At 69.6% G+C, this 57,504-nt stretch carries 47 protein-coding genes and 4 pseudogenes (1 of these 51 running past the window's edge); 27 read left to right on the forward strand and 24 right to left on the reverse strand.

The genetic code is table 11. From position 1 onward, the window contains the following. Positions 1-189: 189 nt before the first annotated feature. The 15 genes from OG936_RS20430 to recQ all read left to right on the forward strand — a co-directional run bounded on the left by OG936_RS20430 (position 190) and on the right by recQ (position 18,455). On the forward strand, positions 190-549 hold the full coding sequence (locus OG936_RS20430; protein WP_003992243.1) for an NADH-quinone oxidoreductase subunit A: 360 nt from the start codon (positions 190-192) through the stop codon (positions 547-549). A gap of 18 nt (positions 550-567) precedes the next feature. After that, positions 568-1,122 carry an NADH-quinone oxidoreductase subunit B family protein gene (locus tag OG936_RS20435; RefSeq protein ID WP_030975705.1) on the forward strand — a complete coding sequence of 185 codons (555 nt, stop codon included), beginning with the start codon at positions 568-570 and terminating at the stop codon, positions 1,120-1,122. Then, positions 1,119-1,835 (forward strand): NADH-quinone oxidoreductase subunit C, encoded by a 717-nt coding sequence (locus OG936_RS20440; RefSeq protein WP_383758738.1) that lies wholly within the window; start codon positions 1,119-1,121, stop codon positions 1,833-1,835. The genes OG936_RS20435 and OG936_RS20440 overlap by 4 nt, the downstream gene beginning before the upstream one ends. Beyond that, positions 1,835-3,211: an NADH-quinone oxidoreductase subunit D gene (locus tag OG936_RS20445; protein ID WP_406496496.1), complete on the forward strand. Its 1,377-nt coding sequence runs from the start codon at positions 1,835-1,837 to the stop codon at positions 3,209-3,211. Before OG936_RS20440 ends, OG936_RS20445 begins: the two co-directional genes overlap by 1 nt. A gap of 29 nt (positions 3,212-3,240) precedes the next feature. Continuing rightward, a complete protein-coding gene (nuoE, locus tag OG936_RS20450) occupies positions 3,241-4,014 on the forward strand; it encodes an NADH-quinone oxidoreductase subunit NuoE (protein ID WP_406500523.1) in 774 nt (257 codons plus the stop codon). After that, on the forward strand, positions 4,014-5,390 hold the full coding sequence (gene nuoF, locus OG936_RS20455; protein WP_383758740.1) for an NADH-quinone oxidoreductase subunit NuoF: 1,377 nt from the start codon (positions 4,014-4,016) through the stop codon (positions 5,388-5,390). The genes nuoE and nuoF overlap by 1 nt, the downstream gene beginning before the upstream one ends. After that, positions 5,387-7,894 (forward strand): NADH-quinone oxidoreductase subunit G, encoded by a 2,508-nt coding sequence (locus OG936_RS20460; RefSeq protein ID WP_406496498.1) that lies wholly within the window; start codon positions 5,387-5,389, stop codon positions 7,892-7,894. Before nuoF ends, OG936_RS20460 begins: the two co-directional genes overlap by 4 nt. Further along, complete coding sequence (gene nuoH, locus OG936_RS20465; protein WP_406496499.1) at positions 7,891-9,291, forward strand: NADH-quinone oxidoreductase subunit NuoH; 1,401 nt, start codon at positions 7,891-7,893, stop codon at positions 9,289-9,291. Before OG936_RS20460 ends, nuoH begins: the two co-directional genes overlap by 4 nt. After that, the gene (gene nuoI / locus OG936_RS20470; protein WP_383758743.1) at positions 9,284-9,913 is read left to right on the forward strand and encodes an NADH-quinone oxidoreductase subunit NuoI; all 630 of its coding nucleotides are present in this window, start codon (positions 9,284-9,286) and stop codon (positions 9,911-9,913) included. The genes nuoH and nuoI overlap by 8 nt, the downstream gene beginning before the upstream one ends. Then, positions 9,910-10,737, forward strand: a complete 828-nt coding sequence (locus tag OG936_RS20475; RefSeq protein ID WP_406496501.1) for an NADH-quinone oxidoreductase subunit J — start codon at positions 9,910-9,912, stop codon at positions 10,735-10,737. The genes nuoI and OG936_RS20475 overlap by 4 nt, the downstream gene beginning before the upstream one ends. Continuing rightward, positions 10,734-11,033 carry an NADH-quinone oxidoreductase subunit NuoK gene (gene nuoK / locus OG936_RS20480; protein ID WP_093543641.1) on the forward strand — a complete coding sequence of 100 codons (300 nt, stop codon included), beginning with the start codon at positions 10,734-10,736 and terminating at the stop codon, positions 11,031-11,033. Before OG936_RS20475 ends, nuoK begins: the two co-directional genes overlap by 4 nt. Before the next feature lie 14 nt (positions 11,034-11,047). Next, on the forward strand, positions 11,048-12,943 hold the full coding sequence (gene nuoL / locus OG936_RS20485) for an NADH-quinone oxidoreductase subunit L (RefSeq protein WP_406496503.1): 1,896 nt from the start codon (positions 11,048-11,050) through the stop codon (positions 12,941-12,943). A gap of 4 nt (positions 12,944-12,947) precedes the next feature. Further along, complete coding sequence (locus OG936_RS20490; RefSeq protein ID WP_406496505.1) at positions 12,948-14,519, forward strand: NADH-quinone oxidoreductase subunit M; 1,572 nt, start codon at positions 12,948-12,950, stop codon at positions 14,517-14,519. Further along, positions 14,516-16,180, forward strand: coding sequence for an NADH-quinone oxidoreductase subunit NuoN (nuoN, locus tag OG936_RS20495; protein WP_406496507.1), 1,665 nt, complete (start codon positions 14,516-14,518; stop codon positions 16,178-16,180). The genes OG936_RS20490 and nuoN overlap by 4 nt, the downstream gene beginning before the upstream one ends. A 163-nt stretch (positions 16,181-16,343) precedes the next feature. Then, complete coding sequence (recQ, locus tag OG936_RS20500; RefSeq protein WP_406496509.1) at positions 16,344-18,455, forward strand: DNA helicase RecQ; 2,112 nt, start codon at positions 16,344-16,346, stop codon at positions 18,453-18,455. Between the two features lie 48 nt (positions 18,456-18,503). On the opposite strand, the pseudogene OG936_RS20505 reads toward recQ, so the two are convergent. The 5 genes and pseudogenes from OG936_RS20505 to OG936_RS20525 form a co-directional block, all read right to left on the reverse strand. Continuing rightward, positions 18,504-18,647, reverse strand: a pseudogene (locus OG936_RS20505) (Uma2 family endonuclease); the annotation flags it as partial. A 33-nt stretch (positions 18,648-18,680) separates the two neighbouring features. Beyond that, positions 18,681-19,358, reverse strand: a complete 678-nt coding sequence (locus OG936_RS20510) for a GPP34 family phosphoprotein (RefSeq protein ID WP_406496511.1) — start codon at positions 19,356-19,358, stop codon at positions 18,681-18,683. Next, positions 19,355-20,584 carry a fumarylacetoacetase gene (gene fahA / locus OG936_RS20515; RefSeq protein ID WP_406496513.1) on the reverse strand — a complete coding sequence of 410 codons (1,230 nt, stop codon included), beginning with the start codon at positions 20,582-20,584 and terminating at the stop codon, positions 19,355-19,357. The genes OG936_RS20510 and fahA overlap by 4 nt, the downstream gene beginning before the upstream one ends. 194 nt (positions 20,585-20,778) lie before the next feature. Further along, positions 20,779-22,773 (reverse strand): CocE/NonD family hydrolase, encoded by a 1,995-nt coding sequence (locus OG936_RS20520; RefSeq protein WP_406496515.1) that lies wholly within the window; start codon positions 22,771-22,773, stop codon positions 20,779-20,781. Positions 22,774-22,782: 9 nt separating this feature from the next. After that, on the reverse strand, positions 22,783-24,282 hold the full coding sequence (locus tag OG936_RS20525) for a peptide MFS transporter (RefSeq protein ID WP_383758752.1): 1,500 nt from the start codon (positions 24,280-24,282) through the stop codon (positions 22,783-22,785). 156 nt (positions 24,283-24,438) lie between these two features. On the opposite strand from OG936_RS20525, the gene OG936_RS20530 reads away from it, so the two are divergent. Next, positions 24,439-25,449 carry a polyprenyl synthetase family protein gene (locus OG936_RS20530; protein WP_406496517.1) on the forward strand — a complete coding sequence of 337 codons (1,011 nt, stop codon included), beginning with the start codon at positions 24,439-24,441 and terminating at the stop codon, positions 25,447-25,449. Between the two features lie 431 nt (positions 25,450-25,880). Here the strand turns inward: OG936_RS20530 and OG936_RS20535 are convergent, their stop codons facing one another. From OG936_RS20535 to OG936_RS20555, 5 genes are all read right to left on the reverse strand, one after another. Next, on the reverse strand, positions 25,881-27,128 hold the full coding sequence (locus tag OG936_RS20535) for an NAD(P)/FAD-dependent oxidoreductase (protein WP_406496518.1): 1,248 nt from the start codon (positions 27,126-27,128) through the stop codon (positions 25,881-25,883). Next, positions 27,128-28,570 carry an NAD(P)/FAD-dependent oxidoreductase gene (locus tag OG936_RS20540; RefSeq protein WP_406496520.1) on the reverse strand — a complete coding sequence of 481 codons (1,443 nt, stop codon included), beginning with the start codon at positions 28,568-28,570 and terminating at the stop codon, positions 27,128-27,130. Before OG936_RS20540 ends, OG936_RS20535 begins: the two co-directional genes overlap by 1 nt. Next, complete coding sequence (locus tag OG936_RS20545; protein ID WP_406496521.1) at positions 28,567-30,000, reverse strand: FGGY family carbohydrate kinase; 1,434 nt, start codon at positions 29,998-30,000, stop codon at positions 28,567-28,569. Before OG936_RS20545 ends, OG936_RS20540 begins: the two co-directional genes overlap by 4 nt. Beyond that, positions 29,997-31,547, reverse strand: a complete 1,551-nt coding sequence (locus tag OG936_RS20550; RefSeq protein ID WP_406496523.1) for an APC family permease — start codon at positions 31,545-31,547, stop codon at positions 29,997-29,999. The genes OG936_RS20545 and OG936_RS20550 overlap by 4 nt, the downstream gene beginning before the upstream one ends. 116 nt (positions 31,548-31,663) lie before the next feature. After that, complete coding sequence (locus OG936_RS20555) at positions 31,664-32,437, reverse strand: DeoR/GlpR family DNA-binding transcription regulator (RefSeq protein WP_406496524.1); 774 nt, start codon at positions 32,435-32,437, stop codon at positions 31,664-31,666. Between the two features lie 393 nt (positions 32,438-32,830). Here OG936_RS20555 and OG936_RS20560 point away from each other — a divergent pair, with 393 nt between their 5' ends. The 4 genes from OG936_RS20560 to OG936_RS20575 all read left to right on the forward strand — a co-directional run bounded on the left by OG936_RS20560 (position 32,831) and on the right by OG936_RS20575 (position 36,958). Next, positions 32,831-34,111 carry a LolA family protein gene (locus tag OG936_RS20560; protein ID WP_406496526.1) on the forward strand — a complete coding sequence of 427 codons (1,281 nt, stop codon included), beginning with the start codon at positions 32,831-32,833 and terminating at the stop codon, positions 34,109-34,111. Positions 34,112-34,212: 101 nt separating this feature from the next. Then, positions 34,213-35,184, forward strand: a complete 972-nt coding sequence (locus OG936_RS20565; RefSeq protein ID WP_406496527.1) for an ABC transporter ATP-binding protein — start codon at positions 34,213-34,215, stop codon at positions 35,182-35,184. After that, positions 35,171-36,148, forward strand: coding sequence for an ABC transporter permease (locus tag OG936_RS20570; RefSeq protein WP_406496528.1), 978 nt, complete (start codon positions 35,171-35,173; stop codon positions 36,146-36,148). The genes OG936_RS20565 and OG936_RS20570 overlap by 14 nt, the downstream gene beginning before the upstream one ends. Before the next feature lie 195 nt (positions 36,149-36,343). Beyond that, positions 36,344-36,958, forward strand: coding sequence for a TetR/AcrR family transcriptional regulator (locus OG936_RS20575; protein WP_406496529.1), 615 nt, complete (start codon positions 36,344-36,346; stop codon positions 36,956-36,958). A gap of 46 nt (positions 36,959-37,004) precedes the next feature. On the opposite strand, the gene OG936_RS20580 is transcribed toward OG936_RS20575, so the two are convergent. Genes OG936_RS20580 through OG936_RS20590 form a run of 3 tightly spaced genes read right to left on the reverse strand, consistent with a single transcriptional unit; the run spans position 37,005 to position 40,413 of the window. After that, positions 37,005-37,811: an HAD family hydrolase gene (locus OG936_RS20580; protein WP_406496531.1), complete on the reverse strand. Its 807-nt coding sequence runs from the start codon at positions 37,809-37,811 to the stop codon at positions 37,005-37,007. 17 nt (positions 37,812-37,828) lie between these two features. After that, the gene (locus OG936_RS20585; RefSeq protein WP_406496533.1) at positions 37,829-39,790 is read right to left on the reverse strand and encodes a zinc ribbon domain-containing protein; all 1,962 of its coding nucleotides are present in this window, start codon (positions 39,788-39,790) and stop codon (positions 37,829-37,831) included. Then, positions 39,787-40,413 carry an IS607 family transposase gene (locus tag OG936_RS20590; protein WP_406496535.1) on the reverse strand — a complete coding sequence of 209 codons (627 nt, stop codon included), beginning with the start codon at positions 40,411-40,413 and terminating at the stop codon, positions 39,787-39,789. Before OG936_RS20590 ends, OG936_RS20585 begins: the two co-directional genes overlap by 4 nt. 409 nt (positions 40,414-40,822) lie before the next feature. On the opposite strand from OG936_RS20590, the pseudogene OG936_RS20595 reads away from it, so the two are divergent. From OG936_RS20595 to OG936_RS20610, 4 genes and pseudogenes are all read left to right on the forward strand, one after another. Then, positions 40,823-41,744, forward strand: a pseudogene (locus OG936_RS20595) (nitroreductase/quinone reductase family protein). 45 nt (positions 41,745-41,789) lie between these two features. Next, on the forward strand, positions 41,790-42,185 hold the full coding sequence (locus OG936_RS20600; protein WP_406496536.1) for a VOC family protein: 396 nt from the start codon (positions 41,790-41,792) through the stop codon (positions 42,183-42,185). Between the two features lie 390 nt (positions 42,186-42,575). Next, a complete protein-coding gene (locus OG936_RS20605) occupies positions 42,576-43,418 on the forward strand; it encodes an IS5 family transposase (RefSeq protein ID WP_406496538.1) in 843 nt (280 codons plus the stop codon). 454 nt (positions 43,419-43,872) lie between these two features. Continuing rightward, positions 43,873-46,158, forward strand: a complete 2,286-nt coding sequence (locus OG936_RS20610) for a SpoIIE family protein phosphatase (RefSeq protein WP_406500525.1) — start codon at positions 43,873-43,875, stop codon at positions 46,156-46,158. 130 nt (positions 46,159-46,288) lie between these two features. Here OG936_RS20610 and OG936_RS20615 read toward each other — a convergent pair. Further along, positions 46,289-46,591, reverse strand: a pseudogene (locus tag OG936_RS20615) (transposase); the annotation flags it as partial. 150 nt (positions 46,592-46,741) lie between these two features. Further along, a pseudogene (locus OG936_RS20620) lies at positions 46,742-46,950 on the reverse strand (DUF397 domain-containing protein). A gap of 71 nt (positions 46,951-47,021) precedes the next feature. Here OG936_RS20620 and OG936_RS20625 point away from each other — a divergent pair. Then, positions 47,022-47,564 carry a GNAT family N-acetyltransferase gene (locus OG936_RS20625; protein ID WP_406496540.1) on the forward strand — a complete coding sequence of 181 codons (543 nt, stop codon included), beginning with the start codon at positions 47,022-47,024 and terminating at the stop codon, positions 47,562-47,564. A gap of 266 nt (positions 47,565-47,830) precedes the next feature. On the opposite strand, the gene OG936_RS20630 is transcribed toward OG936_RS20625, so the two are convergent. From OG936_RS20630 to OG936_RS20640, 3 genes are read right to left on the reverse strand one after another with little or no spacing between them, the layout of a single operon-like run. Next, positions 47,831-48,076, reverse strand: coding sequence for a DUF397 domain-containing protein (locus tag OG936_RS20630; RefSeq protein ID WP_406496542.1), 246 nt, complete (start codon positions 48,074-48,076; stop codon positions 47,831-47,833). Then, positions 48,069-48,335 (reverse strand): DUF397 domain-containing protein, encoded by a 267-nt coding sequence (locus tag OG936_RS20635; protein ID WP_406496544.1) that lies wholly within the window; start codon positions 48,333-48,335, stop codon positions 48,069-48,071. Before OG936_RS20635 ends, OG936_RS20630 begins: the two co-directional genes overlap by 8 nt. Before the next feature lie 12 nt (positions 48,336-48,347). Next, complete coding sequence (locus OG936_RS20640; protein ID WP_406496545.1) at positions 48,348-49,199, reverse strand: helix-turn-helix transcriptional regulator; 852 nt, start codon at positions 49,197-49,199, stop codon at positions 48,348-48,350. Positions 49,200-49,408: 209 nt separating this feature from the next. Between OG936_RS20640 and OG936_RS20645 the strand changes: the two genes are divergently transcribed. Next, on the forward strand, positions 49,409-49,849 hold the full coding sequence (locus OG936_RS20645) for an ATP-binding protein (RefSeq protein ID WP_406496547.1): 441 nt from the start codon (positions 49,409-49,411) through the stop codon (positions 49,847-49,849). Positions 49,850-49,917: 68 nt separating this feature from the next. Here the strand turns inward: OG936_RS20645 and OG936_RS20650 are convergent, their stop codons facing one another. From OG936_RS20650 to OG936_RS20665, 4 genes are all read right to left on the reverse strand, one after another. Then, positions 49,918-50,109: a hypothetical protein gene (locus tag OG936_RS20650; protein ID WP_406496549.1), complete on the reverse strand. Its 192-nt coding sequence runs from the start codon at positions 50,107-50,109 to the stop codon at positions 49,918-49,920. A 93-nt stretch (positions 50,110-50,202) separates the two neighbouring features. Continuing rightward, positions 50,203-51,759: an FAD-dependent monooxygenase gene (locus OG936_RS20655; RefSeq protein ID WP_406500526.1), complete on the reverse strand. Its 1,557-nt coding sequence runs from the start codon at positions 51,757-51,759 to the stop codon at positions 50,203-50,205. A gap of 94 nt (positions 51,760-51,853) precedes the next feature. After that, the gene (rarD, locus tag OG936_RS20660) at positions 51,854-52,840 is read right to left on the reverse strand and encodes an EamA family transporter RarD (RefSeq protein ID WP_406496551.1); all 987 of its coding nucleotides are present in this window, start codon (positions 52,838-52,840) and stop codon (positions 51,854-51,856) included. Between the two features lie 154 nt (positions 52,841-52,994). Beyond that, positions 52,995-53,855, reverse strand: a complete 861-nt coding sequence (locus OG936_RS20665; protein WP_406496553.1) for an SDR family oxidoreductase — start codon at positions 53,853-53,855, stop codon at positions 52,995-52,997. Positions 53,856-53,961: 106 nt separating this feature from the next. Between OG936_RS20665 and OG936_RS20670 the strand changes: the two genes are divergently transcribed. Beyond that, positions 53,962-54,369, forward strand: a complete 408-nt coding sequence (locus OG936_RS20670) for a winged helix-turn-helix transcriptional regulator (RefSeq protein WP_406496554.1) — start codon at positions 53,962-53,964, stop codon at positions 54,367-54,369. 30 nt (positions 54,370-54,399) lie between these two features. Here OG936_RS20670 and OG936_RS20675 read toward each other — a convergent pair whose 3' ends face one another. Both OG936_RS20675 and OG936_RS20680 read right to left on the reverse strand, forming a co-directional pair. Beyond that, positions 54,400-56,355 carry an APC family permease gene (locus OG936_RS20675; RefSeq protein ID WP_406496556.1) on the reverse strand — a complete coding sequence of 652 codons (1,956 nt, stop codon included), beginning with the start codon at positions 56,353-56,355 and terminating at the stop codon, positions 54,400-54,402. A 102-nt stretch (positions 56,356-56,457) separates the two neighbouring features. Continuing rightward, positions 56,458-57,504, reverse strand: partial view of a 2-oxoacid:ferredoxin oxidoreductase subunit beta gene (locus tag OG936_RS20680; RefSeq protein ID WP_406496558.1) — the 3' portion only. It continues 12 nt past the right edge of the window; the window shows 1,047 of its 1,059 coding nt (coding positions 13-1,059); the start codon falls outside the window, past its right edge; its stop codon occupies positions 56,458-56,460.

Consider the following 57,504-nt stretch of genomic DNA (forward strand, 5'->3'; position numbering starts at 1 on the left):
TCTTCGCCTGGTGGTGGAGATCACAAACTCGTTGTCGTACCCCGTGTCGCAGATCACAGGACGGCGGGCATAGGATGCGGGGCAGTCGGGCTTGTGAACTGCCTCACATGTGCACGATCTTGGTGGGGTGGCGAGCCGAATCGCCCGATGCGGTCCAACGGTCAAGGACGACTGGAAGGAGCGAGGAGCGTGAATGCCTACGCGCCCATCCTCGTGCTCGGCGCCCTCGGGGCAGGGTTTGCGATCTTCTCCGTGGTCATGGCCACGCTTATCGGCCCCAAGCGGTACAACCGGGCAAAGCTCGAAGCGTACGAGTGCGGTATCGAACCCACCCCCACTCCAGCCGGAGGCGGCCGCTTCCCCATCAAGTACTACCTGACGGCGATGCTCTTCATCGTCTTCGACATCGAGATCGTCTTCCTCTATCCCTGGGCGGTCACCTTCGACGCCCTGGGGATCTTCGGGCTCGTGGAGATGCTGCTCTTCGTGCTCACCGTCTTCGTCGCCTACGCGTATGTGTGGCGGCGCGGCGGTCTGGAATGGGACTGAGGGGCTGAGGGGCACACCATGGGACTCGAAGAGAAGCTGCCCAGCGGCTTCGTGCTGACCACTGTCGAGCAGGCCGCCGGCTGGGTACGGAAGTCCTCCGTCTTCCCGGCCACCTTCGGCCTCGCCTGCTGCGCCATCGAAATGATGACGACCGGGGCCGGGCGCTACGACCTGGCCCGTTTCGGCATGGAGGTCTTCCGCGGTTCGCCGCGCCAGGCGGACCTGATGATCGTGGCGGGGCGGGTCAGCCAGAAGATGGCGCCCGTCCTGCGGCAGGTCTACGACCAGATGCCCAACCCCAAGTGGGTGATCTCCATGGGGGTTTGCGCATCATCGGGCGGAATGTTCAATAATTACGCCATTGTTCAGGGTGTTGATCACATTGTCCCGGTTGATATTTATTTGCCGGGCTGCCCGCCGCGGCCCGAGATGCTGATGGACGCGATTCTCAAGCTCCACCAGAAGATCCAGAGCTCCAAGCTCGGGGTCAACGCGGAGGAGGCCGCCCGCGAGGCGGAGGACGCGGCGCTCAAGGCACTGCCCCTGATCGAGATGAAGGGGCTGCTGCGATGAGCGAGAACCCCGAGCAGAACAACAACGGCGTGCCCGCGCCGCGCGACGAGACCGGCGAGGTCATCGGCGTACGCAAGGGCATGTTCGGCGCCAACAACGGCGGCGACACCTCCGGTTACGGCGGCCTCGTCCGCACGGTGACCCTGCCGGGCGCCACGTCCCGTCCGTACGGCGGCTGGTTCGACGAAGTCGCGGACGAACTCGAAGGGGCCCTGGAGGAACAGGACCTGCTTCCCGGGAACGCCATCGAGAAGACCGTCGTCGACCGCGGCGAGCTCACCTTCCACATCGCCCGCGAGCACCTCGTCCGGGTCGCCCGCACCCTGCGCGACGACCCGGCGCTGCGCTTCGAGCTCTGCACCGGGGTGAGCGGCGTCCACTTCCTCGGCGACAAGGGCCGCGAGCTGCACGCCGTCTACCACCTGCGCTCGATCACGCACGGCCGGCTGATCCGCCTGGAGGTGTCGGCCCCGGACAGCGATCCGCACATCCCCTCGCTCGTCGAGGTCTACCCGACCAACGACTGGCACGAGCGCGAGGCCTACGACTTCTTCGGGCTCGTCTTCGACGGGCACCCCGCCCTCACCCGGATCATGATGCCGGACGACTGGCAGGGCTTCCCGCAGCGCAAGGACTATCCACTCGGCGGCATCGCCGTCGAGTACAAGGGCGCCCAGATCCCGGCTCCGGACCAGCGGAGGTCGTACTCCTGATGACTACTCCCCAAGCCCACCCGTCACCCGGCCACCACCCCTCATCGGGTCCCTCCGGGACGCCCCTTTCGGATGCCAGGGCCACGACCGAGGGGACTGTATATACAGTCACCGGCGGCGACTGGGACGAGGTCGTCGAGTCGGCGGTCAAGACCGACGACGAGCGCATCATCGTCAACATGGGCCCCCAGCACCCGTCCACGCACGGGGTGCTGCGGCTGATCCTGGAGATCGACGGCGAGACCGTCACCGAGGCCCGCTGCGGCATCGGCTACCTGCACACCGGCATCGAGAAGAACCTCGAATTCCGGAACTGGACCCAGGGCACCACCTTCGTGACGCGCATGGACTACCTGACGCCGTTCTTCAACGAGGCGGCGTACTGCCTCGGCGTCGAGAAGCTGCTCGGCATCGAGGACCAGATCCCCGACCGGGCCACCGTCCTGCGCGTACTCCTCATGGAGCTCAACCGGATCTCCTCGCACCTGGTGTGCATCGCCACCGGCGGCATGGAGCTCGGCGCCACCACGATCATGATCTACGGCTTCCGTGATCGTGAACTCGTTCTCGACCTCTTCGAGCTGATCACCGGCCTGCGGATGAACCACGCGTTCATCCGGCCCGGCGGACTCGCCCAGGACCTGCCGCCCGGCGCGATCGACCAGCTCCGCGAGTTCCTGAAGACCATGAAGAAGAACCTGCCGGAGTACGACAAGCTCGCCACCGGCAACCCGATCTTCAAGGCCCGCATGCAGGACGTCGGCTATCTCGATCTGACCGGCTGCATGGCACTCGGCGCCACCGGCCCGATCCTGCGCTCCGCCGGACTCCCGCACGACCTGCGCAAGACGGACCCGTACTGCGGGTACGAGAACTACGAGTTCGACGTCCCCACCGCCGACAGCTGCGACGCCTACGGCCGCTTCCTCGTCCGGCTGGAGGAGATGCGCCAGTCGCTGCGGATCATCGAGCAGTGCATCGACCGGCTCGCCCCCGGACCGGTGATGGTCGCCGACAAGAAGATCGCCTGGCCGGCGCAGCTCGCACTCGGCCCGGACGGGCTCGGCAACTCGCTCGACCACATCAAGAAGATCATGGGCACCTCCATGGAGGCCCTGATCCACCACTTCAAGCTGGTGACCGAGGGCTTCCGCGTCCCGGCCGGACAGACGTACACCGCTGTCGAGTCGCCCAAGGGCGAGCTCGGCGTCCATGTCGTCTCGGACGGCGGCACCCGCCCCTACCGGGTCCACTTCCGCGACCCGTCCTTCACCAATCTGCAGGCCATGGCGGCGATGTGCGAGGGCGGCCAGGTCGCCGACGTCATCGTCGCCGTCGCGTCCATCGACCCCGTGATGGGAGGCGTCGACCGGTGACCGAAGCACGTCAGGAAGTCAGTCTGGGGATGCCGCAGCTCCCCGCCCCCGCCTACCCGGCCGAGGTGCGCGCCAGGCTCGAAGCGGACGCGAAGGAGGTGATCGCCCGCTACCCCGGCAGCCGCTCCGCCCTGCTGCCGCTGCTGCACCTGGTGCAGTCCGAGGAGGGCTACGTCTCCCGTACGGGCATGGCGTTCTGTGCCGAGCTGCTCGGCCTCACCACCGCCGAGGTCACCGCCGTCGCCACCTTCTACACGATGTACCGGCGCAGGCCGAGTGGCGAATACCAGGTCGGTGTCTGCACCAACACCCTGTGCGCGGTGATGGGCGGCGACGCCATCTTCGACCGGCTCAAGGAGCACCTCGACGTCGGCAACGACGAGACAACTGAGGACGGCAAGGTCACCCTCGAACACATCGAGTGCAACGCGGCCTGCGACTTCGCCCCCGTGGTGATGATCAACTGGGAGTTCTTCGACAACCAGACGCCCGAGAGCGCGACGCGCCTGGTCGACGACCTCATCGCCGGACGCACCGTCGAACCCACCCGCGGCGCCCCCCTGTGCTCCTACAAGGAGACGTCCCGGATCCTGGCCGGCTTCCCCGACGAGCGCCCCGGCGCCGTCGAGGCGTCCGGCGGCGCGGGCCCCGCCTCACTGATCGGCCTCCGCCTCGCCAGGGGCGAGGAACCGCATCCGCGCGTCGTCGCCCCCCGCGCCGGGAGCACGCGCGAGTCCGGACCTGCAGATGCCCCGCAGGACCCGGACCACGCGGCCGGCCCGACCGCTGAGGAGGGAGAGTGATGACGTTGGCAACCGAAATCAACGACAACGGGAACGGCAGCGGGGACAGCCCCGAGAAGCTGCTCGCCCCCGTCCTCTCCGCCTTCTGGGACGAGCCGGAATCCTGGACCCTGGAGACCTACCGGCGCCACGACGGATACGAGGGGCTGCGCAAGGCCCTCGCCATGTCGCCCGACGACCTCATCGCGTACGTCAAGGACTCCGGTCTGCGCGGTCGTGGCGGCGCGGGCTTCCCTACCGGGATGAAGTGGCAGTTCATCCCGCAGGGCGACGGAAAGCCGCACTACCTCGTCGTCAACGCCGACGAGTCGGAGCCCGGGACCTGCAAGGACATCCCGCTCCTCTTCGCCAACCCGCACTCCCTCATCGAAGGCATCGTGATCGCCTGCTACGCGATCCGCTCCTCGCACGCCTTCATCTATCTGCGCGGTGAAGTCGTCCCCGTACTGCGGCGGTTGCACGAGGCCGTGCGCGAGGCGTACGAGGCGGGCTTCCTCGGGACGAACATCCTGGGCTCGGGGCTCGACCTGGAACTCACCGTGCACGCGGGCGCGGGCGCGTACATCTGTGGTGAGGAGACCGCACTGCTCGACTCGCTCGAAGGGCGACGCGGTCAGCCCCGGTTGCGACCCCCCTTCCCCGCGGTCGCCGGTCTGTACGCCTGCCCCACTGTGGTGAACAACGTCGAGTCCATCGCCTCGGTTCCCGCGATCCTGAACCGCGGCAAGGAGTGGTTCAAGTCGATGGGCAGCGAGAAGTCCCCCGGCTTCACGCTGTATTCGCTCAGCGGGCATGTCGCGAGCCCCGGCCAGTACGAGGCCCCGCTCGGCATCACACTGCGCCAGCTGCTCGACATGAGCGGTGGCATGCGCCCCGGCCACCGGCTGAAGTTCTGGACCCCGGGCGGCTCCTCGACCCCGATGTTCACCGACGAGCACCTCGACGTACCGCTCGACTACGAAGGCGTCGGCGCCGCCGGATCCATGCTCGGCACCAAGGCGCTCCAGTGCTTCGACGAGACGACCTGCGTCGTGCGGGCCGTCACCCGCTGGACCGAGTTCTACGCCCATGAGTCCTGCGGCAAGTGCACACCGTGCCGCGAAGGCACTTACTGGCTGGTCCAGTTGCTCCGCGACATCGAGGCCGGCAAGGGACAGATGGCCGACCTCGACAAGCTGAACGACATCGCCGACAACATCAACGGCAAGTCCTTCTGCGCCCTCGGCGACGGCGCCGCCTCGCCGATCTTCTCCTCGCTCAAGTACTTCCGCGAGGAGTACGAACAGCACATCACGGGCAGGGGCTGCCCCTTCGATCCCGCCAGGTCGACCGCCTGGGCCGACGACAAGAACGCTCACCAGGGGGTGAACGCATGACAGTCACCACGAGTGCGCCCTCCGGGGGCGGCGAGGCGGCCGTCCCGCCCGAGGACCTCGTCACGCTGACGATCGACGGCATCGAGATCAGCGTGCCCAAGGGCACCCTGGTCATCCGCGCCGCCGAACTCCTCGGCATCGAGATCCCGCGCTTCTGCGACCACCCGCTCCTCGACCCGGTCGGCGCCTGCCGGCAGTGCATCGTCGAGGTCGAGGGCCAGCGCAAGCCGATGGCGTCCTGCACCATCACCTGCACCGACGGCATGGTGGTGCGCTCGCAGCTCAGCTCGCCGGTCGCCGAGAAGGCGCAGAAGGGTGTGATGGAGCTGCTGCTCATCAACCACCCGCTGGACTGCCCGGTCTGCGACAAGGGCGGCGAGTGCCCGCTGCAGAACCAGGCGATGTCGCACGGCGGCGCCGACTCCCGCTTCGACGGCAAGAAGCGCACGTTCGAGAAGCCCGTCCCGCTCTCCACCCAGGTGCTCCTGGACCGTGAGCGGTGTGTGCTCTGCGCGCGCTGCACCCGGTTCTCCAACCAGGTGGCCGGTGACCCGATGATCGAGCTGCTGGAACGCGGCGCGCTCCAGCAGGTCGGCACCGGCGAGGGCGACCCGTTCGAGTCGTACTTCTCCGGGAACACCATCCAGATCTGCCCGGTCGGGGCGCTGACCTCGGCGGCGTACCGGTTCCGCGCCCGGCCCTTCGACCTGGTGTCGTCGCCGTCGGTGTGTGAGCACTGCGCGGGCGGCTGCGCCACCCGTACCGACCACCGGCGCGGCAAGGTCATGCGACGGCTCGCCGCCAACGACCCCGAGGTCAACGAGGAGTGGGTCTGCGACAAGGGCCGCTTCGGCTTCCGCTACGCGCAGCAGCCGGGCCGGCTCACCACTCCGCTCGTGCGCAACGCGGACGGTGTCCTGGAACCGGCGAGCTGGCCGGAGGCCCTGGCCGCCGCGGCCGCCGGTCTGCTCGCCGCACGCGGCCGGGCGGGTGTCCTCACGGGCGGTCGGCTGACCGTCGAGGACGCGTACGCGTACAGCAAGTTCGCCCGGGTCGCGCTGGACACCAACGACGTCGACTTCCGGGCCCGGGTGCACAGCAGCGAGGAGGCCGACTTCCTGGCCGCACGCGTGGCCGGGCGCGGCCGGGACCTGGACGGCTCGGGTGTCACGTACACCTCGCTGGAGAAGGCCCCGACGGTGCTGCTGGTCGGGTTCGAGTCGGAGGAGGAGGCGCCCGGCGTCTTCCTGCGGCTGCGCAAGGCGAACCGCAAGCACGGACAGCGCACGTTCGCCGTCGCCTCGCACGCCACGCGCGGACTGGAGAAGGCGGGCGGCACGCTGCTTCCCGCCGCCCCCGGTACGGAGACCGAGTGGCTGGACGCGATCGCGGGCGGCGTCGGGCTCGACGGCGACGGAGCCGCGGCGGCCGAGGCGCTGCGCGGTGAGGGGGCCGTGATCGTGGTCGGTGAGCGGCTGGCCGGCGTACCGGGCGGGCCGACCGCCGCGGTGCGGGCCGCCACCGCGACCGGGGCCGCGCTGGTGTGGATGCCTCGACGGGCCGGCGAGCGCGGTGCGGTGGAGGCGGGCGCGCTTCCGTCGCTGCTGCCCGGCGGCCGTCCGGCGACCGACCCGCGGGCCAGGGACGAGGTGGCGGCCGTCTGGGGCGTCGCCGAACTCCCGTCCCGCTTCGGCCGTGACACCGGTCAGATCGTGGAGGCGGCGACCACCGGCGAACTGGGCGCGCTGCTCGTCGCCGGGGTCGAGCCGGTGGACCTGCCGGACCCGGCCCGGGCCCTGGAGGCCCTGGACCGGGTCGGCTTCCTGGTCTCGCTGGAGCTGAGGCCCAGTGAGGTGACCGAGCGGGCCGATGTGGTCTTCCCGGTCGCCGCGGTCGCCGAGAAGGCCGGCACCTTCCTCAACTGGGAGGGCAGGGCGCGGATGTTCGAGGCCGCGCTGAAGCCCGAGCAGATGACGCGGTCGCTCGCGCCGGCCGACGCGCGGGTGCTGCACATGCTGGCCGACGCGCTGGACGCCCATCTGGCGTTGCCGGATCTGAAGTCCGTACGCCGCGAGCTGGACCGGCTCGGCGGCTGGGCCGGTGCGCACGCCACCGACCCGAACGAGCCGGCCCGGCCGCTGCCCCGGCCCGGCGACGGCGAGGCGGTCCTCGCGGGCCACCGGATGCTGCTCGACCTGGGCCGGCTCCAGGAGGGCGACGACGCGCTGGCCGGCACCCGGCACGCCTCGGTCGCCCGGCTCTCCGCCGCCACCGCGGCCGAGACGGGCGTGAAGGACGGCGATCTGCTGGCCGTCACCGGCCCGGCGGGCAGCGTCGAACTCCCGTTGAAGGTCACCGACATGCCGGACCGGGTGGTCTGGGTGCCGCTGAACTCCGTCGGACGGGGCGTCCCGGCCGACACCGGCGTCCGGCCCGGCGGCCTGGTCCGGATCGGCCCCGCCGCACCGGGCACTCCCGACGTCACTCCGGAGGTGGGGGCGTGACTGCCTTCGCTCAATTGGCCACGGCTCCGCGCGGTGCCGTACTCGCCGCCGAGGATCTGTCGATGTTCGGCACCGACCCGTGGTGGCTCGTCGTCATCAAGGCGGTGTTCTGCTTCGCGTTCCTGATGGTGACCGTGCTCTTCGCCATCGTGTGGGAGCGCAAGGTCGTCGCCTGGATGCAGCTGCGCATCGGCCCCAACCGGCACGGCCCCTGGGGCATGCTCCAGTCGCTCGCCGACGGCATCAAGCTGATGCTGAAGGAAGACGTCGTCGTCAAGCGCGCCGACAAGGTCGTGTACGTGCTCGCGCCGATCGTCGCCGCCATCCCGGCGTTCATGGCGATCGCGGTGATCCCGTTCGGCCCGTCCGACGAGGTCTCGATCTTCGGGCACCGTACGGCGATGCAGCTCACCGACCTGCCGATCGCGATGCTCTACGTCCTCGCGGTCGCCTCGGTCGGGATCTACGGCATCGTGCTGGCGGGCTGGTCGTCCGGATCGACGTACCCGCTCCTCGGCGGCCTGCGCTCCTGCGCCCAGATGATCAGTTACGAGATCGCGATGGGCGCCGCGTTCGCCTCGGTCTTCCTCTACTCCGGGTCGATGTCGACCTCGAAGATCGTGGAGGCTCAGCAGGACCGCTGGTTCATCCTGCTGCTGCCGGTCTCCTTCATCATCTACATCGTCACGATGGTCGGCGAGACCAACCGGGCCCCGTTCGACATGCCGGAGTCCGAGGGCGACCTGGTCGGCGGTTTCAACACCGAGTACTCGTCGATCAAGTTCGCGATGTTCATGCTCGCCGAGTACGTCAACATGGTCACCGTCTCCGCGGTCTCCACGACCCTGTTCCTGGGCGGCTGGCGGGCCCCGTGGCCGATCAGCACCTTCTGGGAGGGCGCGAACCACGGCTGGTGGCCGATGCTCTGGTTCGTCGTCAAGGTCCAGCTGCTGCTGTTCTTCTTCATCTGGCTGCGCGGCACGCTGCCCCGGGTCCGTTACGACCAGCTGATGAAGCTCGGCTGGAAGGTCCTGATCCCGGTCTCCGTGGTCTGGCTGATGCTGGTCGCGACGGTGCGGGCGCTGCGCAACGAGGGGTACGACTTCTCGAAGATCGTGCTGTACGTGGCCGGGGCCGTGATCGCGATCCTGCTGATCTCCTTCGTCGCCGACATCTTCCGCGACAAGAAGGGCCGGGCCGCTCAGGCGGAGGCCGGACCGGAGCCGGGGTTCGACCCGATGGCGGGCGGATTCCCGGTGCCGCCGCTGCCCGGACAGACCTTGCCGCCGGTGCCGCGTCGCAGGCCGCGGGGCGAGCGAGAGCTCATTGTCAGTGGTGGGTCGGATACTCAGAGTGACGGAAATTCGAGTGACGGAAAGGAGGCTGACGGTGTCTGAGTCATCAGAGCCCTCGGGCGAGAAGTTCCAGAACCCTGTCGCCGGCTTCGGCGTGACCTTCAAGGCCATGTTCAAGAAGCGGCTGACCGAGCAGTATCCGGAAACGCAGAAGGTGACGGCGCCGCGCTTCCACGGCCGGCATCAGCTCAACCGCCACCCGGACGGTCTGGAGAAGTGCGTCGGCTGCGAGCTGTGCGCCTGGGCCTGTCCGGCGGACGCGATCTACGTGGAGGGCGCGGACAACACCGACGAGGAGCGCTACTCCCCGGGTGAGCGTTACGGCCGCGTCTACCAGATCAACTACGCGCGCTGCATTCTCTGCGGTCTGTGCATCGAGGCGTGCCCGACCCGGGCACTGACGATGACCAATGAGTTCGAGCTCGCCAACACCACCCGCGAGAGCCTCATCTACACCAAGGACGAGCTGCTCGCGGGCCTGGAGGAGGGCATGGTCGACACCCCGCACGCGATCTATCCGGGGATGGACGAGCAGGACTACTACCGGGGTCTCGTCACCGAGGCCGCGCCCGGTACGGAGCGTCAGGTCGCAATCTCCAAGGGCGAGAAGCCGGCGGACGGCACCGACCGGAACAGCGGCTCCGCGCGGGAGGTGGACGCATGACCGGCCTGGCCGCGGCGGCCTCCCAGACCTCGACCGGTGAGGCCGTCCAGTTCTGGGTACTGGGCATCGTCGCCGTGCTCGGCGCGCTGTCCACCGTACTGATGAAAAAAGCCGTGCACAGCGCGCTGAGCCTCGCCGGGACCATGATCGTCCTGGCGGTGTTCTATCTGGCCAACGGTGCCTATTTCCTGGGCGTCGTCCAGATCGTCGTCTACACCGGCGCGATCATGATGCTGTTCCTCTTCGTGGTCATGCTCGTCGGCGTCACGGCGGCCGACTCCCTGAAGGAGACCCTCAAGGGCCAGCGCTGGCTGGCCGCGGGCTGTGGGATCGGCTTCGGCGTCCTGCTCATCGCGGGCATCGGCAACGCCTCGCTGAACAGCTTCAACGGGCTCGGCACCGCCAACGCCGAGCACGGCGGGAACATCGAGGGGCTGGCCAGCCTCATCTTCACCAAGTACGTCTTCGCCTTCGAGATCACCGGCGCCCTGCTGATCACGGCGACGGTCGGCGCGATGGTGCTCACCCACCGGGAGCGCACCGAACGGGCCAGGACCCAGCGGGAAATGTCCGAGGCGCGCGTACGCAGCAAGCAGCTGCCGCCGCTGCCCGCCCCCGGTGTCTACGCCCGGCACAACGCCGTGGACATCCCGGGTCTGCTCCCCGACGGCACACCGTCCGAGCTCACCGTCATGCAGACGCTGCGCAACCGGGGCCAGGTCCGCGATGTGTCGCACGAGTCGCTGGACCAGCTCAAGGCGCTGGAGCAGCGCTCCGAGGAGCGCCTCGGCCGTGACAACGAAGATGAGGAGGTCGGCAAGTGAACCCGGTCAACTACCTCTATCTCGCCGCTCTGTTGTTCACCATCGGTGCGGCCGGGGTGCTGATCCGGCGGAACGCGATCGTGGTGTTCATGTGCGTGGAGCTGATGCTCAACGCCTGCAACCTTGCGTTCGTGACCTTCTCCCGGATGCACGGCAATCTCGACGGGCAGATCATCGCCTTCTTCACGATGGTCGTCGCCGCCGCCGAGGTCGTGGTCGGACTCGCGATCATCGTGTCGGTGTTCCGTTCCCGCCACTCGGCCTCGGTCGACGACGCCAGCCTGATGAAGCTGTAAGGGGACGTTGAATCGTGGAGAACCTGATTGCGCTGCTCGTCGCGGCGCCTCTGCTCGGAGCCGCGGTCCTGCTCTGCGGCGGCCGACGACTGGACCGGTCCGGACACTGGCTCGGCACCCTGCTCGCCGCCGTGTCGTTCGTCATCGGTGTCGTGCTCTTCCTCGACATGCTGGGGAAGGGCGCACAGGACCGGGCGCTGCACCAGAAGCTGTTCAGCTGGATTCCGGTCGAGGGCTTCCAGGCCGATGTGGCCTTCCAGCTCGACCAGTTGTCGATGACGTTCGTGCTGCTGATCACCGGTGTGGGCACCCTGATCCACATCTACTCGATCGGCTACATGGAGCACGACGAGCGCCGTCGCCGCTTCTTCGGCTATCTGAACCTCTTCCTCGCGGCGATGCTGATCCTGGTCATCGCGGACAACTACCTGCTGCTGTACGTCGGGTGGGAGGGCGTCGGTCTGGCGTCGTACCTGCTCATCGGCTTCTGGCAGCACAAGCCCAGCGCGGCCACGGCCGCGAAGAAGGCATTCCTGGTCAACCGGGTCGGCGACATGGGCCTGTCGATCGCGATCATGCTGATGTTCACCACGTTCGGCACGTTCGCCTTCGGTCCCGTCCTGGGGGCGACCGGCCAGGCGAGCGAGGGCAAGCTGACGGCGATCGGCCTGCTGCTGCTGCTCGCGGCCTGCGGCAAGTCGGCCCAGGTGCCGCTGCAGTCCTGGCTCGGTGACGCGATGGAGGGCCCGACCCCGGTCTCCGCCCTCATCCACGCCGCGACCATGGTGACGGCGGGCGTCTACCTCATCGTCCGCTCCGGCGCGATCTTCAACTTGGCGCCGGACGCGCAGCTGGCCGTCGTGGTCGTCGGCGCGGTCACGCTGCTCTTCGGTGCGATCGTCGGTTGCGCGAAGGACGACATCAAGAAGGCCCTCGCCGGGTCGACGATGTCGCAGATCGGGTACATGATCCTGGCCGCCGGGCTCGGTCCGATCGGCTATGTCTTCGCGATCATGCACCTGGTGACGCACGGCTTCTTCAAGGCCGGGCTCTTCCTCGGCGCCGGTTCGGTCATGCACGGCATGAACGACGAGGTCGACATGCGGAAGTTCGGCGGCCTGCGCACGTACATGCCGGTCACCTTCGTCACCTTCGGCCTCGGCTATCTCGCGATCATCGGCTTCCCCGGTCTGTCCGGCTTCTTCTCCAAGGACAAGATCATCGAGGCGGCCTTCGCCAAGGGCGGCACCGAGGGCTGGATCCTCGGCTCGGTGGCCCTGCTGGGCGCCGCGATCACCGCGTTCTACATGACGCGCGTGATGCTGCTGACGTTCTTCGGCGAGAAGCGCTGGCAGCCGGACGCCGAGGGGCACGAGCCGCATCCGCACGAGTCCCCGAAGTCGATGACCATCCCCATGATCATCCTGGCGTTCGGTTCCGTCTTCGCCGGTGGCCTCTTCTCCATCGGCGACCGCTTCCTGAACTGGCTGGAGCCCGTCACCGGACACAGCCACGGACACGCCCCGGTCAGCGCCACGACCGTCACGGCCGCCACCATGGTCGTGCTCGTCATCGGTGTCGCGATCGCCTGGGCGATGTACGGGCGCAAGCCCGTGCCGGTCGTCGCCCCGCGCGGCTCGCTGCTCACCCGGGCCGCCCGCCGCGATCTCCTCCAGGACGACTTCAACCACGTGGTCCTGGTCCGCGGCGGCGAGCACCTCACCCGCTCCCTGGTGTACGTCGACCACACCCTGGTCGACGGCGTCGTCAACGGCACGGCCGCGTCGATGGGCGGGCTCTCCGGCCGGCTGCGCAAGCTGCAGAACGGCTACGCCCGCTCCTACGCGGTCTCGATGTTCGGCGGTACAGCGATTGTCATCGCCGCGACCCTGCTGATGAGGGCGGTCTGATCACATGTCCTTTCCTCTCCTGACAGCGACGGCGGCGCTCCCGGCGATCGGCGCGGTCGCCACCGCCGCCGTCCCCGCCGCGCGACGCACCGCGGCCAAATGGCTGGCGCTGCTCTTCTCGCTGGCCACGCTCGTCCTGGCGGGCATCGCGCTCGCCCGCTTCGAGCCCGGCGGCGCCCGCTACCAGCTCACCGAATCGCACGCCTGGATCAAGGACTTCGGCGTCCGGTACGAACTGGGCGTGGACGGCATCGGGGTGGCGCTCATGGCGCTCACCGCGCTGCTGATCCCCTTCGTCATCCTGGCCGGCTGGCACGACGCCGACCCCCTGGAGACCAAGTCCTCGCGCTGGCGCCCCACTCAGGGCTTCTTCGCCCTGATCCTGATGGTCGAAGCGATGGTGATCCTCTCCTTCGAGGCCACCGACGTCTTCCTCTTCTACATCCTCTTCGAAGCCATGCTCATCCCGATGTACTTCCTCATCGGCGGCTTCGGGGACCGGGCCCACGCAGGCAGCGACGAGAGCGCGGCGGCGCAACGCTCGTACGCCGCGGTGAAGTTCCTCCTCTACAACCTGGTCGGCGGGCTCATCATGCTGGCCGCCGTGATCGGGCTGTACGTGGTCGCGGGGACGTTCTCGCTCTCCGAGATCGCCGAGGCCCGGGCGAACGGCTCGTTCTCCATGGCGACCGGGACGGAGCGCTGGCTCTTCCTCGGGTTCTTCTTCGCCTTCGCGGTGAAGGCCCCGCTGTGGCCGCTGCACACCTGGCTGCCCAACGCCATGGGCGAGGCGACCAGCCCGGTCGCCGTCCTGATCACCGCGGTCGTCGACAAGGTCGGCACGTTCGCGATGCTCCGCTTCTGCCTCCAGCTCTTCCCGGAGGCCAGCAAGTGGGCGACGCCGGTGATCATCGTCCTGGCGCTGATCAGCATCGTGTACGGGGCGCTGCTCGCCGTCGGCCAGCGCGACATCAAGCGGCTGATCGCCTACGCGTCGATCTCGCACTTCGGCTTCATCATCCTCGGCATCTTCGCGATGACGAGCCAGGGCCAGTCGGGCGCCACGCTCTACATGGTCAACCACGGGATCTCGACCGCCGCGCTGATGCTGGTGGCGGGCTTCCTGATCACCCGGCGCGGGTCGCGGCTCATCGCCGACTACGGCGGGGTGCAGAAGGTGGCGCCCATTCTGGCCGGCACCTTCCTGATCGGCGGTCTGGCCACCCTGTCGCTGCCCGGACTCGCCCCGTTCGTCAGCGAATTCCTGGTCCTGGTCGGCGCGTTCAGCGCGTATCCGGCGGCGGGCGTCATCGCCACGACCGGCATCGTGCTCGCCGCGCTGTACGTCCTCGTCCTCTATCAGCGGACGATGACGGGCCCCGTGAAGGCCGAGGTCCAGGGCATGGCGGACCTCAAGGTCCGGGAGCTGGTGGTGGTGCTGCCGCTGATCGCGCTGCTGCTCTTCCTGGGTGTCTACCCGAAGCCGCTGACGGAGATCGTCAATCCGGCGGTGCAGCACACCATGTCGGACGTCCAGAAGAAGGACCCCCAGCCTGAGGTGGAGGCCGCCAAGTGAGCGCAACAGCTGTCCACAGCCTGTGGACAATGGCGGGCGGGGTGACATCGGCGGCCCCGGCCGAGAAGTTCAAGGCACCGGTCATCGAGTACGCCCAGCTGACCCCGGTCCTCATCGTGATCGGTGTCGCCGTGGTGGGCGTGCTCGTCGAGGCCTTCGTGCCGCGCCGGTCCCGCTACTACACGCAGGTCTTCCTGACGGTCGTCGCCCTCGCCGCGGCGTTCGCCGCGGTCGTCGGCCTGGCGGCCGGGGGATACGGCACGACGAAGGCGCACATCGCCGCGATGGGCGCCCTCGCGATCGACGGTCCGACGCTGTTCCTGCAGGGCACCATCCTGCTGACCTCGCTGGTCGCCGTCTTCACCTTCGCCGAGCGCCGGCTCGACCCCGCCGCGCACGGCAACCGCGTCGACTCGTTCGCCGCCCAGGCCGCGTCGGTCCCCGGCAGCGACAGCGAGAAGGCCGCGGTCAAGGCCGGGTTCACCACCACCGAGGTCTTCCCGCTGGTCCTCTTCTCGGTGGCCGGCATGCTGGTCTTCCCGGCGGCCAACGACCTGCTGACGCTCTTCGTGGCCCTGGAGGTCTTCTCCCTCCCGCTCTACCTCCTGTGCGCCGTCGCCCGCCGCAAGCGGCTGATGTCGCAGGAGGCCGCGGTGAAGTACTTCCTGCTCGGTGCCTTCTCGTCGGCGTTCCTGCTCTTCGGGATCGCCCTGCTGTACGGGTACGCGGGCTCCGTCTCGTACGCCACCATCGCGAACGTGGTCGACGGCTCCGTCACCCAGATCGACCCGGCACTCGCCGACACCATGGGCAACGACGCGCTGCTCCTGATCGGCGGCGCGATGATCCTGACCGGTCTGCTGTTCAAGGTCGGCGCCGTCCCGTTCCACATGTGGACCCCGGACGTCTACCAGGGTGCCCCGACCCCGGTCACCGGCTTCATGGCCGCGGCCACCAAGGTCGCCGCGTTCGGTGCGCTGCTGCGCCTGCTGTACGTGGTCCTGCCGGGCCTCGCCTGGGACTGGCGCCCGGTCCTGTGGGCCGTCGCGATCGTCACGATGCTGGGCGGTGCGATCGTCGCCATCACCCAGACGGACATCAAGCGGCTGCTCGCCTACTCCTCGATCGCCCACGCCGGCTTCATCCTCGCCGGTGTCATCGCGGCCACCCCGGACGGCATCTCGTCGGTCCTCTTCTACCTCGGCGCGTACTCCTTCGTGACGGTCGGCGCGTTCGCCGTCGTCACCCTGGTGCGCGACGCGGGCGGCGAGGCGACGCATCTGTCGAAGTGGGCGGGGCTCGGCCGGCGCTCGCCACTGGTCGCCGCGGTCTTCGCGGTATTCCTGCTGGCCTTCGCCGGTATTCCGCTCACCTCCGGGTTCTCCGGAAAGTTCGCCGTCTTCAAGGCGGCGGCGGACGGTGGCGCGGTCGGGCTGGTCGTGGTCGGTGTGATCTCGTCGGCGATCGCCGCGTTCTTCTACATCCGGGTCATCGTGCTGATGTTCTTCAGCGAGCCGAAGGCCGACGGCCCGACGGTCGCCGTCCCGTCCCCGCTGACGATGACGACGATCGCCGTCGGCGTCGCGGTCACGCTGGTGCTGGGCCTCGCCCCGCAGTACTTCCTGGACCTGGCCGGTCAGGCGGGAGTGTTCGTGAGGTAGCGCACACGCGCACAGCCGGTACGCAGCCACGACAACGCCGGACGGGCTTGAGAAGTCAAGCCCGTCCGGCGTTGTCGTAGGCGGCGCCTATCGTGGCAGGGGACGGCGGCAGGACGGAACGGGACGGTCCCGCGACGGGCCCGGGATCTCGGGGGACAGAACGATGAGCGTGACGGGCGGGACCATGGATGTGACCGAGAGCGAGGCGCGGCAGACGCTGCACCGGGTGTTCGGGTACGAGACGTTCCGCGGGGAGCAGGAAGCGGTCGTCGACCATGTGGTGGCGGGCGGCGACGCCGTCGTGCTCATGCCGACCGGTGGCGGAAAGTCCCTCTGCTACCAGATCCCGGCCCTGGTCAGAACCGGTACGGGCATCGTCATCTCACCCCTGATCGCCCTGATGCAGGACCAGGTGGACGCGTTGCGGGCGCTCGGTGTCAGAGCCGGCTTCATCAACTCCACGCAGGATTTCGACGAGCGCCGTTCGATGGAGGCCCAGTTCCTCGCCGGTGAGCTCGACCTGCTCTACCTGGCCCCGGAGCGGCTCCGCCTGGACGCCACGCTCGGTCTGCTCTCCCGCGGCGAGATCTCCGTCTTCGCGATCGACGAGGCGCACTGCGTGGCCCAGTGGGGCCACGACTTCCGCCCGGACTACCTGGCCCTCTCCGTTCTCGGCGAGCGCTGGCCCGGCGTACCGCGCATCGCCCTGACGGCGACCGCGACCGGCGCGACGCACCAGGAGATCACCCAGCGCCTGGGCATGCCGGACGCGAAGCACTTCGTCGCCAGTTTCGACCGGCCGAACATCCAGTACCGGATCGTCCCGAAGGCCGACCCGAAGAAGCAGCTGCTCTCCTTCCTCAAGGAGGAGCACGCCGGGGACGCGGGCATCGTCTACTGCCTGTCGCGCAACTCGACCGAGAAAACCGCCGAGTACCTCTGCCGCAACGGTATCGAGGCCATCCCGTACCACGCCGGTCTGGACGCGGGCACGCGCGCCGTCCACCAGTCCCGCTTCCTGCGCGAGGAGGGCCTGGTCGTCGTCGCGACCATCGCCTTCGGCATGGGCATCGACAAGCCCGACGTCCGCTTCGTCGCCCACCTCGACCTGCCGAAATCGGTCGAGGGCTACTACCAGGAGACCGGCCGCGCCGGACGTGACGGGCAGCCGTCCACGGCCTGGATGGCATACGGACTCCAGGACGTCGTCCAGCAGCGCAAGCTCATCCAGGGCGGCGAGGGCGACGAGGCGTTCCGCCGCCGCGCGGCCGCCCACCTGGATTCGATGCTGGCCCTGTGCGAGACGGTCCAGTGCCGCCGCGCCCAGCTCCTGACGTACTTCGGCCAGGAGCCCGTGGCGGTGGCCTGCGGCAACTGCGACACCTGCCTCACCCCGCCCCTGACCTGGGACGGCACGGTGGTCGCGCAGAAGCTGCTGTCGACCGTGGTACGGCTGAAGCGGGAGCGCGGACAGAAGTTCGGTGCGGGCCAGATCATCGACATCCTGCTGGGCCGCAAGACCGCGAAGGTCATCCAGTTCGACCACGACCAGCTCTCGGTCTTCGGCATCGGCGAGGAGCTGGCCGAGGCCGAATGGCGCGGAGTCGTACGGCAGGTGCTCGCCCAGGGGCTGATCGCCGTCGAGGGCGAGTACGGCACGCTGGTGCTGACGCAGGAGAGCGGCTCGGTGCTGGGCCGGGAGCGCGAGGTGCTGCTGCGCAAGGAGGCACCGAAGCCCGCGTCGCGCTCCACGAAGGGCGAACGCAAGGCGAAGTCCCAGGCGGCCGGCGCCGAACTGGCCACCGAGGCCGTCCCGGTCTTCGAAGCGCTTCGAGCCTGGCGCGGCGCCCAGGCGAAGGAGCAGGGCGTCCCGGCGTACGTCATCTTCCACGACGCGACACTGCGCGAGATCGCCACGGTGCGGCCGGACTCGGTGTCCGCGCTGGGCGGGATCAGCGGCCTGGGCGAGAAGAAGCTGGCGACGTACGGGGAGGGGGTGCTGGAGGTGCTCGCGTCGTTCGGGGATGTCGCGGCGGGCCCGGAGCCCGGTCTTGCGGTGGTCCCCGCCGCACCGGTCCCGGCGGCTCCGGGGGGCCGGGTCGAGTCGGCGGCCGAACTGCCGGAGGCCACCGGCGAGGCCACCAAGGTCGTGGAGCCGCCCACGGTCCCGCGCCCGGCTGCGCAGGCGCCCGCCCCGCGCCCGGCCGCATCCGTGGCGGTCCCCGACGCCGACCCGGAGTGGGGCTGGGACGAGGAACCGCCCGAGTACGAGTGAGTGTCGGGGCCGGGCGGTGGCGGCACCGGAGCTACTCCGGAGCCGCTCCCGGCGGCGCGGTGTGATGGCGGTGAGATCCAGATCGGCCGGGAAGGGAACGGAGACCTTCATCAGGTCGTGGAAGATGCCGGTGGAGGTATAGGCACCGGTCGACGGCTCCAGCTCGAAGACGTAGACCACCGCCCGGTCTTCGTCTCGGCCTCCGCCCCGCCTCGCCCCGCCGGGTCAGTCGTCCCCGCCTCCGCCGCCTCCCGCGCCTGAGCCGCTCCGGTTGGCTTTGTCCTGGCGTACGTTCTGACGCACCGCGTACGCGGTCCACTCGTCGCGCACCAGGCCGCGCATCGTCGAACGGCTCCTCAGGCCGCCCTGCGCCACCGCGCCCGACAGGCCGATCGCCGACACCAGCGCGGCCAGGGTGCGGCCGCGCGGGTCCGGGAAGCCGGCTGCCTCGGTGGCCGCGAACCGTTCCCGGACCGCGGCCGGCAGGGCCGGGTCCGCCGCCGGGTGGCGGTGGTAGGGCAGCAGGCCGAGGAACCGGCGGGTCTCCCTGCGCAGGACCGAGCGCCCCACCAGATGCTCCAGGCAGAGCTCCTCGACGTGCCGGCCGGTCCGCCGGATCCACCGCTTCGCGCTGACGCCGCCCATGAGCCGGCCCTTGTCCGGGGGAGGCAGGCTGCCCAGAACCTGGGCGAGGAGCGGGACCTCGGGAGCCGACGGACTGATCACCCGTATCCGGCCGAGTTGTCCGCTGATCCGGCCCCGGAGCTCCAGCTCCGCGAGGACCGCGCCCGCCACCCCGTACTCCAGGAAGCGGTTGCGGCAGTACGGCTTGCCGCGCTGCGGGTCCAGCGCGAGCAGCAGCAGTTCTTCGGGGAGCGTGAGCTCCGGGGCGACCGGGCTCATGACGCGGGCACGATCCGTCCCGTGACCTCGCCGAGGCCGACCCTCGTACCGTCCGGGCCCGGTGCCCAGGCCGTCATCGTCACGGTGTCGCCGTCCTCCAGGAACGTCCGCTTGCCGTCCGGGAGGTCCAGCGGGTCGCGGCCGTTCCAGGTCAGCTCCAGCAGCGAGCCGCGCTGTCCGGGTTCGGCGCCGCTGACCGTGCCGGAGCCGTACAGATCGCCGGTGCGCAGCGAGGCGCCGTTCACCGTCATCTGGGCCAGCATCTGGGCCGCCGTCCAGTACATGGTGGCGAACGGCGGCTCGGCGACCGGCTGTCCGTTGATCGCGACGGAGATCCGCAGGTCGAGCCCGCCGGCCTCCTCCTCGTCCGCGTCCTCCAGGTAGGGGAGCAGCGGGAAGTCGCGGGCCGGGGGCGCGATCCGGGCGGCCTCCAGGGCCTCCAGCGGGGTCACCCACGCCGATACGGACGTGGCGAAGGACTTGCCGAGGAACGGGCCGAGCGGGACGTACTCCCAGGCCTGGATGTCCCGCGCCGACCAGTCGTTGAGCAGGCAGAGCCCGAAGACGTGGTCGCGGAAGTCGCCGAGCGGGACCGGGCGGCCCTGCGTGGAGCCGACTCCGACGACGAAGCCGACCTCGGCCTCGATGTCGAGCTTGACGGACGGACCGAAGACGGGCGCAGGGCCGGTGGGCGCCTTGCGCTGGCCGGAGGGGCGCACCACGTCCGTACCGGAGACGACGACGGTGCCGGACCTGCCGTGGTAGCCGATCGGCAGGTGCTTCCAGTTGGGGGTCAGCGCGTCACCGTCCGGCCGGAAGATCTTCCCGACGTTGGTGGCGTGGTGTTCGCTCGCGTAGAAGTCGACGTAGTCCGCGACCTTGTACGGCAGATGGAGCGTCACGGACTCGACCGGGTGCAGCAACGGTTCGATGTCCGCGCGGTGTGCCGGGACCGTCACCCAGGCGGTCAGGGCCCGCCGGACGTCCCGCCAGGCGGTGCGGCCCGCCGACAGCAGCGCGGTCAGGTCCGGCTGGGCGAGGAGCTGCGCGTAGGGCGAGCCGAGTGCGTGTGCCGCGGCTCCGGCGTCCAGTACGTGATTGCCGATGCGGACGCCGACCCGGCGGTCGTCGGGGTGGTCCGGGGTGGAGAACACACCGTACGGAAGGTTGTGCGGACCGAAGGGGTCGCCTTCGGTCAGATCGAGCGGGCTGCTCTGCTCGGGCATGTGTTGCTGCCTCGCTTTCCAGGTCGCTTGGGGGACACGTTACGTCGGTGTTGCTACCCCGCGGGAGTGTCCCAACTGCTCCTGATGCCCGGAAAGTTCCACCGTGCCCCCAGGGTTGCGGGGGCACGGCGGTGATTCGGCGGACCCGGCAGCAGGCTTCGCAACGTCGCGGGGCTGCCTGCTGCCGGGCGCCCTCAGCCCGCCGTGCGCGGGATCCGCTTCTCCCAGGTGCGGTGGAAGACGACCTCGCCGCCGTCCTTGCAGACCACCTCGTTGGACGTGATGAAGTCGGTGTCGTCCGCACTGATTTCGGAGCGGGTCTCGATCCGTACGTCCCATGCCATCTCCGGCCGGTGCAGCCGGATCGCCCAGTCGGAGCGGGTACGGGCGGAGAGCGGGTCGTCCTCCTGGATTGTGTACGTCTCCAGGGCGTCCTCGGTGAATTCGAGGCCGTCCGGGTAGATGCGGGTGCCGCCGTAGCGCGGGTCGACCTCCAGCCGCCATTCGCCCTTGGCGACGTCGCGGACCACCAGCCGCTCGGGGCGCTGTTCGTCGAGCGTCACGGGGTGGACGACGCCGAGCGGCTCCGACTGCTCCGGTTCCTCGAACCGGATCGCGGGATCCTCGGTGTGCCGGCGCACCGGCAGTTCGACGAAGCTGCCGTCGGCGTCCAGGGTGAAGCCCACCGACCCGGCCTGCGGCCAGATCCACGGCCAGTACGAGGACGAGATCGCGAGCCTGATCCGGTGGCCGGGCGGGAAGGTGTGCCCGATGCCGTTGAGGTCGAACGTCACGTCCTCGTACCGGCCCACCGGCCAGTCGTCCGCGCGGTCGCGGCCGTGCCGGGCGGAGAGGTTGAGCGCGCCGCGGGTGACCAGGGTGGAGGAGCCGTCCGGTGCGACGTCGCAGAGCCGGGCGATCGCCTGGCCGCGGGGCGCGTCCATCCGGATGCGCAGCTTCACCCGGGGGCGGCCCAGGATCTCGATCGGGGCGTCCTCGACCGGGAACTCGAAGGAGACCGATTTGGCGTCCTCGTCGCGCTGGTCGGGCGGCAGGTCGGCGGCGTTGCCGAACGGGAAGAAACGCCCGGCGTCCAGCCCCGTCTGCTGCGGCGAGTCGACGATCTGCGGACCGCCCCGGAGGGCGTAGGCGACCGGCGCGATGTTCTCCGACGGCCAGCTGGTGTCCCCGACCCAGCGGCCGGGCATCCTTTCGTACACCGTGGCGGGCCGGTGCGACTCGCTGATCCAGGACCGCAGCAGCGGCTCGGCCATGATGCCGGTGTCCTTGTCCTTCAGATGCTGGTCCCACCAGCGCAGCGTCTCCTGGAGGAAGCCGATCGCCGGGCCCGGCGGCAGACCGCGGTCGGGGTACTGGTGCGACCAGGGCCCGATCAGTCCGCGCACCCTGTCCGGATCGAGGTGCTCGACGAGCCGCAGGACGGTGTCGCGGTACGGGTCGTGCCAGCCGCCCACCGCGAGGACCTTCGCGCGGATCGCGGAGTAGTCCTCGCAGACGCTGCCGTGCTTCCAGTAGTCGTCGCGGGTCTGGTGCGCCAGCCAGGTGTGGAGATACGGGTCCACGGCCTCCAGCCGCTTCAGCCACATGTCCTTCCAGCCCTCGCCGACCTGCGCCGGGTCCGGCGGGCGGCAGACGAAGGCCAGCATGGTGGCCGCCCAGGCGTGCATGTCGACGGCGAGGACCGAGCCGCCCATGTAGTGGACGTCGTTGTCGTAACGGTCGTCCGTCGAGCAGACGGTGACGATCGCCTTCAGCGGCTCGGGGGCCAGCGCCGCGATCTGGAGCGAATTGAAGCCGCCCCAGGAGATGCCGAACATGCCGACGCGGCCGGAGCACCACTCCTGCTGGGCCAGCCAGTGGATGACCGCGACCCCGTCGGCCAGTTCGGTCGCGTCGTACTCGTCGCCCGGCAGGCCCTCGCTGTTGCCGTGCCCGCGTACGTCCACCCGGACGGACGCGTAGCCGTGGCCCGCGTACCAGGGGTGGCGCTGCCAGTCGCGCGGCGCCGTCCAGTCGCTCAGCCGGTAGGGCAGGTATTCCAGGAGCGCGGGTACGGGTTCGTCGGTGACGGGACGCCAGATCCGGGCGTACAGCCGGGTGCCGTCCGGCAGCGGGATGCGGACGTCCTCATGGGTGGTCTCGTACGGAAACGTGCTGCGTATGTGCATGGCGGTACCTCAGTGGACGGGGTGCATGGTGCGCTTGAGCCAGGGTGCGGCGGCGATGACGGCCACACCGGCCACCACCGCGATCGCGCCATTGACACCGAAGTAGGCGGGGTTGGAGACCTCGCCGTACAGCTTCACGACTTGGGCCTGGATGCCGTTGGCGAGGGCCAGCGAGAGGAACCAGAGCGCCATCGTCTGGCTGGCGAACGCCTTGGGCGCGAGCTTGGTGGTCGCGGACATGCCGGAGGTCTCCAGCAGGATGTCGCCGAGACCGAGCAGCAGGTACGAGCCGACGATCCACCAGGCGGCCATCTTGAAGGTGTCGCCGGTGTGCCCGGAGGTGGGCAGCACCATCAGCAGGAAGGACAGTCCACCGAGGATCACCCCGATCGCGATCTTGTTGGAGGCGTGCGGCTGACGCGGGCCCATCCGGGCCCAGACCGCGGCGACCACCGGGGCGAGCGCGACCTCGAAGGCGCCGAGCGCCGAGGCGTACCAGCTCGCCGGGAAGTGGAAGCCGAAGATCTCGGTACGGGCGTTGGTCGACGCGAGCAGGATCATCGTCGAGTACGCCTGGAAGAGGATGAAGTTGAAGACGACGGAGGCCAGGAACAGCACCACGTACGGGCGCAGCCTGCCCCGCTCCTCGCTGGTGACCCGCGGGCTGCGGAACATCACCGCGAAGTAGACGACCGGTGCGATCACCGAGACGAGGGTGAGCACGTCGACGAACCGGCCCATGGTGAGCCAGCCCGCCAGGGCCAGCGCGGTGGCGACGGCGGCGACCACGACGGCGCCGATCACGATCAGCCGTACGGCACGCCGCATCGGTGCCGGTTCCAGCGCGAATTCGGCGCTGTGCTTTCGGCCGGCCAGGTGACGCCGGCCCAGTACGTACTGGATCAGACCGATCGTCATGCCGAAGGCGGCGGCCGAGAATCCCCAGTGCCAGCTCGCGTGGTCCCCGAGCCAGCCGGTGACCAGCGGGCCGAGGAACGCTCCGATGTTGATGCCCATGTAATACAGCGCGAAGCCGGCGTCGCGGCGCTGGTCCTCGGTGCGGTACAGCTTGCCGACCATGGTCGCCACATTGGGCTTGAGCAGACCGGTTCCGGCGCTGATCAGACCGAGGCCGGTCCATGTCATGGCGTCGGTGGGCACCGCCATGGCGTAATGCCCGCAGGCGATGAGGATGCCGCCGTACAGGACGGCGCGGTACGAGCCGAGGATCCGGTCGGCCAGCCAGCCGCCGGCCACGGAGACCAGGTAGACGAGGGTGCCGTAGGCGGCGGAGACGGACGCCGCGGTGCCCGCCTCCATGCCCATGCCGCCACGGGCGACGGTGTCGGCGAAGTAGAGGACCAGGATCGCCTGCATGCCGAGGAACGAGAACCGTTCCCAGACCTCCAGGCCGGAGAGGGTCATCAGGCCCCGTGGCTGGCCGAAAAAGGCATGGTCGTCGCCGGGCGGCGGCTGGGTCGGGTCGGTGTCGGTAGCCGTGTGGAACAAAGGGAGTACTCCTGATCGTATGAGCTGATCCCGAACATACCGGCGGTGGCGGGAAGGCGCCCACGTTGATCCAAAGAGGACCGGATACGCTGACTTGAGTGATGACAGCGACACATCGACATCCCGTGTGATCGTCAGCAGACAGGAGATCCCCTCGTGACCGTCGTCGGGCCGTTCGGACTGAGCGTGCGGGACCACGCTCTTGAGGCCGATGTCCAGGCCGGTTTGGCTGCTGTCGAGTCGGGTCTGCTCGAAGCCACCAAGAGCGGCGTGCCCTTCATCACAGAGGCCGCGCAGCATCTCGTGCGCGCCGGGGGCAAACGGTTCAGGCCGCTGCTGGCCATGCTGGCCGCCCAGTTCGGTGACCCCGACGCACCGGGTGTCGTGCCCGCGGCCGTCGTCGTCGAGCTGACGCATCTCGCGACGCTCTACCACGACGACGTGATGGACGAGGCGGACGTACGCCGCGGCGTCGACAGCGCCAACACCCGCTGGGGCAACTCGGTGGCCGTCCTGACCGGCGACTTCCTGTTCGCCCGTGCCTCGCACATACTGGCCGACCTCGGTCCGGAGGCCGTACGCATCCAGGCGGAGGCGTTCGAGCGGCTGGTCACCGGCCAGATCCTGGAGACCGCCGGCCCGGTCGACGGGCGCGACCCGGTCGAGCACTACCTCGACGTGATGCGCGGCAAGACCGGCTCGCTGATCGCCGTGGCCTGCCGGTTCGGCGCGATGATGGCCGGTGCGGACGAGTCGGCGGTCGACATCCTCACCCAGTACGGGGAGCGGCTCGGCGTCGCCTTCCAGCTCGCCGACGACGTACTCGACATCGCCTCCGACTCCCACGAGTCCGGCAAGACCCCCGGTACCGACCTGCGCGAAGGCATCCCGACGCTCCCCGTGCTCCACCTGCGGGCCCGGGCGGCGGCCGACGGAAAGCCGGACGACCTGGAGCTCGTCGAACTGCTCGACGGCGACCTGAGCGACGACGCCCGGCACGCCGAGGCGCTGCGCAGGCTGCGCGCCCACCCGGCGCTGGAGCACGCCCGACGGGACACCATCCGGTACGCGCAGGAGGCGCGCACGACGCTGGCGCCGCTGCCCGAGGGCTACGCGAAGTCCGCGCTGGAGGAGCTGTGCGACGCGGTGGTGCACCGCGCGGGCTGAGCGGCTGTCCCAGCCGTTGTGCACCGCCCTCGCGGTGATCGGGCGAGCGCCGAGGCCGAACGCACCGGACGGGGGGCGACAGCGGCCCGACCGGCCCGGGGCGCGGTCCGGATGTGCTTTTGGCCCCTGCTGGGTCCGGGACGTGGCGCTTCACCCGGCTCGGCGCCGTCGCCTGGCAGGCGCCGGCGATGTGACCGCGCGGAGAGCGGGCGCCCCTGGCGCCGTATCCCGGGCATGGCCGTGCCTCGGCCCGGCGGGATTCCCCGCCGTCGACCGAGGCATGGCGCACGCACCGGAGACTGCGAGGGTCGCCGTCCCGGGCGCGTGAAGGACGTACGCGGACCTGGCCGCCGATCACCAGCTGATGCCGGGGCGGCACTGCGACCGGCCCGCACCCGGGACACGTTCGTACTCCGGGTGCGGGCCGCTCGTCAGCGCAGGCCGATGGTGACCGGGCCGCCCTGGGGGCTGAGGCCCTTCATCACGGACCACGGCACGCGGAAGACACGGCCGGGTGCGGCGGGCCACGGCAGGGTCCGTTCCGAGACGACCCGCCCGTTCTGACGGACGACGACGTGCGGGAACCGGATGGACCGGTCCGTCCACAGCAGCAGGCGCCCACGCGGGGGAGCCGGGTCACCCGGGCGCAGCAGCCCCGGTGCCACCCAGCGCAGCGGCGCATCGGCGAGGATGCGCAGGCCCGGGGCAGGCTCGCCGGTCCCGGTCAGCCATGCCTCGACCTGGTCGGCGACGTGCAGACCGTCGAGGGCTGCGATGTCGGCGGTGTCGACCGGGTGCAGGAGGTTGCCCGCGGCGAAGACGCCGGGGCGGCTGGTTCGCAGAGCGGTGTCGGTCAGCGGGCCGAGGGTTCCCGGGTCCAGGTCGAGTCCGCCGCTGCGGACGAGCTCGTTGTCGGGGATCCAGTCCCCGGTGAAGACCACGGTGTCGCAGGCGACGGTGCGCCGTGCACGGGTGTCGAGATCCTCGATCTCGACGGCCTCTACCCGGCCCTTGCCGACGATGCGGGTGACCCGGCTGCGGTTGGCGACGGGTACGCGCAGCAGGGCGCGGCCGGCGACGTTGAACGCGGCGTACGACTCCGTCCGGGGGTATTGGCTGACCATCAGCTCGGTTGCGCAGCCGGCTTCACGGAGGGTGACGGCAGCGGACCAGCTGACCAGTTCCCCTCCGACGATGACGGCCCGGCTGCCGACCGTGCCGTGGTGGAGGTGGACGACGTTCTGCAGCTGCCCGGTGGTGTAGACGCCCTGCGGCCGGTCACCGGGGATGCGCCGGGCCGCGCGGGGCCGTTCGCGCGCGCCGGTGGCGAGCACGATGGCCTTGGCCTCCACGCGCAGCCGCCCCTGCGGACCGGTGACCTCCACGGCCCGGTCGCCCGCCCAGTGGGTGACCATGGTCTCGGTGCGGATGGTGGCCCCGGCCGAAATGGCCTGCTTGACGAGGTGGCGTGCGTACTTCGGGCCGGTCATGACCCGGCGCAGGTCGCGCATGCCGTATCCGGTGTGGTCGCTGTGGCGGGGGATGCCTCCGGCGTCCTTCTCCCGGTCGAGTACCAGGACCTCGCCGCGTACGCGGGGCGCGAGGGCGGCGGCAGCCGTGAGACCGGCCGGGCCGCCCCCGATGATCAGTACGTCCGGAGTGAGTGTGGTGCTGGTCATCAGGAGTTCACCTCGGGCCGTGCCGGCGCGACGGCCGCGCCGCCGCAGCCGTCTTCGTTCAGGAGTCGGTTGACGGCCGCACCGCAGAAGAAGCCCTGGCAGCGGCCGTTCATGGCCCGGGTACGGCGACGCAGTCCCTCCAGGTTGCGCGCAGGCAGGGGAGATTGGAAGGCGTCGCGGATCTCTCCGGCGGTGACGCGCTCGCAGAAGCAGACGACCTTGCCGTACTCGGGATCGGCGGCGATGCGATCGGCGTCCTGGTAGGGACGCACGGTCGCCTCGCCGATGTTGGCCATCCGCGGAGGGCCGGGCAGTTCGGTGCGTGCGGTGAGTACGAGTCCGGCCTCTTCGAGCACCTCGTGGACGTGCTCGGCGATGGCCATGCCGGAGGTCAGCCCGGTCGAGCGGATTCCGCCGACGAGGAGGTACCGCTGTGAGGGGGTGGGCTCGATGAGATAGTCCCCGTGGTCGATGGCGGCCCGCAGCCCCGCGTACGAAGCGGTCACCTCCTCGGTGAGCAGCCGGGGCATGAGTCGCTCGCCCTTGTCCAGCAGGAAGGCGAAACCGTCCTCGGACGTTCCGGTCGCGGTGCGGTCGGTGAGGTCCTCCGAGGTGGGCCCCAGCATGACGTTGCCGTAGATGGTGGGAGAGATGAGCACCCCCTTGCCACGGGACGTGGGCACCGGCAGGACGATCTTGTCGACCAGCGGGCGGGCGAGCTTGTCGAAGACGAACAGCTCACCGCGGCGCGGGGTGACGGTGAACCGCTCATGGCCGAAGAGCCGGTCGATGCGGTCGGCGCCGAGGCCCGCCGCGTTGACCACCCAACGGGCCTCTACGGAGCCGCCCGTGGTGGTCAGCGTGGTGGAGTGGGTGTTCACCGAGACTGCGGTGACGGCATGGTTGAGCAGCACCTCGGTGCCGCGCTGCCTCGCGTCGGTGGCCAGAGCCAGGTTCGTGGTCCAGGTGCAGATGATCGACTCGTCGGGGACCGTGAGCCCGCCGAGCGCGCCGTCGCCGAGGGCCGGGATCAGCTCGTAGACCTCGTCCGCGCCGACGATTTGGCACCGGTCGTAACCGTTCTGTTCGGCCTTCTCCTTGAGGCCGGGCAGGGCGGCCAGCTCCTCGGCGTTCCACGCGACGAGGATCGCGCCCGTGTGCTCGACCGGGATTCCGGTCGAGCGGGCGTACTCCGACAGCAGGTGATATCCGCGCTTGACGAGCCTGGACTCCAGCGTGCCCGGCTTGGCGTCGAATCCGGTGTGCAGGATCGCGGTGTTCGCCTTGCTGGTTCCGTCGCCGACGTCGTCGCGTGCCTCGACGAGCGCGACCGAAAGCTGGTGGCCGGACAGGTCGCGGGCGATCGCCGAGCCGACGATGCCCGCGCCGATGACGACGACGTCGTAGACATGGTCCGGCTCGTGCGGTGTGGTGTCGGTCATCCGAGTTCTCCCTTGCGGGCGGTGGCCTCGGCGGCCGCCGCCCATGTACTGCGGTAGTGCGCGGCCCGGTCGGCCGACCAGATCGGTTCGTAGACGGTGACCGGGTTCCAGTCACCGACGGCTTCCTTGAGGCTCAGGCCCGGGGTGAGGGCCAGCCTGGCCAGCGCGGCCGCGCCGAGCGGGGTGGCGTGCGAGGACGCGTAGATGTCGAGCGGTACCTGAGCCAGATCGGCCTGGGCCTGCATCAGGGTGCGGCTGCGGGTCAGCCCGCCGTCCGCGCGCAGTCGGCTCAGCGGCGCACCGAGGTCGGTCTCGACCAGGCCGCACAGGGCGGCGACCTGGGCGGCGATGCCCTGCAGCACGGCGAGGACCAGGTGCTCCTTGCCGGTGGACAGGGTCATTCCGGTGAACGTGGCTGTTGCGTCGGGACGCCACCACGGTGCCGCGAGGCCCGCCAGGGCCGGTACGCACAGAGTGCCGTCGGACTCCTTCGCCGCTACGGCGTCCAGTTCGCTCGCGGACCCGATGAATCCCAGGTTCCGGATCCAGCGGACGGCCGACGCCGCGGTGTACACCTGGCCGTCCACGCAGTACGCCGTCTGCTCCGCGGTCCGCCAGGCCACCGAGGAGGTGAGCCCGGCCTGTGAACGCAGGGCGGTTTCACCGGTGTTGGCCAGCAGGAACGCTCCCGTGCCGTAGGTGCACTTCGCGGTTCCCCGCTCCAGGCAGCCCTCGGCGAGCAGAGCCGCCTGCTGGTCGACGACCAGGCCGGCGACCGGCACCTCGCGTCCGAAGGCACTGGTCGTGCCGACGACCTCGTCGCAGCCCACGATCCGCGGCAGCTTCTCGGAGCCGAGACCGAACAGATCCACCAGTTCCTGGTCCCAGGAGACCTCGTCGAGGCCCATCAGCAGCGACCGGCTCGCGGTCGAGGCATCGGTGACGAACTCGCCGGTCAGCTGGTACACCAGCCAGGTGTCAGTGGTCGTCACCACCCCTTCGGTGGTGACGTTTCGTCGCAGCCAGGCCATCTTCGGCGCTGAGAAGTACGAGTCGAGTACGAGCCCACTGCGCCGGGCCACCCACGGGGCGTGCTCGGCCAGAGCGGTACAGATCGACTCCGCCCTGCGGTCCTGCCAGACGATCGCCCGGGACAGCGGGGTGCCGGTGCGCGGGTCCCAGGCCAGTACGGTCTCGCCCTGGTTGGCCAGGGCGACCGCGTCCACGGGCCGGCCCGCGGCGGCGACGGCGCGCCGTCCGGCGTTGAGGACCGAGTCGAGCAGTTCTTGCGGGTCCTGCTCGACGCCGCCGCCGCTGAGGTAGGCCGGCCGCAACTCCTCCTCGGCGATGGCGATGGTCTTGCCCCGCTCGTCCACCACGATCGCCTTCGTGCCGGAGGTGCCCTGGTCGATGGCCAGAATGGTGCTCATCGCTTGCTTTCCTTGGCGGTCGTGTTCGCCGTGCCCGGTGTGGCGGGGGCCGCGGTGACGTCGAGGGTCTCGTCGATGTTGATCATGTCCGGCATCGACATGCCGGACACGCCGCGCCGGACCAGGAGGTAGACGAGGTAGGCGGCCCCGAGGGCGAAGAGGACGAGGACGTAGAGCCAGGGGTCGCGGAACGACTGGTCACGGAAGATGAGGAGTTCGTATCCCAGCCACACGGAGGCGACCACGATGACCGGTATCTCCCAGCGCCCGAGGGAGAACCCCTGCGTGGGCGGCAGCGACTTCCGCTTGACGATGTACATGAGCACCGTGCCGGCGTAGATGATGGCGGGCAGCAGCGTGGCGGCGGAGAAGAGCGAGAACAGGGCGTCGGTCGAGACGGAGAAGCAGGCGAGGATCAGCTCCGCGACGACGAAGATGAACAGCGTGGCATTGAGCGGGGTGCCACGGGAGGGGTTGACCTTGCGCAGCGCCTGCCAGCCGGGGAAGCGCTCGTCGCGGGACATCGCCCACACCAGCCGGGTGCCGCTCATGGTGATGACCAGACCACAGGAGAAGATCGAGACCACGACGAGGACCAGGAGCGCCTTGCCGACCGTCGATCCGAGTACGGCGGTGATCACGGTGGCCACGGGGGTGGCGGACTGGGCGAGCTTCACGGGGTCGTCGATGAGCGCGGTGATCGCCACGAGGAACAGGAATCCGAGGACGCCGAGGGAGAGCACGGCCTGGGCCATGGCCTTGGGGATCACCCGGGCCGGGTCCTTGGTCTCCTCGGCGAGGTTGGCCGCGGACTCGAATCCGACGATGGTGAAGGCGCCCAGGAGGAACGCGAGGGCGAACGGCCCCGCCTCGGTGGCGGTGCCCAGGGCGTAGTAGCCGTCGGTCGTGGCCGGTGCGGCGCTGAACAGCGTGGAGAAGTCGAGCTTGCCCGTGAACGCTCCGACGACGAAGAGCAGCACGGTCAGCGAGATCATGCCGATGAGCTGCACGGTCACGGCGACCTTGTTGACCTTGTGCGTCAGTTGCGTCGAGGCGGCCACGAGAATCGCCTGGAACAGGATGACCACGGCGGTGATCGCCCAGGCGTTCTGGGTCGTCCCCTGGTACTGGAGAAGTTCCGGCAGGATGGTCGCGGCGACGGTGTAGTCCACCGCGACCACTACGACTCCGAGGAAGGAGAACGAGATCCAGCCCATGACCCAGCCCCAGACCGGGTTCACCAGCCGGGACACCCACTGGTAGGCGTATCCGTTGATGGGGATACGGGCGGCGAGAGCGCCGAAGACGAGCGCGACCGACAACTGGCCGATGACGCTGATCGGCCAGGCGAAGATTCCGCGCGGGCCCGAACTGTTCAGCACGGAGCCGTAGGTGGTGAAGATGCCCGTGGCGATCGAGACGAAGCCGAAGGCCATGGCGAAGGAGGCGTACCGGCTCAGCTCCCGGCGCATCTCCTGCTTGTAGCCGGAGCCCGTTGCGGATGATGGGTCGTCATGCTGTCCGACATCGGTGTTGGTCGTGACCATGGCACTGCTGTCCTTTCGGAAACTACCGCTTCGTTGCGGAAACTGCCGTTCGCTGCACGGGGCGGGTCTCAAACGGAGACACCGCCGGGGAGAGAGCGCCGTGGCGCTCAGGAGTGTCAGGCCAAGATCACCACTGCGCCTGACTGCTCGATGGCCGAAGCCAGGGTCTGTTCGGGTGCCTGGTCGGTGATCAGACCGGTGCAGTCGTCGAATCCGCAGACGCGGTGCGGAGCCACCCGGCCGAGCTTGCTCCCGTCGGCCAGCACGTAGCTGAGTGCGCTGTGAGCGAGGATCGCGCGCTTGGTCGCGCTCTCCTCGAAGTGGAAGTCAGTCATCCCGGCTGCGCTGTCGACGCCGCCGGAGCCGAGAAACGCCATGTCGGCGTAGAGGCCGTTGAAGAAGTCCACCGTCAGAGGGCCGGAGCAGATCAGGTCGCCGCCCCGGATCCGTCCGCCGGGGACCAGTACGTCGACATGGGGGCGGGTGGACAGTTCGGCTGCGACGAGCAGGGACGGAGTCGCCACCGTCCCCCGGAAATCCGGCGCCAGGGCAGAGGCGACCTGCAAGGCCGTCGTGCCGACGTCGATCACGAGGGTCATGCCGGAATGGACCAGATCCGCGGCGGCTCGCCCGATCGCCGTCTTGGCCTGCTGCTGCGAGGAGGACCGTTCCGTGAAGGATGCTTCTTCGCCACTCAGACCGCGGACGACGGACAGCGCTGCCGCACCGCCGCGCACCCGCATGAGGTGCCCCTGCTTCTCCATCTGTGCCAGGTCCCGGCGCACGGTCTCGGCCGAGACGCCGAGCTGCTCGGCCAGACTCTCGGTGCTGATCGTGCCGCTGCGCTCCACGACGGTGGAGATTCGACGGTGACGTTCGGCTGGCAGCATCCCGGCAACCTCGCTGACTGGATTCGTGGAAAAGTGACTGAGTATGCCTGGAAGTGTGGATGCATGACTGGAAATCGTCAAGAGTTGGCGTGAAATTCACCTCTCCCGTCACGCCGTGACCCGATCGGCGGACGTACGACGCGGTTTCCCGGACCGGCCCGGCTGTTGTGGCGGGCCCTGGAGTCGGGTACCTCCCCTACGGGACGTGGGAGATGCGCTCGTGCGGTGTCATACCGAAGAGGTAGGCGGAGTTGCTCCCCGGGGCTGACGATTCCGCGCCGCCGTTTTGGTCAGATGGAGAACAACCACTCCTGAGCAAAACGGTGAGAATGGCGGCACGGAGTGGACGAGTGCATCCGGACGGAAGCCGCCGACCACGGAGGTAGGGCACACATGGCACCGAACGACAGCGTTGAGAGCAACGGCGGGAGCAGGGGCACCGCCGTCGGCCGCCGCAAGGCGGCGCGCTACATCGTCCCGGTCGCGGTGGCGGGAGTGGCGGCCGCGACGATCGGGCTCGTCCCGGCGCTCGCGAGTACCGGTGACCCCGATCTGCCGAAGATCACCGCGCAGCAGCTCATGGAGAAGATCGCCGCTTCGGACACCCAGCAGCTCTCGGGCACGGTGAAGATCAGTACGGACCTGGGCATTCCGTCGCTCGGCGGTCTGGCCGGCTCCTTCGCCCAGAGCGGTGGCAGCGACGGCAAGGGCGAATCGAGCGCCGACCCGCAGTCGAGGATGACGGAGCTGGCGTCCGGCACGCACACCCTGCGGGTGGCCGCCGACGGCCCCGACAAGCAGCGGGTGTCGATCCTGGACAACGCGGCGGAGTACAGCCTGATCCACAACGGCGATCAGGTCTGGGCGTACGACAGCAAGTCCAACGAGGTCTATCACGCCACCGGGAACCGGGCCGGGACCGAGCACCGGGCCGGGCAGAAGTCCGGCGAGAAGTCCGGGCACGCGACCGCGGCCCCCGAGGGCGTGCCGACCACGCCCAAGGCGCTCGCCGAGCAGGTCCTGAAGGCCGCGGGCCCCACCACCTCGGTGACGGTCGACGGCACGGCGCAGGTCGCCGGACGTGACGCGTACAAGCTGCTCATCAAGCCCAGGCAGAGCGGCTCCACGATCCGGTCGGTCACGGTCGCGGTCGACGCGCAGAACGGTGTGCCGCTGAAGTTCACGCTGCTTCCGAGCAGCGGTGGCAAGGCCGTCGTCGACGCCGGGTTCACCAAGGTCGACTTCGCGAAGCCGGCCGCCTCTTCGTTCGCGTTCACCCCGCCCAAGGGTGCCAAGGTGACCGAGGCCGACGACGCGAAGGCGCAGCGGAAGGCCGACGGGGCCGAGGGCCTGGGCATGTTCCCGGGTGCCGAAGAACTGGGCGCCGGTGGCGCGGACGGCAAGGACATGAAGGTCATCGGCGAGGGTTGGAACGCGATCGCCGAGATCCGGACCCCGGGCGGCAGCGGACTGCCCTCGAAGGCGTCGGGTGACGTACCGGCCGAGGCACAGCAGTTCCTTGACTCGCTCGGCGACAAGATCTCCGGCCCGTTCGGCTCGGGCATGGTCTTCAAGACCCGCCTGGTCAACGCGCTGGTGACGGACGACGGCAAGGTGTACGTCGGCGCAGTCACGCCGGACATGCTGGTCAAGGCGGCCAATGGCGCCTCCTGAGCCGGCGCGCGCCGCGCTTCCCGGCAGCATCCACCCGCCCCGCCGTACGCTCCGTACGGCGGGGCGGTCCGCAATCCCCGACCGACCGAGGGGGAGTACGTATGGCAGAGCCCGGGACCATGATCGAGCCGGGGACGGCGACCGTGATCGAGACACGGGGCCTCACCAAGCGGTACCGCGGCGGCCAGCTCGCCGTCGACGGTCTCGACCTCGGCGTGCCCGCGGGCAGCGTCTTCGGATTCCTCGGCCCCAACGGCTCCGGGAAGACCACGACAATCCGGATGCTGATGGGCCTGATCGATCCGACGTCCGGCACCGCGCGGGTCCTCGGCCACCCCATGCCGGGCGCGGCCCGCTCCGTGCTCCCGCAGGTCGGGGCGCTGATCGAGGGGCCCGCACTGTACGGCTTCCTGAGCGGCCGGGACAATCTGCTGCGCTACGACTCCGCCGACCCGACCGCCGATCCGCGCACCCGCCGGGCCCGCGTCGGACAGGCCCTGGACCGGGTCGGGCTGGCCTCGGCGGCCGGCAAGAAGGCCAAGGCGTACTCGCTCGGTATGAAGCAGCGCCTCGGTCTCGCCGCCGCCCTGCTCCAGCCGCGCCGCCTGCTCGTCCTCGACGAGCCGACCAACGGCCTGGACCCGCAGGGCATGCGCGAGATCCGCACGCTGGTCCGGGAACTGGCGGCGGAGGGCACCACGGTCTTCCTCTCCTCCCACCTCCTCGACGAGATCGAGCAGGTCTGCACCCATGCCGCGGTGATGGCCAGGGGGCGGCTGATCACCCAGGGGCCGGTAGCGGATCTGGCGGCGGGCGCCCGCGGCCGGCTGGCCGTCACCACCCCCGACCCGGGTGACGCCGCCCGAGTCCTCAAGGAACGGGGTGTCACCGGCGTCACGGTCGACGGCGACCGGGTGCGCGCCGAGGCTCCGGCGGGCGACGTCGAACTCGCGGACCTCAGCGCGGCGCTGGTGCACGCGGGCGTGCGCCTGCGGTTCTTCGGCGTCGAACGGGCCTCGTTGGAAGACGCCTTTGTCGCACTCACGGGAGAGGGTTTCGATGTCGCAGGCTGAAGCCGCACGCGCCGGTTCGGGCGGGGCAGCTGGTTCGGGTGGCGCAGCCGGGGCGGGCGGTGCAGCTCGTTTGGGTGGAGCAGCCGGTTCGGGCGGTGCAGCTGGCCCGGGCAGGACACACAGTGCGCTGTGGACGTTCGGAATCCTCCGCTCCGAACTGACCACCACCCTTCGCCGCTGGCGCACGCTCGCGCTGCTCGGGGTGCTGGCCGCCGTTCCCGTACTGATCGGGATCGCGGTGCGGGTCGAGACGAACCACGGCTCGTCGCCCGGGCCGGCCGGTGGCGGGGGCGGCCCCGCGTTCCTCTCCCAGGTCACCAACAACGGTCTCTTCCTGGTCTTCGCGGCCCTCGCCGTGACGCTCCCGGTCTTCCTCCCGATGGCCGTCGGGGTCGTGGCGGGCGACTCCGTCGCGGGCGAGGCCAACGCCGGCACCCTGCGCTATCTGCTGGTCGCCCCGGCGGGCCGGACCCGGCTGCTGCTGACGAAGTACGCCTCCATCCTCACGTTCTGCCTGGTCGCGACCCTGGTCGTGGCGGCCTCGGCGCTGGCCGTCGGCGCGCTGCTGTTCCCCGTCGGCGAGGTCACCACCATCTCGGGCACCCGCATCGGCTTCGGTGAAGGGCTGCTGCGGGCCGGGCTGATCGCGGTGGTGGTCGCCGCGTCGCTGATCGGGTTCGCGGCGGTCGGCCTGTTCGTCTCGACCCTCACCAGCAGCGGAATCGCGGCCATGGCCGCCACCGTCGGACTGCTGATCACCGTGCAGATCGTGGATACCATCCCGCAGTTGAGCGGCATCCACCCGTATCTCTTCCCGCACTACTGGATGTCGTACGCGGACCTGCTGCGCGACCCCGTGTACTGGGACGACGTGGTCAAGAACCTGGGGCTTCAGGGCTTGTACGCGGCGGTGTTCGGCTCGGCGGCGTGGGCCCGTTTCACGGCGAAGGACATCACCGCCTGACGTACGGTGCACCGCCCTCGTGCCGTCGGCCGGGCGAGCCGTCCCCCGATCGGCTCGTCGCGGCACGAACGGCACGAACGGTGCGAACAGCAGGAACGATGCGACACGGCACGTTCCGTTTCCGCCTCAGTATTGTTCGACTTCTGGCGACGGACTGTCAACAAGGATTGGCTCAAACGCACCTATGCTCACCGAATGATCACATCGCCGAGTTCACTGCGCCGCAGTGAGAGATCACGACGGGCGATCCTGGAAGCCGCCCTCGACCTGTGCACGGAGAAGGGGTACGGCCGGGTCACGGTCGAGGCCATCGCGGCCAGAGCGGGTGTCAGCAAGAAGACGATCTACCGCTGGTGGCCGTCAAAGGGTGCGGTGATGCTGGAGGCGTTCACCGACGCACTGGTCGGCACGACGCCGTTCGTCGACACCGGCGACGTCGCCGCCGACCTGCGGGCCAATGTGATGGGCGCGGTGAAGCTGCTCTCCACGCCGCCCTTCGGCCCCGCGTACGCCGGGATTCTCTCCGAGGTCCACCACGACGACGCACTCGCGGAGGCGGTCAGAACGAAGCTGGTCGATCCCCGCTTCGAGGAGGCCGTCGCCCGCCTGCGCCGCGCCCAGGAACAGGGCCGGATCCCATTGGATGCGGACCTTCCACTGGCCGTGGAGATGCTGTACGGCCCGGTGTACTACCGCCATGTGCTACGCAAGCCGGTGTACGACGAGGATACGGTCGCGGCCCTGGTCGCGCACGTGCTGCGGGCGCTGGGGGCGCCGGAGCCGGGCACGCCGGAGGGTGGGAACGGCTGAGAACCGTCCGCGGCACGGTCACCTTGATCGGTACGGTCACGCGCACTCAGTCGAACATCCGCTCCAGCACCTCCGCGACCCCGTCCTCCTCGTTCGACGACGTCACCTCGTCCGCCGCGGCCCGCAGGTCCGGATGACCGTTGGCCATCGCGACGCCGTACCCGGCCGTGCGGAACATCGGCAGGTCGTTGGGCATGTCCCCGAAGGCGATCGTGGTGTCCGCGGCCACGCCCAGGAATTCGGCGGCCAGCGCGAGCCCGCTTCCCTTGTCGACGCCGTACGGCTGCAGTTCGACGGTGCCGGGGCCGGAGAGCGTGACGGAGGCGAGGTCGCCGACCGCCGTACGGGCGGCCTCGGCCAGCGCGTCGTCGGTGAGCTCCGGGTGCCGGATGAGCACCTTGATGACGGGCGCGGCCCACAACTCGTGGCGACGGCGGGTCCGTTGGGCGGGGAGCGTGGGGTGGGGCATCAGATATCCCGGCTCGATCAGTGTCCGGCCGTCGGCCCCGTCCTGGTCCACGGCCGCGTGGACCGGTCCCACCCGAGCCTCGATCTTGCCGAGCGCGGTGTCGGCCGCCTCCCGGTCCAGGGTGACCGCGCGTACCATCCGCCCGGACCCGGCGTCGTACAGCTGAGTCCCCTGCCCGCAGACCACCGGCCCCCGGTAGCCCAACTCGTCGAGCAGCCCCCGTATGCCGGGCACGGGCCTCCCGGTGACCACGAGATGCCGCGCCCCGGCCCGGGCGGCCAGCGCGAGCGCGGCACGGGTGCGGGGACTCACGCTGTCGTCACGGCGCAACAGGGTGCCGTCCAGGTCCGTGGCGACGAGGGCATATGCGGGTGGGAAGGGCATGGATCAAGCGTCTCTAATCAGCTAAGTGATCCCATGTTGGACGTGGTGTCTGACATGGGTTCTGCCCATCGTGGAGGGGTGGCGTGGGCGTGCAGGTGGAAGCCTGCGCCCAGTGCTGCCCCTTGTGGCCGGTGGCCGGTGGTGGGTGTGCTGATCGTCGTCACGCCCTGGTGCCGGTGGGCTGCGCGGGGCAACCGGGTCCGGTCCGTGTGAGCGTGTCCCTCCGGACGCTTGCCCGCCGGGCCTTGCGGCCGGCCGGGGGAGGGTGTCCGGCGTCGCCTGGGCGTCGGACGTGTTGTTTGGTGCCGGGTGGGCCCGGTCTTGCACCGGTCCCGGCTGGTCTTGGTGGTCGGGGTGATGACGGCTTTGGCTTCGAGGTTGTCGACCACGCTGCGGATGACCATGGCACCGCTGGCGCGGTCCACCACGGTCTTGGCCTGGTGGGCCAGTCCGCGTGCGGCGATGCGCTTCCACGCGGCGGCGTCGCGGTCGCTCTGGTATCCGCAGGACCGGCAGAGTGCCCACTTCCAGCCCGGTGTGGTGGGCCGGTCTGGTGCCTTGCGGTGTCGCAGCGGCACGAGGCACTGGGGGCAGTGCTTGGAAGTGTTCCGCGCGGGCACGGTGATGACGGCGATACCTGCTTCGCCAGCCAGGTGCCGCATCCGGTCGACGATCTGCCCGCGCACTGCCTGGGAGAGGCGCGTGTTCATCGTGCGGCCCATGCCACGGGCCTCCATCGAGCGGAGATCTTCGGCATAGATCACGGTCGCCGAGGCAGCGATGGCCTGATCGACGACCCAGCGGGCGGCAGCCCATGCCAGGGCGTCGTTGAGGTTCGACCTGCGGTCGCAGACGCGCCGGGTCTCGTCGTTGAGGACCAGGCTCTTAGCCGTCAGCAGGTGGTCGGTGTCGTCGCCGGTGAGGCGCTGATAGTGGTCGGCCTTCGCATGCAGGTGCTCGGACAGGCGGCGCAGGCGGTGCTGTTTCGCGAGCACGCCGGCCGCGCGGAACATGCCCCCGCTGCCGAGAGCGGTGATACGCCCGTCATCGTGGAGCCGGGCGGCGCCGGCGGACAGCAGGGTGTTCAGGCCCCAGTCCACACCGAGCGCGACTCTGTGCCCGGCGCGCCGGGTCTTCGGGACGGCGTGGGTGTAGGCCAGATCAGCCCGCACCTTGCCCTGGTGGATGCGCAAGGTGGGCAGGTGCAGGACTGCGTTCGCCGCGATGGTGGGCGGCAGGGAGACCGGGCAGGCGATCCACGTCCAGTCCCGGTAGGACTGCGGATCGGGCCGGGTGGGGAGCTGCAACCGCAGCAGCGCACGGCCCGGATCAGTCTCGTGACGTTCGATGGTGGCCTGTTGCGCGTCGCACGCCGACAGCAGCAGCATCCGGGCAGTCCGGGGTGCAGGTTCCAGCTCGAACACATCGACCGGGAGCCGTCCGTGCTTCCGTTCGAAAGTAACGGCCTGCCGGGTGCGGGACTTGATGACGCTGGACGGCAGATGCTTCCCGCCGGGCACTGCTTCGCGGACTGCGTCCCACTCGTCTGCGGTCCGCTTGGCCGGATCGGCGGGCCAGGACGTGAGCACCCCGGAAGTGAGATCTGCGCGCCACTTCGTGGAGCGCAGGGACCGGCCGGCCTGTTCCTGGGCCATGCGAACGATACGGTCATTGACCTTGGCGTCAGAGTTGACGGTCCAGCCCAGACGCCGCAGCGCCATCCAGGCGTTCGACGGCAACTTCCTGCCGCCCGCTTCCTCGCCGGAGGCGAGGACGTCCACATCGAGGTTGTTCCAGTGCTCGGCGGTCAACTTGCCCGCCATGTCGGACACCAGGCCCACGGCCCAGTCGACTCGCTCGGCGAGTACGGACCGGGTAAGGAGTTCGCCGGTCTTCTCGTCGACTCCGGTGCGCAGCAGGCCACGGGCGCAGGCTGTGCGGGAGGTTTCGCCCTGGGCCAGCTGGAGTTTCCTGCTCACTCGGCACGGTTTCCAACGGCGCCCCGGCTCGTCTCGGCGAGCAACCGCCGCTTCGCCTCGGCGGAGCGCATGCCGTACAGACGTCCGGCGAAGGTGGTGACCAGGGACGCGAAGTCTTCGAGGAGTTCATCCCTGCCACCGAGTTTCTTCGGATGCAGCACCTCAACACTCACGCCGTATGCGGAGAACAGGTGCTTGAGCCAGGCGACACCGAACCGGGCCAGCCGGTCCTCATGCGTGACGCGGACGACCGTCACCGTTCCGTCGGCGACCATCGCCAACAGCCGGTTGAGGCCGGGGCGATTCTCCCGCAGACCGGATCCCCGGTCCTTGAACACCTTCACAACCTCGCCGGTCGCGGTCGCCCGCAACTCCTCCTCCTGCGCAGCGAGGGAGGACTTCTGGCCATTCGATCCGGAGACGCGCACATACAGAACCTCCCGCCGGGGGCGGGAGGTTCTGGCGCCGCTGCCGCGCTTCATGTTCTCCAGGTCAACCGAGGAAAACCGGCGCTCACGACCGACCCAGGTAAACGGAACCTTGCCGTCCAACGCCCACTGGCGAAGCGTCATCGGATGGATGCCCAGACGCTCTGCGGCTTTGGACATGCGCAGCAACTCCATGCGCACAATTATACACAACACTAGGGATCGCTAATGAAGTTGGCGAGCCTAAGGTCGGCCCGGGCGCGCACACGTCCGCGTTGACAGGCGACGGTCGGCTGCGTGTAATGAAACCGGTGTCGCGTGATGCTGGCCAAAGAGCAGTGGGCCGGCCGGTGGTCGGGCGAACACCCTTCATCCAAGGGGTCCGTGATGAGTTCCTGCACCGCACCCTGCACCTGACGTAGCGACAGCGCGGCAGCCGCGCGCCCTCGTCCGCCTTTCACGCCTTCCGGCGCTGCACGCCGTCCTGCGTGCCGTCCGCACCACGCTGTGCGAAACCGCCGCCCGGACGCGCACCGCGATCACTCATTGCCTCAGCTCGACGCGGCCACGGCCGCGCCTGCGACCCACGGAGACACAGACCCGTATGCCCACGTCTTTCAACCAATCCGTCATCGAGGAGTTCCGCGCCAATGGAGGAAGGGTCGGTGGTCCCTTCGAGGGCGGCGACCTCCTCCTGCTGACGACCGCCGGCGCGAGGTCGGGGAAGGAGACCACCACCCCTCTCGGTTACGTCCGCCACGGCGATTCGCTGCTGATCGTCGGCTCCAACCTCGGCGCCCCGAACCATCCCGACTGGTACCACAACCTGCTCACCCACCCCGTGGTGCGGGTGGAGCTCGGCACTTGTACGTTCCAGGCCCTCGCGGTCCCCGCCGAAGGGGCGCGGCGCGAGGAACTGTTCGCACACGCCGTGAAGACGGCGCCCGGTTACCGCGATTACCAGGCCCGGACCGCCCGGCTCCTGCCGGTCGTGGTCCTGGAGCGCGCCGAGCCCGACGACTAGGAGTCTCCCGGCGAGGTCAACAGCCTTGCCGACAAGCTCATGGAGGTCCACACCTGGCTGCGGGGCCAGTTGCGCCAGGTGAAGACGGAGGCCGACGCCCACTTCGCCGCACGGGCGGCCCACCGGGGCCATGGTGAACCACCGGCCCCGGGTCTGGGACTCCAGATCAGGCAGCGCTGCCTGGCGTTCTGCAACGCACTGGAATTCCACCACACCAGTGAGGACGCGCACCTGTTCCCCCGGAATCGCCCGTTATCACCCGCACTTGACCGACACCTTCGCCCGGCTCGCCGACGAACACCGCACGGTCGCGCGTATCCAGGGCGCGTTGGTGGCGCTGCTGGCGGACATCGGCATCGCGGATCCCGAGCGGTTCCGCGCGGAGCTGGACAGGATGTCCATGGAGCTGAACGCGCATCTGGATGACGAGGAGGAGCAGATCCTGCCCCTGCTGGCCGAGGTCCCCTGGCCTCCGGCTCCTCCGGCTCCTGCGGTTCCTTGAACCGTTCCGAACCGAACCGAATGTGAATGGCTGAAAGGTCGTGTCGTGCGAGTAAGAGTCAAGGACTTCGATCACCTGGTGCTCAATGTGCAGGATGTCGAGCGCGCACTGGAGTTCTACTGCGGCCCACTCGGCCTGGAGCCGATCAAGGTGGACGAGTGGCGGGCCGGTGAGTTCCCGTTCCCGTCGGTGCGAGTCAGCCCGAGCGTGATCATCGATCTGCTGGACCGGCCGCGTTCCGCATCGAACGTCGACCACATCTGCCTGGTCGTCGAACCGCTGGACTGGCAACAGGTCATCGACTCGGGCACCTTCACCGTGCTGGAAGGCCCGGTCGGCCGCTCCGGTGCCCGGGGCGAGGCGCAGTCGGTGTACGTCCGGGACCCGGACGGCAACACCGTGGAGCTGCGCTGGTATCCGCAGGACGTGGTGGAGGGCTGAACCGGGCGGCCCGGGTCCGGGGCGGAAACCCTGCCGATCGCACCGGAGGGTGCGGCAGGGTTCCGGCCCGGACCCGGCGTTCGTCATCCGCGCGCCCCGCTCCTGCGCCCTGAGCCACCCGCCGCGCCGGCGTGCTGATCTCCGGGCTCGTGCCGGTCAGCATCGGCAGCCGCGTCCGCAGCCAAGCATCGAGCCGAAGAGCTTTCTGGTATCAGGGCGAGCGACGACGCATTCGTCATCGCGCAGGAAGTCTCTTGTACGTGGGTGCCGGTCTGGATCGTGAACCTTAGAGCTCGCGCAGATAGGCGGCGTGGGCAGCCCCGGCAACAAGGTGGGCACAGGTCCCGGTGATCATGGAGTTGCGACGCTCTGTGACCACTGGGGAGATCTGTGCCCGTCCTTCCATCATGGCTGACCGACCCGCTCTGGGATCAATTCGCGGCACTGCTGCCCAAGCGCCCTGCGGTCGATCCGGCCCACCCGCTGGGTTGCCACCGCAGCCGTATCAGCGACCGGATCGTGTTCGACAAGCTGCTCCAGCTCTTGCGGTTCGGCTGCTCCTACCAGGCGGTCTCCGACACGACCTGCTCGGCGACCACAATCCGCAACCGCCGCAACGAGTGGATCCGGCTCGGCGTCTTCGCCCGGCTCAAACAGATCGCGCTTGAGTCCTACCACCGGATCGTCGGGCTCGTGCTCGACCAGATCGCCGTCGACGGCTCCATCACCAAGGCCCCCGGCGGCGGAGAAGCGGCCGGGCGCTCGCCGGTCGACCGCGGCAAACAGGGCCTGAAGCGCTCCGGCATGACGGATGGCTATGGGATCCCGCTCGGCAGGGTCCTCGCCGGAGCGAACCGCCATGACTCTCCGCTGCTGGCTCCGACCCTGGACCTGCTGGTGGACCTGGGGCCGCTGCCCGAGGCCATCACCGTGCACCTGGACGCCGGCTACGACTCGGACAAGACCCGCGCCGAACTCGCGGCGCGCAGTCTGCACGGCCGCATCGCGCACAAGGGGGAGAAGGCGCCCATCCAGGCGAGCCAGCGGTGGCACGTCGAGCGCACCCACGCCTGGCAGAACGCCTTCCACCGGCTCGCCCGATGCTACGAACGCCGCGTCGCGGTCATCGACGCGTTCTTCGACCTCGCCGATACGATCATCACCGTCCGTAGCCTGCTCCGCAGGGCGTGGACGACCCACCGCTGGGACAACCGTCCGAACCGCCGCCCATGAGCGAGTGCCGATCTACGCAGCGTCTAAGTGCAGCAGTTTGGGCATCTTGATGCCGACATGATCGGTACGTATGCCTGCCGGCGTATAGGTACGGCCGCCACCGCCCTGGTGGACGTGTGCAGCACGTCGTCACGGCAGTAGAGCATATTTTCCCTATATGGGCGACGATCGGTTTATGGGTGACGATCGGTGTGGCTGGTGCGGAGCTCCACTGCCGGAGTCGGCAGGCCCGGGTCGGCGGTATTGCCGTCAGGCGCATCGGCAGGCGGCCTGGCGGGCCAGGCGTCGCTGGCAGGCGGCGGCGGAGGCGCGGCAGGCGCTGGTGTTCGCGGAAGCGGATCTCCTGACGCAGGTGCAGGCCGCAACCCAGCAGGCGAGCGACTCGCGCCCGGGGCGAGGAACGGAGGGCTGCCATGTTGTCGCCGTGGCGGAGGTGCCCGGGTTGGCCGGGCAGATGGTGCGCTGTGCGGTGTTGGCGGACCGACGAACCGGGGCGAGCTGGGCGCAGATCGGTGCTGGCCTGGGCATCAGCGCGGAGGCGGCCAGATGCCGCTTCAGGCGCCTGGAGGGATCCCTGTCTGGTGCCGCTGGGGAGGGTGAGAGCACGAGGGACCTCGCCGGCTTCGGCGCAGGCACAGGCTCGGGCACGCATCTACTCTGCGCCGCTTTGGACCAGTTCATGCGGGAGACAGACGCTTCCGGGGCCCTGGTATACCTGCTGCCGCCAGGCGAGCGGGTGCTGCGGCTGGCGGTGCTGAGGGGGGTTCCCCGGCAGATCGCCGCGCACTGGACGCAGGTGCCGCTGGCGGCCCGCACCCCGGCGACCGACGCCGTGCGCGAGCGGCGTCTGGTGTGGATAGGCGGCCAGGAAGAGATGGCTCGCCACTACCCGCAGATGGCACTCGCGCTCCCCTACCCCTTCTCGGCGGCCGCTGCCCCGATCACCACCGGCACCACCGTCTGGGGCGCCCTGGTGGTGCGGTGGCCCAGCTCGCATCCATCGCCGCTGACCCGACACGAACGCAACGCGGTCCGTACCTCCTGCCGCCGCCTGGGCCTTCTCCTGCGGCAGGCCGCCGACAGCGGCCACCCGCTGCTGCCCGGGTCCGAGCCGCAGGTCCTGGCCCCCCTGCGTGCCCGCGCTCGCGGGCCGACCCAGGAGGCGGCAGCGGCGGACTTCGCCGAGCGCCTGCCCGGAGGATGCTGCACCTTGGACCTTGACGGCCGGATCACCTTCATCACAACCACCGCCGCCGACCTCCTCGGCGCCAGCGCCGTCGACCTGCTGGGCGTCCTGCCACGGCAGGTCCTGCCGTGGCTGGACGACCCAGTCGTCGAAGACCGCTACCGGGCTGCGGTGCTCAGCCAGAAGGCCACCTCCTTCACCGCCCTGCGCCCACCGGACCGGTGGCTGGCCTTCCACCTGTACCCGGACGTATCCGGCATCAGCGTCCGCATCGCCCCGGCTTCCCCGTCCCCTGCCTCGGAGACGTCAGAGGTTCTGCACCCCGCACCGTCGGCCGCACCGGGTCGGTCGACCGCCCACCACCTCCTGATGCACCTCGCCGCCACGCTGACCGAGGCCGTCGGGGTCATGGACGTGATCGCCCGGATCGATGACCTGGTCCCGACCGCCTTCGAGGCCCAAGCCCTTGCCCTGATGATCGCCGAGGAGGGCCGGCTGCGGATCATCGGCTACCGCGGCTACCCCGCCGAACTCATGGACCGCTTCGACGGCACCCCCCTGGCCTCCAACACCCCTGCCGTGCGTGTCCTGACCAGCGGCGTCCCCAGCTTCTACGCCACCTTCGCGGACCTCAAGCGCGCTCATCCCCCCGCCGTCCTGCAGGACGGCAAGGCCGCCTGGGCCTTCCTGCCCCTGATCACCTCCGGCCGCCCCGTCGGCTCGCTGGTCCTCGCGTACGACCGGCCGCATTCCTTCACGCCCGAGGAACGAGCTGTCCTCACCGCGACCGCCGGGCTGATCGCCCAGGCCCTGGACCGCGCCCGCCTCTACGACGCCAATCAGGCTCTCGCCCACAGCTTGCAAGCCAGCCTGCTGCCCCAAGCACTGCCCCGCGTCCCCGGCCTGGACGTCGCCACCCGCTACCTCCCCACCGCTCACGGCATCGACGTCGGCGGGGACTTCTACGACCTCATTCATCTCGACACCGACGTCGCCGCCGCAGCAATCGGCGACGTCCAAGGCCACAACGTGAACGCCGCCGCCCTCATGGGGCAGGTCCGCACCGCCGTCCACGCCACCGCCGGCGCATCGCCCGGCCAAGTCCTCGCCCGCACCAACCGCCTGCTCACCGACCTTGACCCCGGCCTGTTCACCAGTTGCCTCTACGTCCAGCTCGACCTGGCACGCCACCGCGCCTGCCTGGCCACCGCCGGCCACCCGCCCCCACTCCTGCGCCACCCCGACCTACACACTGAGATCCTCACGCTGACGCCCGGGCTCCTGCTCGGCATCGACCCCGCCGCCGAATACCCAGAGACCGACATCCCCCTACCGCCCGGGGCCGTGCTCGCCCTGTACACCGACGGACTCGTCGAAACCCCCGGCATCGACATCGACGACGCCACCGCCGACCTCGCCGCCCAGCTCGCACAGGCCCGGGGCCAGACCCTGGACGCCCTCGCCGACACCCTCATTCACCACGCCCAACGGTCCGCCCCCCGCAACGACGACATCGCCCTGCTCCTCATCCGGCCTCAACAACACGGCCGCTGACACCACGGCCCGCCCGGCTCGGCGGGGCTCCTGTCCCCGCCCCGTCGGCGCCGCCGGACTCGGTGAAGCATGCCTCCCTTTCCGAGCCCACCGCCGATCGGAGCCGGTGGACGGCGCTCTGCCAGGTGTGCGCGATCTGTTTGAGCCGGGCGAAGACGCCGAGCCGGATCCACTCGTTGCGGCGGTTGCGGATTGTGGTCGCCGAGCAGGTCGTGTCGGAGACCGCCTGGTAGGAGCAGCCGAACCGAAAGAGCTGGAGCAGCTTGTCGAACACGATCCGGTCGCTGATACGGCTGCGGTGGCAACCCAGCGGGTGGGCCGGATCGACCGCAGGGCGCTTGGGCAGCAGTGCCGCGAATTGATCCCAGAGCGGGTCGGTCAGCCATGAACGGGCACAGATCTCCCCAGTGGTCACAGAGCGTCGCAACTCCATGATCACCGGGACCTGTGCCCACCTGTTGCCGGGGCTGCCCACGCCGCCTATCTGCGCGAGCTCTTATTCATGACGGTGAAACCGAACCCTCGGGTGCGGTTGTGTACCTGGACGCTGTCACGGGCATGGAAGTGCAGCGACAGGAATAACTCAGCCCTGCTGTGTTCGGTCGCCGTGATCCTCGATGAAGTGGTCGAACTCGCCGGCCTGGACGCTCAGCGTGAAGGCGTCCCATTTGGTGCGGGTGGTGGTGACGATGTCGGTGGGATCGCCGGTCTCGCGGAGGTAGACGGTCCGAAGGCGATCTCGATCCAGGGGCCGGGGCCCTCCTCGCCCTGTTGGTTCGCCGGAGTGCGCAGCGGAGGTGGGTACCCACCTCTGGTCCTGTAATCGACTGACTGTGGGGTGGTAGTCCTGGCAGACTCACGGTGTGCGCGATCGAATCAAGACCCCTTCGGGGCTGCTGCTGCGTCCCTGGTGTGGGTATGACGTGGAAGCTGTGCTCGGTGCGTTCGTGGAACCTGCCATGCGGCGTCAGGTGGTTGAACCCATCAACTCGCTGGCGGCTGCGTCGCATTGGCTGTCGGAGCGAGAAGAGTGGTGGTCGGCAGGCTCGGCCTTTGCGTTTGCCGTAGTCGGCACCGACGGCGTCGTGCTGGGCAACGTTCAGGTGGGATCGCTCAGCCGTCGACATGACACGGGCTGGGTCTCGTACTGGACGACGGCTTCGGCCCGTGGTCGAGGAGTGGCGACGAGCGGATGCCGGGCTTTGGCCTCCTGGGCTTTCCGGGAGCTCGGCTTGTTCCGGCTGGAGTTGGGACACCGCGCGAACAACCCGGCCTCGTGCCGAGTCGCTCAGGCGGCAGGGTTTGCGGTGGAAGGACTTCAGCGGCAGAAACTCGTGTACGACGGTGTTCGTTACGATGTCGAGCTTCATGCCCGTCTGTCCACCGATCCGGGGCCGCAGGTCTGACGCCGGGTGAGTTCGACCGGGTCGAGAATGGGTGGCGTCGGCAACGCCGCCTGGCTGCCGTACCGTCCAGGGAGTTTCCGAAAGCCCGGCTGTCCGAGGCCGATGCGGCCGGACCCGCGTAGTTGTCCGGCGGGCCAGGACGAGGGTGTCGAGTTCTGCGGCCACTCCGCCGGGCGCAGGGGGTATCCCCTGCGCGAACGTGACAGTCGACCCGTGGGGCGTCACGTTTTTGCGCGGGGTTAGGTCTGGGGGCGGTGTGATGGTGATCAGTGCTGAGCGGGTGGGGTGCCCTCGGTGCTCTCGATGAAGTGGTCGAACTCGCCGGCCTGGACGCCCAGCGTGAAGGCGTCCCATTTGGTGCGGGTGGTGGTGACGATGTTGGTGGGGTCGCTGGTTTCGCGGAGGTAGACGAATTCGTCCGGTCCGAAGGCGATTTCGATCCAGGGGCCGGGTCCTTCCTCGCCGTCGGGGGCGGCGCGGACCCAGGCGAGGTCGGTGGGGATATCAGCCATGGAGGGTGTCCTTCTTGACGGCGTGGAGGAGGGCGGCCAGGGCGGTGGGGCAGGTACGGAGTATCGCGCCGCTGGGGTCGCCGGATTCGGTGAGTGCTATTGCTCCGGTCCGTACGGCGGCTACGTGCACGCAGGCTTCGCCCTGCGCGCAGTAGGACGATTTCTGCCAGGTGCCGACGGGGGAGGCGGATATCTGTATGCAGGCGTCCCCTTCCCCGCAGTACGACGACTTCTGCCAGCAAAATGCAGACACGGGCACGGTGACGTCCTTTCACAGGTCTCGTGCAATACGGCGGATGAAGTCCTGAGACTTCCTGGGTGGGAGCGCGACCGTGTCCATCCGGTCGAGAAGCGTCCGGTACTTCACCAGCTGAGCCTCGGTGTCGAGCAGTACGGATCCGTGGGACTGGTCGAGATGCACTGTGTCGAGCTGCGGTACAGGACCGACCCCGTACGCGACCGACTGTCCGGATCCAGGGTAGGCCCCGGCATCGAACGGAATCACGGTGACGGTGATGTGCGGTTTCTCGCTCATCGTCAGAATGTGTTCCAGCTGTCTGCGTGCCGTGGTGGTTCCGCCGAACTTCATCCGGAGGGCGGCCTCGTGCAGGACCGTTGAGTACGGCGTGGGCGACGTCCGGTAGATGACGTCCTGTCGCTTGATGCGGTGGGAGACGCGGTGCTCGATCTCCGGCGGTGACAGCTCCGGCACGACCTGGCCGAATACCTCACGGGCGTGGTCTGCGGTCTGGAGCAGTCCAGGGATGTGGCAGGTGTAGGCGGTGCGCAATGCGGTTGCATGGTGCTCGAACTCGGCGAGGTCCAGCAGTCCCCTCGGCAGAATGCCCCGATACTGCTCCCACCAGCCTGCCGATCGGTCACTGGCCATGGCCGCCAATGCTTCCACGTACGCCAAGTCGTTGCAGCCGTAGGTGCGAGCCATTGCCCGCACTCGGTCGGGGCTCACGCCGAATCGAGCGGTCTCCACATTGCTCAGCTGTCCTGAGCTGGTTCCCACCTGCTTCGCCGCCTCGGTGGCGGTCATCCCCGCGTGCTCCCTGAGCTTGCGGAGCTCACCTGCGAGACGGGTGCGGCGAGCCGTGGATGCTGGCCTCGCTGTCATGGAACTCCTCCTGACTTACGACTGGTTGGGAGGTCACTCACATGAGGGAATCAAGATGGATTTTCTCGAATTCACGCAAAGTATCTTTGCCTTGGAGTCTAGTCTCTCGCTCAGGCCACTCGCCTAGAAGCACCCCGTTCGACGGAGCGGCCTCGTCACTGGGCAACCCGATGCGCACCCTCAACTCTCCTCCGTGATCGGAGACTTCCATGGTCAGTACCACGGTATCGCCGCCCTGGGCGTACACCCTTCAACTTCCGCAGGATCCCCGCGCCCCCGGCGTGGCCCGTACGACTCTTCGCGCCATCCTGCGTGCGCACGGCATGCGCGAACTCATTGAGATCGCCGAGCTGTTGGCGAGCGAACTGGTCACCAACGCCTACCTGCACTCCTCGGGGGCGTATTCCCTGCGGCTGCGCGATGCCGGGCGCAGTCGGGTGAGGCTGAGCGTCTGGGACACCAATTCGCACATCCCGGCGCCGTTCCGGTGGAGTGCCGAGGCCCCGGCGGAGCTGGCCGAGCGGGGGCGGGGGCTGTACCTCGTCACTCTCTACGCGGAGAGCTGGGGCGCGTACCCCATGCGTGGCGGGCTGCCGGGGCAGGGCGGGAAGCTGCTCTGGGTGGAGTGCGCGGCAAAGGGGGAGAGGTAGGCGGGGAGAGAGCGAGCGACCCGGTGGATCGCTCGCCCCAGGCAATCACGCCGGGAACTCCGGCTCGGTCAGGAGGCCGTGGACCACGGGCCGGGGAAGCGCTGCTGCGGGTACGCCTCGACGACGTGGACGGGCCGCAGGGAGGTGGGGCCGGATGGGTGGCCCCGGTCCGTGCCGGCGTCCGCGTGGCCCGTGGGCGAGGCGCCGAAGAACAGGAATGACAGCGTGGACAGGGCGGCGGTGGCGGTGCGCAGGAGCACGCGGGAGTTCCCGCACGCGCGCGTGAATCGGCTCATAGCATGTCAGGAAAATATGAGTGCGCGACAGTTGCGGGATTGCCCGGTGCGACGCGCTCAGAGCCGCCTGAATGCCGTACCGCTCAGGCGGTCCATGTAGGTGCCAACAGCCTGGCTGTCCGCCGCCGGTGAGATCAGTGCCACGTGGTTGTCCGGGCGGACCAGGACGAGGATGTCGGCGCCCGGCTCGATGCCGTACGCCGTACGGGCGTGGCCCGCCTCGTCGGCCAGATCGGCGGGGCCGCCCGCTCCCACCCCGTACGCCCGTACCGCGTCGCCGTACGCCGCTTCCGTGGCCCGTAGCGTGTCCGCCGTGCCCGGGCCGAAGCCCAGCAGGGTGAAGTGCGGTCCGGCGAACGCTTCGAAGAGGCGGGTCGGTGCGCCTGTTGCGGCGTCGCGGCACGGGGCGTCCGGGGCGCGATCGCCCGCTCGCAGACGGGGGGTGGTGGAGCCCGTGGGGGAGAGCGAGCTCCAGCGGTAACCACGCGTCAGGCCCGTGGTCTCGGCGGTGCCCGCCGCGTCCAGGCCGCCGCCCGGCTGCTTGATCGCTTCGAGAGTGGCCCGCAGCCGCTCGGAGGTGATGTCCAGCGTCCAGGAGGCCACCGGCAGCCGCTCCTCCTCGTACGTGTCCAGCAGGCCCGGATCCGACTGGCCGGTGACGACCCGGGCGAGCTTCCAGCCCAGGTTGAACGCGTCCTGGATCCCGGTGTTCATGCCCAGCCCGCCCGCGATGGAGTGCACATGCGCGGCGTCCCCGGCCAGCAGGACGCGGCCCACCCGGTAGCGGTCGGCCATGCGCTCGTTGACCCGGTACGTGGACAGCAGGTCGGCCCGCGTCAGCTGGGTGCCCGGCAGTCCGGTGTGCCGGGCGAAGAGCCGGCGGAAGCTCTCCAGCGAGGGCGGTACGGGGGCACCCGCCCGGTCCCGCTCCGGCCCGGCCTGGAACCACCAGCCCGACCGCGTACCCGGGATCGGGCACAGCAGCACGGCACCGTCCTCGTCGAACCACTGGTGCCAGTAGCCGCGGTCGAGGCCGTCCGCCTCCACGTCGCCGCAGACCATCATCTGCTCCTCGGTCGTCTTCCCCTCGAACGGGATGCCGAGCAGCTTGCGTACCAAACTGTGACCGCCGTCGCACCCCACCACGTACCGCGCCGCGAGGCTCCGGCCGTCGGCGAGCGTGACGGTCACCGATTCGGGTCCTGCCGCCAATCCGGTCGCTTCCGCGTCGAGTTCCACGTGTACGCCGTACTCCGCCAGGCGGTCCCGCAGAATCTCCTCCAGCCGCCACTGGGCGACCATCCATGGCCGGTCGTACGGGGTGTCCGGCGTCGGGCGCGACGCCTCGAACGGGTCGGTGTCGGCGATCGGCAGCCCGTTGCGGTACTTCCGCATCGGCGGCGGCATCGAGCCCGCCGCCAGCACCCTGTCCACGATTCCCAGGTCCTCCAGGACCTCCAGGGACCGGGGGTTGGGGCCCTTGGCCCGCGAGCTGCGCGGAAAATCCGGGGACTTGTCGATGATCCGTACGGCGACGGAGCGCCGGGCCAGATCGCAGGCCAGGGTCAGGCCGGTGGGGCCCGAGCCGACGATCAGTACCTGGGCGGTGGGCATGGGCATGCGGGGCTCCCCGGTCGTAGGTCCGTGGAAGCCCAGGAAAACGTAACCGAGTTAAAAAAGCAACCCGGTAACTAAGGTGAGGGCCGGGTCACCGGGCCGGGCTCGCCGTCGAGGGGGGTGAGGCGGAATCCCCGGCCGGAGGTGTCCGCTGTCCCGCCAGTTGCGCCGCAACGGCCTGCGCCTGCGCCCTCGTCCGCCGTGACGTCCGGAACGCGTCCCAGGTCAGCAGGATGAGCGCCAGCCACACCAGGGCGAACCCGGCCCACCGCTCCGGCGGCATCGCCTCGTGGAAGTACAGGATGCCGCAGATGAACTGGAAGACCGGCGCCAGATACTGCAGCAGGCCCAGCGTGGAGAGCGGTACGCGGATCGCCGCTGCCCCGAACAGGATGAGCGGTATGGCCGTGACGACGCCCGCCGCGGCCAGCAGCGCCGTGTGACCGGGGCCCTCGGAGGTGAACGTCGAATCGCCCTGTGCGCCCAGCCACAGCAGATAGGCGAGCGCCGGCACGAACAGCACGCCGGTCTCGGCGGTGAGCGACTCCAGGCCACCCATGTTGACCTTCTTCTTCACCAGGCCGTACGTCGCGAAGGAGAACGCCAGCGACAACGAGATCCACGGAGGCCGCCCGTAACCGATGGCCAGCACGAGCACCGCCGCGACACTGGTGCCGACTGCCACCCACTGCGCGGGACGCAGTCGTTCGCCGAGGAACAGGACGCCCATGGCTATGGTGACCAGCGGATTGATGAAGTAGCCGAGCGAGGCCTCGACGACGTGCCCGTTGTTCACGGACCAGATGTACAGACCCCAGTTGACCGTGATCACGGCTGCCGCGACCGATATCAGGCCGAGCTTCCTCGGCTGCCGTATCAGCTCGCCGATCCAGGACCAGCGGCGCAGCACCAGCAGCGCGATGCCGACGACCCCGAGCGACCAGACCATGCGGTGGGCGAGGATCTCGATCGCGCCGGCGGGCTTCAACAGCGGCCAGAACAGGGGAACGATGCCCCACAGGCCGTATGCGCCGATACCGGACAGCAGTCCGGCCCGTTGGTCGGTCGTCCCCTTCACGGACCCGCCCCCTCCCATGTCTGTGTCAGCTGCTCCGCGTCGACCGATCCGTCGACTGCACGACGGTAGCGCCGGAAGGGCCTCATGTCATAGCCGTATCGCCATACGGTCATGACATGAGGCCCCTGGGGGGTGGGAGGAGGGAGTGGTGGAGTTACGCCGTGGCCACCGCCGCGGCCACCGTCTCGGCGAGCGGCGTCGTCGGCCGGCCGATCAGCCGGGCCAGGTCGCCGCTCGTACCGGCGAGCAGCCCGCGCTCGATCGCGGCGTCCACATCGACGAGGATCGCCGCGAAACCCTCGGGCACGCCGGCGCCGACCAGGATCTCCTGGTGGACGGCGGCCGGGACGTTCTGGTGGACGATCTCCTTGCCGGTGGCCCGGGCGACCTCGGCCGCGTACTCGGCGAACGACCAGGCGACATCGCCGCTCAGCTCGTAGACCGCGCCGAGGTGGCCCTCGCCGGTCAGTACGGCGGCCGCCGCGGCGGCGTAGTCGGCGCGGGTGGCGGAGGCGACCCGTCCGTCACCCGCGTTGGCGACGACGGCGCCGTGCTCCAGGACGGGGGCGAGGCCGGCGGTGTAGTTCTCGGTGTACCAGCCGTTGCGCAGGAAGGTGTGCGGCAGTCCGGCGTCGAGGATCAGCTGCTCGGTGACCTTGTGCTCGTCGGCGAGCGTGAAGTTCGCGTCGGGACCGCCCAGCACGCCCGTGTACGCGAACTGCGCGACGCCCGCCGCCTTGGCCGCGTCGATGACGGCGGTGTGCTGCGGGACGCGCCTGCCGACCTCGCTGCCGGAGATGAGCAGGACGCGGTCACCGGCCCGGAAGGCGTCCTTGAGGGACTCCGGACGGTCGTAGTCCGCGACGCGGAGCTCGACGGCGCGGGCGGCGAGCGGGGCGGCCTTCGCCTCGTCGCGGACGACGGCGGCGATCTCGGTCGCGGGCACGGTGGCGAGCAACTGGTCGATGACGAGACGGCCGAGCTCTCCGGTGGCTCCGGTGACGACGATGCTCATGGGATTCTCCTCTTTCGGTGGCGCTGGTCCTCGTTCGGGCTCTTGAACTCACCGTACGGGGTGCACTAACCAAACGAAAGTACCCACTTTGAAGTAAGGTACTTGCATGAGCGTGAGCGACCCGGGCCTGAGCCCGAGCCCGAGCCGGAAGCCCGACGTGAACCGGCAGATGTGCCCCTCCCGGCTGGTGCTCGAACACGTCACCAGCCGCTGGGGCGTCCTGGTCCTCGCCGCGCTGCTGGAGCGCTCGTACCGCTTCAGCGAACTGCGCCGGGAGGTCGGCGGGGTCAGCGAGAAGATGCTGGCCCAGACCCTCCAGACCCTGGAACGGGACGGTTTCGTGCACCGGGACGCGAAGCCGGTGATCCCGCCCCGGGTCGACTACTCGCTCACCGGGCTGGGCCGGGAGGCCGCCGAGCAGGTGTGGGCGCTGGCCCGCTGGACGGAGCGCCGTCTGGACGCCGTGCACGCGGCGCGCGAGACGTACGACGCGCGGAAGGCGCACGACGCGTAGAGCCACCCGGAAGCGGCGGGAAGACAGCGGTCAGTCCGGCTGAGGCGCCCGCCCCTCCTCCAGCGTCCGCAGCGCCCGCGAGACGTCGAACGGCAGGATCGTCACCGCCACGTGCGGCAGCGGCGCCAGCGTCTTCGCCATCTGCTCACCCGTGCCCCGGTGCAGCAGCTTCCCGAGCACGTTGCGGTACGTGCGCCGGGGGACCAGCACCGTCAGCCAGGTGTTCCCGTCCTCCGTGGTGCGGACCGCCAGCTGCCGCATCGCATTGCGCAGCCGCCGGTCCGGGCACGCCACCAGCTCCAGGGACACGGTCGTGGCGGCCGTCGACTCCCATCGGGCGGCCAGCCGTCTGCCGTACGCCTCGTCGATCGCGAAGTGCACCGCCCGGATCTCGTCCGGACGCAGCTCATGGGCGTACCGCAGGGCTTTCAGTGTCGCCAGGTCGAGCGACTCGACGAGCACGAAGACCAGATGGCGGCGGGCCCGGGCACGGTCGGCGCCCGGAGCCTGGATGCTCTGCAGCACGGCCGCCTCACGCCGGTACTCGCGGTTGATCCGCGTCAGTGCCCAGACCCCGAGCGGGAAGACCACCACGACCAGCCAGGCGCCCTCGGTGAACTTGGTTACCGCGAAGATCAGCACGACGGCGGCCGAGATGAACGCGGTGAGCCCGTTGACCGCGATCTTCAGCCGGCGGTGCGGCTCCCGGCGCCGCAGGTGGTACGCGGTGAGACCGGCCCCGGCCATGGTGAACGCGGTGAACACGCCGATCGCGTACAGCGCCACCAGCCTGTCCACGCTGGCGCCGGTGGCCAGGAGCAGCGCCAGCGAGACGGTGGTCAGCGAGATGATGCCGTTGGAGAACGCCAGCCGGTGCCCGCGCCGGGTCAGCACGCGCGGCAGGAACCGGTCCTCGGCGACGAAACTGGCGAGGTACGGAAAGCCGGTGAACGGGGTGTTGGCGCCGGTGTAGAGGATCAGCGCGGTGGCCAGCTGTACGAAGACGAGCCCGGCCGTACCGGCCGGCCCGCTGCCGAACGCGAGGTGGGCCTCCTGCGCGATCACGGTCGGGGTGCCGTCCTTGTACGGCACCGCGTGGGTGAAGTGCGCCAGCGTGGACACGCCCAGCACGAGGGTGCCGAGCACCGCGCTCATGGCGATGAGGGTGCGGCGGGCGTTGCGGCCCTGGGGTTCACGGAACGTGGAGATGCCGTTGGAGATCGCTTCGAGCCCGGTGAGGGACGAGCCGCCGTTGGCGAACGAGCGCAGCACGATGAAGAGGGAGGCGCCGTAGAGCCAGCCGTTGCCCGGGGTACCGAGCGGCACGACTCCGGCGGCGTGCAGATCGGCGTGCGGCAGCTCGCCGAAGATCCCGCGCAGCGCGGCGACGAGGAGGACGAGGCCGATGGCGGCCACGAAGAGATAGGCGGGCAGCGCGAAGGCCCGGCCCGCCTCGCGGACCCCGCGCAGGTTCCCGTACGCGAGCAGCACGATGACGGCGACGGAGACCGGGAGCTGGAGATGGTCCAGGCCGGTGAAGTTGCCGCCGACCAGATGGGCGAGCGAGATCAGGGCGTTGGTACCGGCCGAGACCTGCACGGCCACGGTGACGATGTAGTCGACGAGCAGTGCCACGGCGGCGATCTGTGCGACGTTCGGCCCGAAGTTCTCCCGGGCGACGACGTACGAACCGCCGGCCCGGGTGTAGATCATCACGACATCGCTGTAGCAGAGCGTCAGGAGCAGCAGCACCAGCAGGATCGCGCCGGTTACCGGCATGAGCAGCGTGAAGGCGGCGACACCGACGACGGGTACGAGGACCCGGAGCATCTCCTCGGAGCCGTACGCGGTCGAACTGACGCAGTCGGAGGCGAGCACCCCGAGCGCCGTCCGGTTGTTCAGCTTCTCCTCGCTGATGCGCTCGGTGGTGAGAGCTCTGCCGAGCAGACGCCGCTTGATGCGGTAGGCGGGGCGGTCCAGGGTCATGGCCACATGGTGCGCGGTGGCCGGGCGCACCCCCGGACGCAATCGCCGGGCGGGCCGAAATTCAGCCCGTCCGGCGACAGCGGGTGGCGAGGGCGGGAACCGTCAGCCGACGACGGTCCAGTTGTCGTTGCCCGAGAGGAGCGCGGCCAGGTCGCCCTTGCCGTTCTGTTCGACGGCGGTGTCGAGCTGTTCGGCCATCTGTGTGTCGTAGACGGGCCGGTCGACGCTGCGCAGGACTCCGATGGGGGTCTGGTGGAGGGTGTCGGGGTCGGCGAGGCGGGACAGGGCGAAGGCCGTGGTGGGGCTGGCGGCGTGGGCGTCGTGGACGAGGATCTGGGACTTGTTGTCGTCGGTGACGGTGACGACCGACAGGTCGCCGGTGCCCGGGTCGCGCACGACGCCCTTGGAGTCGTCCGTGCCGAAGAGGATCGGCTGTCCGTGTTCCAGGCGGATGACGGCGTTCTGCGCCTGGTCCTTGTCCTTGAGGGCGTCGAAGGCGCCGTCGTTGAAGATGTTGCAGTTCTGGTAGATCTCCACCAGCGCCGTGCCGGGGTGGTCGGCCGCGGCGCGCAGGACACTGGTGAGGTGTTTGCGGTCGGAGTCGATGGTGCGGGCGACGAACGACGCCTCGGCGCCGAGGGCCAGGGAGACCGGGTTGAACGGGGCGTCGAGGGAGCCCATCGGCGTCGATTTGGTGATCTTGCCGATTTCGGAGGTGGGGGAGTACTGGCCCTTGGTGAGCCCGTAGATCCGGTTGTTGAAGAGGAGGATCTTGAGGTTCACATTGCGGCGCAGGGCATGGATGAGGTGGTTGCCGCCGATGGACAGGGCGTCACCGTCGCCGGTGACGACCCAGACGGACAGGTCGCGGCGGGAGGTGGCGAGTCCGGTCGCGATGGCGGGGGCGCGGCCGTGGATGGAGTGCATCCCGTAGGTGTTCATGTAGTACGGGAAGCGGGAGGAGCAGCCGATGCCGGAGACGAAGACGATGTTCTCTTTGGCCAGGCCGAGTTCGGGCATGAAGCCCTGGACGGCGGCGAGGACGGCGTAGTCGCCGCAGCCGGGGCACCAGCGCACTTCCTGGTCGGACTTGAAGTCCTTCATGGACTGTTCGGCTTCGGCCTTGGGCACCAGATGGAGAAGGGGGTT

Source organism: Streptomyces sp. NBC_00846 (genome assembly GCF_045207325.1).
GTDB lineage: Bacteria > Actinomycetota > Actinomycetes > Streptomycetales > Streptomycetaceae > Streptomyces.

Coding starts and splice junctions, on each gene's coding strand:
- OG936_RS20555 (WP_406496524.1), bottom strand. CDS start 32,437: ATGCTGCCAGCCGAACGTCACCGTCGAATCTCCACCGTCGTGGAGCGC.
- nuoE (WP_406500523.1), top strand. CDS start 3,241: ATGCCGCAGCTCCCCGCCCCCGCCTACCCGGCCGAGGTGCGCGCCAGG.
- OG936_RS20560 (WP_406496526.1), top strand. CDS start 32,831: ATGGCACCGAACGACAGCGTTGAGAGCAACGGCGGGAGCAGGGGCACC.
- OG936_RS20545 (WP_406496521.1), bottom strand. CDS start 30,000: ATGAGCACCATTCTGGCCATCGACCAGGGCACCTCCGGCACGAAGGCG.
- OG936_RS20510 (WP_406496511.1), bottom strand. CDS start 19,358: ATGAGCCCGGTCGCCCCGGAGCTCACGCTCCCCGAAGAACTGCTGCTG.
- OG936_RS20520 (WP_406496515.1), bottom strand. CDS start 22,773: ATGCACATACGCAGCACGTTTCCGTACGAGACCACCCATGAGGACGTC.
- OG936_RS20610 (WP_406500525.1), top strand. CDS start 43,873: ATGGTGCGCTGTGCGGTGTTGGCGGACCGACGAACCGGGGCGAGCTGG.
- OG936_RS20565 (WP_406496527.1), top strand. CDS start 34,213: ATGGCAGAGCCCGGGACCATGATCGAGCCGGGGACGGCGACCGTGATC.
- OG936_RS20440 (WP_383758738.1), top strand. CDS start 1,119: ATGAGCGAGAACCCCGAGCAGAACAACAACGGCGTGCCCGCGCCGCGC.
- OG936_RS20490 (WP_406496505.1), top strand. CDS start 12,948: ATGTCCTTTCCTCTCCTGACAGCGACGGCGGCGCTCCCGGCGATCGGC.
- OG936_RS20535 (WP_406496518.1), bottom strand. CDS start 27,128: ATGACCAGCACCACACTCACTCCGGACGTACTGATCATCGGGGGCGGC.
- OG936_RS20630 (WP_406496542.1), bottom strand. CDS start 48,076: ATGGCTGATATCCCCACCGACCTCGCCTGGGTCCGCGCCGCCCCCGAC.
- OG936_RS20655 (WP_406500526.1), bottom strand. CDS start 51,759: ATGCCCACCGCCCAGGTACTGATCGTCGGCTCGGGCCCCACCGGCCTG.
- OG936_RS20580 (WP_406496531.1), bottom strand. CDS start 37,811: ATGCCCTTCCCACCCGCATATGCCCTCGTCGCCACGGACCTGGACGGC.
- OG936_RS20645 (WP_406496547.1), top strand. CDS start 49,409: ATGGTCAGTACCACGGTATCGCCGCCCTGGGCGTACACCCTTCAACTT.
- recQ (WP_406496509.1), top strand. CDS start 16,344: ATGAGCGTGACGGGCGGGACCATGGATGTGACCGAGAGCGAGGCGCGG.
- OG936_RS20675 (WP_406496556.1), bottom strand. CDS start 56,355: ATGACCCTGGACCGCCCCGCCTACCGCATCAAGCGGCGTCTGCTCGGC.
- OG936_RS20640 (WP_406496545.1), bottom strand. CDS start 49,199: ATGACAGCGAGGCCAGCATCCACGGCTCGCCGCACCCGTCTCGCAGGT.
- nuoF (WP_383758740.1), top strand. CDS start 4,014: ATGACGTTGGCAACCGAAATCAACGACAACGGGAACGGCAGCGGGGAC.
- OG936_RS20445 (WP_406496496.1), top strand. CDS start 1,835: ATGACTACTCCCCAAGCCCACCCGTCACCCGGCCACCACCCCTCATCG.
- OG936_RS20590 (WP_406496535.1), bottom strand. CDS start 40,413: ATGGAGTTGCTGCGCATGTCCAAAGCCGCAGAGCGTCTGGGCATCCAT.
- OG936_RS20665 (WP_406496553.1), bottom strand. CDS start 53,855: ATGAGCATCGTCGTCACCGGAGCCACCGGAGAGCTCGGCCGTCTCGTC.
- fahA (WP_406496513.1), bottom strand. CDS start 20,584: ATGCCCGAGCAGAGCAGCCCGCTCGATCTGACCGAAGGCGACCCCTTC.
- OG936_RS20435 (WP_030975705.1), top strand. CDS start 568: ATGGGACTCGAAGAGAAGCTGCCCAGCGGCTTCGTGCTGACCACTGTC.
- OG936_RS20475 (WP_406496501.1), top strand. CDS start 9,910: ATGACCGGCCTGGCCGCGGCGGCCTCCCAGACCTCGACCGGTGAGGCC.
- OG936_RS20570 (WP_406496528.1), top strand. CDS start 35,171: ATGTCGCAGGCTGAAGCCGCACGCGCCGGTTCGGGCGGGGCAGCTGGT.
- OG936_RS20550 (WP_406496523.1), bottom strand. CDS start 31,547: ATGGTCACGACCAACACCGATGTCGGACAGCATGACGACCCATCATCC.
- OG936_RS20575 (WP_406496529.1), top strand. CDS start 36,344: ATGATCACATCGCCGAGTTCACTGCGCCGCAGTGAGAGATCACGACGG.
- OG936_RS20540 (WP_406496520.1), bottom strand. CDS start 28,570: ATGACCGACACCACACCGCACGAGCCGGACCATGTCTACGACGTCGTC.
- OG936_RS20460 (WP_406496498.1), top strand. CDS start 5,387: ATGACAGTCACCACGAGTGCGCCCTCCGGGGGCGGCGAGGCGGCCGTC.
- OG936_RS20670 (WP_406496554.1), top strand. CDS start 53,962: ATGAGCGTGAGCGACCCGGGCCTGAGCCCGAGCCCGAGCCGGAAGCCC.